Here is a 55,354-nt window from a genome sequence, read left to right as displayed (position 1 = left end):
GTGCTCGTCGGAGTTGTTCCGGCAAACGTGTAGTTGACGCCGTTGATCGTTGTGCCGGTGGTGGCGACCGCCGCCGCCGTCGTCGAGCCGGCGCCGAGCGCGACGCTGCCCGGCTCGTTGGCCGTCGCGCCGGCGCCGAGCGCCACTGCCTGGGCCCCGTTGGTGGTCGAGTTGGTGCCGAGCGCGATGCTGTCGGCCTGGTTGACGGTCGAGTTCTGGCCGATCGCGATGCCTCCCGGCGCCGTCTGCTGCACGATGGCGCCGTTGCCGATGCCGATGCCGTTGTCGCCATTGACGGTCGTGCGCGGACCGACCGCAACCGAATCGACGCCGACCGCAAGCGAGTCAGGAGCCGTCGAATTGGCATGGAAGTACAGGCTTCCCGTCACCGCGAACGAGCTCAGCGCACCCTTCAGTTGGCGAAGCGTGACCGCGTCCTGGTCCTGGGTGCCGTCGGCCACGTTGATGATCTGGCGATAGGAGGTGGAGGTGCCGACCGAGACTGCGCCGAGCAAGGTCGCGTCGGTGGTGTTGTAGGGAACCAGGCCGGTGCCGGCGAGGATCGATCCAGATGCCGGCGCCACAGCACGATCCGAAACGGAACCGGCGCCGAGCGCCACGCCGCCGATTACGCTGGCCTGGGTGTCGCGGCCGAGTGCCAGCGCATTGTCGGCGCTCGCGGTCGCCTGGTAGCCCAGGGCAGACGAGCCGATCCCTTGCGCGAAGGAGTCCGCGACGGCAAGCGTCCTGTCGTTGGTGCGCACATAGCGGATGCCGTCGCCATTGGCGTCTGTGTAGGCGGTCGAGGTGTCGCCGGTAATGTTGCTGATCGAATTGCCGAGATTGGTGATGTCAGTGGTGTTGGCCGCGATATCGGCGGTGTTGGCGGCAATATCGGTGGTGTTCTGTGTCACCTGCTGGTTGGTCGCGAACAACTGCGAGCCGTTGACCGCATCGGTCGACGAGCCGGTCAACTGGCCGGCTGCGACGTTCTGGATCTGGCGTTCGGCGCCCACCGAGCCGACCGAGAACGCGCCGGCTGGCGTGGTTCCGGCGAAGGCATAGTTGACGCCGCCGATCGTCGTGCCGCCGACCGCGGTCGTGGTGCCGGAAACGGAATTCAGACCGATCGCCACGTCGCCGGCATTGTTGGCCACCGCGTTCGGGCCGACCGCAACGGAATCCGTGCCCAGCGCCTGGGAATCCGCCAGCGTCGAGTTGGCGTGGAAATACTTGATGCCGCCACCGGTGCTGATGCTGTTGATTGTGTTGCCGAGAGTGGTGATATCAGCGGTGTTGGCGGCGATATCGGTGGTGTTCTGCGTCACCTGCTGGTTGGTCGCAAACAGCTGTGAGCCGTTGACCGCATCGGTCGATGAGTTGCTCAGCCGTCCGGCCGCGACGTTCTGGATCTGGCGCTCCGCGCCGACCGAGCCGACCGAGAACGCACCCGCCGGCGTGGTTCCGGCGAAGGTGTAGTTCACGCCGCCGATCGTCGTGCCGCCGACCGCCGTCGTGGTGCCGGAAACGGAATTCAGGCCGATCGCCACGTCGCCGGCATTGTTGGCCACCGCATTCGGACCGACCGCGACGGAATCCGTCCCCAGAGCCTGGGAGTCGGCAAGCGTCGAATTGGCGTGGAAATACTTGATGCCGCCCCCGGTGCTGATGTTGTTGATCGTGTTGCCGAGAGTGGTGATGTCGGCGGTGTTGGCGGCGATTGCAGTCGTGTTCTGCGTCACCTGCTGGTTGGTCGCAAACAGCTGCGAGCCGTTGATGGCGTCGGTCGATGAGTTGCTGAGCCGGCCCGCCGCGACATTGGTGATGGTCCGCTCCGCGCCGAGCGCGCCGACGCTGACGGTGCTCGTCGGCGTCGTGCCGGCGAAGCTGTAGGCCGTACCGCCGATCGTCGTGCCGCTGGTGCCGACCGCCGTCGCGGTCACCGAGCCCGAGCCCAACGCCACGTCGCCGGAGCTTGCCGCCGCCGTCGCGCCATTGCCCAGCGCGACATTGCCGGCAAGGCCGGCAGCACCGGCGGTCGAGCCGTTGCCCAGCGCCACCGAGCCTTGCCCGATCGCCTTGTTGTTGTTGCCGATGGCGACAGCACCGGCGGCCTGGTTGGCGGCTGTGGCGGTTGCCGTGCCGTCGCTGTTGGCGATGTTGTTGGCGCCGCCAGTGAAGGCGCCGGTGCCGCTGGCATAGCTGGGGTCGCCGATCGAGACCGCGCCGTCGCCGTAAGCCGTGTTACCCGAGCCGATCGACACCGACTTGCCGCCGGTTGCCACCGCATTCGTGCCCATGGCGACCGCTTCGGCCGAATCCGCCTTGGCGTTGTTGCCGACGGCGATGGCGCTCGTGGCGCTGGCGGTGGAGAGGGGCCCCAGCGCGATCGCATTCGCGGCGCCAGCATTCGCTCCTACGCCGAGAGCGGTCGCTTGAACGCCGGACGCAACCGTGTTCTGGCCGATCGCGGTGCTGGACGTCGCTGAGGCATTGGCGTTGGCGCCGATGGCGGTGCTGTATTGGCCCGAGGCGTTGGATATGTACCCCATCGCCGTCGAGTCAAGCGCCGACGCGGCGGCCTGACGTCCTACGGCAGTGGAATCGGCGCCGCTGGCGACTGATCCCCAGCCGGCGGCTGTCGCATAATTGTTGCTGGCCGTGGAGCTTGTGCCGACAGCAGTGGAATTCCCACCTGAAGCGACGGAGAAGGTGCCCAGGGCGTTGGCGCCAGCCCCGGTGGCACTGGCGGTAACGCCGAGCGCGACCGAATTGACGCCGCTCGAGATCGTGCCCTGGCCCAGAGCCATGGCGCCGCCAGCGCCTGTGGCCTTCGCTTGCAGGCCGATAGCTACCGAGTATTGTGCCGACGCAACGGATTGGGTCCCCATCCCAATGGCGTTGACCTGAGATGCGTTCACATCCGTGCCAATGCCGATGGCGCCCTGAGCCGTCGCACCTGTTCCTGCCACGGTGCGCGCGCCAAGATAGATGGAGTTGATCTGGGACGCGATCGACTGGAAGCCGATGGCGATGGCATTCTGGTTGCCGGCGTTGGCGCTGGTGCCCTGGGCAATCGAATCGATACTAGCCTGCGTGGCTCCAGAGCCAATCGCGATACCGCGCAGCCCGGGTGTGGTGGCGGAGGGACCAACCGCGACCGAGCCACTGCCGGTCGCGGTGCCGCCACCGGCGGCATACTGTGCCGATGCCGGGGTGGCGATGCTCCCGAATGCGATCGCACCCAGCGCCGCTGCCGCAATCCTGCCGCTGCCGAGCGCGCCAAGCCCCAGACCTCTGCGCCCCATGCCGAGCACACGACAGGCCTGGCGCAGCACCGCCATCAGGCGGCGCCGCACCGAGCGGCTGTCGGCCGCGCCAGCGATCCAGTTTCGGACAAAGCTTGAAGAAAGTTCGATCCTTGCCCGCCCCTCGACGTATCCGGTCATGCTACTTTTCCCTCGCAATTGCCGAGGCGCCCTGATGTGCCGCATCATTCGCCTCGACGGCCAAAAAATCCTTGAAATTACCGGTCGTCTCTCGCAGCGAGAGACCTATCTTCACACCTTGTTTTTCAATCAGCTGGCAGGCGCTCGCGACCCATGGCTGCGTCGGCTCGGGAACCGTGTGCAAGGCGGCTTCGGTCCGCTCCGGCGACAGGTTTATCGCCACCAGCGCGCGACAGAGATCGAAATGAAATCCCGGATCGCCTTCGCCACAAGCCGGAGAGGTCAGTCCAAGCACGAAACAGGCCAGGAGGTGGTCGAGTTCCGCACCGCTGATCCGGCTGGCGTATTGGCGTTGTAGCGCGGCCCAGGCCGCTCCGGCCTTGGGTGCGAAGACCTCAATTTCCGCGAATTGAATGTCCATGGGACAATCCGACATGCTGCTTCATCTGGTTGCCCCCGCCCCAAATGACTTCCCATCGCGACCATGGGTACGTTCGCGGCGTATGTATTTTGGAAAAGTCCGGAATCTTTGTAGGAAAATCCGGTCTTTGAGCGCTGAGCGGCAGGTGTGGCCGCTCTGCAACACAACTTTTGGCTGCCGGGATCTCGCGATCGACCGCTGCGGCGAACCGAGAGGCGCCCGCGACAAATGTCACCCCTGCAGCTTCACCTGTTTGGGGGTTCTGCCGCGATATTTCGACATGGTGACAGTCAGGTGGCTCTGGTCTGAAAAACCACTCAGGTGAGCGACTTCCGCAATCGACAGATCGCTCTCGACGAGGAGCTTTTCGGCGAAATCGAGACGCAGCCGTAGCAGGTATTTGTGCGGCGGCTCACCGAAGGTCTTGGTGAAGGCCAGGATGAAGTGGCTAGGTGAAAGGCCGGAAACCGCAGCCAGTTCGGCCACGGTGATCTTGCTGGAAAAATTCACGTCCAGGAATTCCTGCACCCTCCGGGCGCTGCGGTTCGACAGACCGCCCTTTGGGCCTTGTGGCAACTTTCCTGCTCCTGCGTAGTTCCGGAGTATGTGGACGCCGAACATGGTGACCAGCGAATCGACATAGAATTCGTTTGGAGTCTCCCGCTCCGTCAATTCCACCTTCAGCAATTGCGCCAGCTGCAGTGCCTGGAGGTCGACGGTCCCGAGAGGCGGCGGCTGGAGCTCAGTTCGGCCGGTGCCGAATTCGCGCACCGCCAGGTCAAGGAGGCTATCGGCGGTGAGCGCCACGATCATGCACTCCATGGCGGATGACCACGTCACGCTGGCTTCGATGTTCGCCGGGATGACCACGATCATGCCGGTGTCGCCGTCATGATCGTGGACTTCGTCGTTGCCGAGCGAGACCCTCATCCCGGGCGAGGGCGCCAGCATGACCGCACCGAAATGCTCCGCCGCCTTGAATGTGTGCGATCCCGGCGCGCGAACGGCATGAGCCGCGCCGCCCCGAAAGGTGACCATGCGCGCGCCCGCATCTTCCGAAATTCCATCGAAGATGCTCTGGTCCGCGCGTCGCCGGCCTGTCCCGGTGCGTTCCAGAACGTCGCCTCTGTGTTGCATTTCCGTCGTGCCTCAGCCCTGTCCCGGTCGATTGAACCTGTGCTGCATCGAGGCGCCCAGAAATCACGTCGATTCCTGGACGTTCCTTCGAACCTTAGCGGCGTTGCTTTATATTGAAAAGAAGATTTTCGGGCTGAATAAAAACTTTAAAGGGTTTCGTCAATAAATCTACAGTTTTATTCTTTAGATTGCACTAATGTTACGATTTTCCGATCCTATCTTACCCTTGAGCTTATGCATCGCGCCAGCCGCGCAATCCAGCGTTGCGTGCCGAATATAGATCGCGCGGTTGTTGCTGGACCTGCCGGCCTATACCGCCAAAGCCACGGACGATCCCGCAGCAATTATCGCCCGAACCGCTCCCTCGCATGGTGGCTCTTCGCAGGCCGGCGCTTTCTGGGATTATCTCCAGGACGTGCCGAGATGCCCGATCGACGCCTCCACGCGTTCCTTGCCCGCATTGTTCATTCAGCCTGCCTCAGCCGCTTTGCCAGCCATCGTAGTCCCGTGCCTGCGATGAAACGCACGGAACCCAGACGCCAGCGCGAATCCCCTCTAGCCCAACGCTGTCCCCAGAGTCAGCGTAACGCCCATGCCTCGGAAAAAACCATGTGTGTGTGAAGAAAAAAATAAACACGAGGAAAAATATGGTCGACGGAGAGTCGCTGCAATCTTCGCTTTATTCATGATCGGCTAATATAACGGCGCGTAGCGCAAAGATCGGCGGCCGTTCAGCGACGCGATACAGAATTATCGGGTTCATCCAGGATTGTTACAGATCGCCTCGGCGCTTCTCATACATATCCCAAGACAGCTCAACCATGGCCAGAAGAACATCCTCCTGGCTCCACCCGGCTGCAACCGCCGCGTCCACAATTGCGCGCACAAGCGGCAGCAATTGGCGCTCGCATTCGGCCAACAAATTGACGTCGCCGTTCCCCGCCGGCGGACTTTCGAAATCAATTCTCATCGTTGGCGCTCCCCGCCATTAATGATCTACTGAAACGTATGTCTCTGCAATTCTAATCCTGCCTAATATACATGCATCTTGGGATGAAACATAGCAGCGTCGGAATTGACGCCACGGCAAGTCATCGACTGCCAGACAGTCTGGCCGGGCAGCGGAATCCGCCGCTCCTCTTGCTCAATCGGACCAGAACACCGGTTGGTGATCAGTTCACCGGGCCGAGCAGGACCGAGTCCGGCACGCCGCCGTCGATCGGAATGGCCTTGCGGTTCGCGCTCGCCACCATCGGCTGGCTGATGTCGGACGTCACGATCACCGGCGTCTTCGGAGGCACGCGGTCGTAGAGATCGATAACGTCCTGGTTTATCAGGCGCACGCAGCCCGACGAAACCGACTTGCCGATCGAGTTCCATTCCGGCGAGCCGTGCAGGCGGTAGAGCGTGTCGACATTGTCATGGAACAGATAGTGCGCGCGGGCGCCGAGCGGGTTCTTCAGGCCGCCGGGCATGCCGCCATTCTTGGCGCTGTACTGCTCCAGCTCCGGCTGGCGGGCGACCATCTCATCCGGTGGCGTCCATTTCGGCCATTTCTGCTTCCACTGGACGACGGCGTCTCCCGCCCATTCGAAGCCGGCGCGGCCGAGGCCGACGCCGTAACGGATAGCCTGGCCACCTTCTCGCACCAGATAGAGGAAATGGTTGGTCGTATCGACGACGATGGTGCCTGGCCGCTGGCCGGTCGGATCGGGAACGATCTGGCGCAGGAACTGCGGGTCCATCTTCTTGATCGGGATAGCCGGCAGCTCGAAGCCGCTGTCCGTCATCGGGCCGTACATGGTCGCGTAATCGCCGAGCGGCGGCTCTTCATAGGTTGGCGGCGGCGGTTCGACCGGCGGCGGCGTTGAGCTGGTGGTGGTGCAGGCAGAGACCACAACCGACGCGGCACCAAGCGCTGCGGCGTTCAGAAAGCCGCGACGGCTCAGGCGATAGGGGTCGATTCCGGTCTTCAACATGGTTGCCTTTTTTAAGTCTCAAGTCGCAAGAAAGCGTGAATGCCTTCAGGCGGCGCAGTGTCGTCCTCCCCCAATGCCTGGCGCGATAGGCGGTTCCGATTCTGGCCTGAGGGTGGACAAACAAAGGCGAAGCTGTGACCATCCTGCCACTGTTGCTCGAGGGCAACAGACCCTTAGCCGCCTGTCAGCAATCCTTCCAGCGATGGCAGGATCAGCGCCGGCGGGAAGTCCCTGTACTCTTCGGGCTGGTCGGAGCGGTTGATCCACACGGTGCGAAAGCCGAATTTGGTGGCGCCTGCGATATCCCACCGGTTGGAGGACTGAAACGAGACCGCCCCCGGATAGAGCCGCCAGCCCGTCGCCACCATGTCGTAGGTCGACGGATCGGTCTTGAAGCGCTTGACGGCGTCGACCGAAAAGATGTCGTCCAGTACCTGGTCGAGCGCCGCCGACTTGACCGCTGCTTCAAGCATCTCGGGCGAACCGTTGGACAGGATTGCCAGTTTCGCGCCGGACGCTTTGAGCGCTTTGAGCACGGCCGGCACTTCCGGATAGCAGTCGAGCCGCCAATAGGCCTCGAGCAGCTTTGCCTTCAGCCCCTTGTCTGCCGAAGGGACTTTGCGCAAGGCAAAGTCGAGCGCCTGTTCGGTGAGCTGCCAGAAATCGGCATAGCCGCCCATCAGCGTGCGCACCCAGGAATATTCCAGCTGCTTGGCGCGCCAGATTTCCGACAGCAACTGGCCGTCCGGCCCGATCTCGCCGTCGTGACGGCGCACGGCGGCGTGCACGTCGAACAACGTGCCATAGGCGTCGAAAACGTAAGCCGCGTAATGCATGGCGACAGTTTTGAGGGCAGGCGGGGCAAGGTGCAAGCGTCGATTGCATCGCTGGGGCTACTGGCCTCAACAAAATCCGCTCCATGCCGGTTGACGGCACCGGTCAAAGCATCTTCCAATGCTCAGCAACAGGCAGCTTTGAAGCGGAACCGAACAATGACACTGGCGACTGCGGCGCAATCGACGACATGGACCTTCGTCGACGGCGACTGGTACGAGGGCAACGTCGCCATTCTTGGGCCGCGCAGCCATGCCATGTGGCTTGCCACCAGCGTCTTCGACGGTGCCCGCTGGTTCGAGGGCGTCGCCCCGGACCTGGAACTGCATGCCGCCAGGGTGAACGCCTCGGCGATCGCGCTTGGCCTCGCGCCGTCGATGAGCGCCGACGAGATCGTCGGCCTGACCTGGGACGGGCTGAAGAAGTTCGACGGCAAGACGGCGGTCTATATCCGGCCGATGTACTGGGCCGAGCATGGCGGCTATATGGGCGTGCCGGCCGACCCTGCATCGACCCGCTTCTGCCTTTGCCTCTATGAATCGCCGATGATCCCGCCTTCCGGCTTTTCGATCACCGTGTCGCCGTTCCGGCGGCCGACGATCGAAACCATGCCGACCAACGCCAAGGCCGGTTGCCTCTACCCCAACAATGGCCGCGCCATTCTCGAAGCCAAGGGGCGCGGCTTCGACAATGCGCTGGTGCTCGACATGCTGGGCAATGTCGCCGAAACCGGCACCTCCAACATCTTCCTGGTCAAGGACAGCCATGTGCTGACGCCGGCGCCGAACGGCACCTTCCTGTCCGGCATCACCCGCTCGCGCACCATGACGCTGCTTGGCGACTATGGCTTCAAGACCACGGAGAAGATGCTGTCGGTGCGCGACTTTCTCGAAGCCGACGAGATCTTTTCGACCGGAAACCATTCCAAGGTCGTGCCGATCACCCGCATCGAGGACCGCGATCTGCAGCCCGGGCCGGTGGCCAAGAAGGCGCGCGAACTCTATTGGGAATGGGCGCATTCGACGCCCGTGGGCTGAGCGGCCGGCGCTCCGTTTGTCAGGCATTCTTTTTTGACGCAGCATCCTGTCCGCAAAACCGTGTGACACTTTTCCGGAACCTGCTTAGAAAGGAACCGGCGCTTCATTCCGGAGTTGTTCCAGAACAATCCAGCCCTATCTTAATCCGGTATCCACACCGGGTTTTTCCATGAGGAGTATGACCGATGGCTTTTGAATTGCCCGCCTTGCCCTACGACTACGAGGCCCTGCAGCCCTACATGTCGAAAGAGACGCTGGAGTATCACCACGACAAGCACCACAAGGCCTATGTCGACAACGGCAACAAGCTGGCCGCCGAAGCAGGCCTTGGCGATCTGTCGGTCGAAGAGGTGGTCAAGCAGTCGTTCGGCAAGAATGCCGGCCTCTTCAACAACGCCGCCCAGCACTACAACCACATTCATTTCTGGAAGTGGATGAAGAAGGGCGGCGGCGGCAGTAAGCTTCCGGGCGCCTTGCAGAAGGCGGTCGACGCCGACCTCGGCGGCTACGACAAGTTCAAGGCCGACTTCATCGCCGCCGGAACCACGCAGTTCGGTTCGGGCTGGGCCTGGGTCTCCGTCAAGGACGGCAAGCTGGCGATCTCCAAGACGCCGAATGGCGAGAACCCGCTGGTCCATGGCGCCTCGCCGATCCTCGGCGTCGATGTCTGGGAGCACTCCTATTACATCGACTATCGCAACGCCCGGCCGAAATATCTCGAGGCCTTCGTCGACAGCCTGATCAACTGGGACCACGTCCTCGAAATGTACGAAAAAGCGAAAGCCTGATCGATCCAGAAAGCCCCGGCATCCCCGGGGCTTTTCTTTTTTCAGATCGAAACGGAGGCACACTGCAAAGCGGCAGTTTCCGTGCGGCGAGCAGGGAATAATCTCTGCCCGCCATCCGTTAACGTCAGGTCGCGACCCCTCATCATCCTGGAGCCAATTGAATGAGAAAGCTTGTCATCGCCATCTCTATGCTCAGCCTGGCCGCCTCGGCCGCTTTTGCCGACCCGATCCTCGACCGACAGGGACTGATGAAGGAGCGCGGAAAACTCGTCGGCGGCCTGTCGAAAATCGCCAAGGGGGAAGCAGACTTCGATGCCGCCGCCGTGTTGACGGCGCTGCAGGCGCTGCAGGTCAATGCCGAGAAGGTCGATGTCGATGCGCTGTTCCCGGCCGGCAGCGACAGCGGTGACACCACCGCTTCGCCGAAAATCTGGCAAGACATGGCGGGCTTCAAGACCACGAACGAGAAATACGTCGCCGACGTCAAGGCCGCTGTCGCCGCCGCACCTGCCGATGTCGATGCGCTCAAGGCGCAGATCGGCACCCTCGGCAATGATTGCGGCACCTGCCACCAGACCTATCGGGTGAAGAAGGGCTGATCCCGGGCAATGGCCCTGTTGAAAAAACTCGTCGGCGCCGCCCTTGTCCTGGGCGTCGTCGGCGCCGGCGCCGGCTGGTTATTGTCGGCGCCAGTGAAACTCGACACTGAAACCCTGGCGCAACTCGCCCCCGGCGACGCCGCCAGGGGCAAGCGCATTTTCAATGCCGGCGGCTGCACATCCTGCCACGCCAAGCCGGGGTCCAAGGGCGAAGCCCGTTTGCAATTGGTTGGCGGCCTTGAACTCAAGACGCGGTTCGGCACCTTCGTTCCGCCCAACATTTCGCAAGACGCCAAGGACGGCATCGGCGCCTGGACGGTCGAGGACCTCGCCAATGCCATGCTGAAAGGCGTGTCGCCGTCCGGCGAGCATTTTTATCCGGCCTTTCCCTATGCGTCCTACGCCCGCATGAAGCCGGCTGACATCGCCGACCTCTATGCCTTCCTGAAGACGCTGCCGGCGGTCGCCGGCAAGGCGCCGGACAACGCGCTCAGTTTCCCCTTCAACATCCGCCGCGGCCTCGGCCTGTGGAAGCAGCTCTACCTCAGCAAGGAGCCGGTGACCGCCTTGGCCGACGGCACGCCAGATCCGGTGCTGGCCGGCCGCTATCTGGTAGAAGGACCGGGCCATTGCGGCGAATGCCACACGCCACGCGACTTCACAGGCGGCACCAGGAAAGGCCAGTGGCTCGCGGGTGCGGCGGCCGCCGAAGGCAGCGGCATCGTACCGAACATCACATCGGGCGAGGGCGGCATCGGCGATTGGTCGCAAGCCGACATCGCCAACTATCTCGAAACCGGTTTTACACCCGATTTCGATTCCGTCGGCGGCGCCATGGTCGACGTTCAGCGCAACATGGCGCAATTAACACCGGAAGATCGTGCAGCCATCGCCGCCTATCTCAAGGCGGTGCCGCCGCATCCCAACGGCTATCCGGTGCGCGCCAAGCCGGCTAAGTGATCTCGGCTACAGGTGGCGATCGCCGAGGAAATCGAAGCCTGTTTCGAAGAAATGACTGTAGTTGCAAGTCAGTTCCTCGCCGGGAGCGATGTCGCGCAAGGCATAGGTCTCTTCAGGGGAGGAGACATCGCAATTCGGTTCGTCGTCATGGTTCATGTATCGGGCGTCGTCGGCTTCGAAGACGATATAGGCCGGATCTCGCCGGTCGGGATAGGAATAGCGGTCGAGATAGCTCTTCACCGGCCCGCTCTCGCCCTCATAGGTCTCGACGTCGATGATCCGGTCGAATCTTGGGTCGAGCTTCCAGACCAGCGTGCCCTTGGCAATGTGTTCCTTGGCAAACACACCGATGCCCTGGATCGGCGATTTCTCGAGATAGGTGTCGACGAGCAGCATAGTGGACCCTTTTGCGTATGTCGTGATCTGGAAGGCGCCGCGCATTGGGTAACGCGCAGCCATTGCAATTGCGAGTGAAAATGAGCAGCGCGGAATTCAAAAAGTGATGATCGGCACGCCTGGATGGGCGCCTTCGCTGCGACGTCAGCGCTGCTGCAAGGCCAGGCGAACGCCCAACGCGCAGTAGATACCGCCGACCACCTTGCCTTGCCATTTCACCACCGATGGATTGCGGCGCAGGAACGTGCCGAGCCGGCCCGCGCTTACGGCAAAGACGACTGTGCTGAAAAGGCCGAGCAGAACAAAGATCATGCCCAGCGTCATCAGCTGGAGCATCACCGATCCGTTTTCAGGCCGCACGAATTGGGGCAGGAAGGCGAGGAAGAAAAGCGCGGTCTTTGGATTGAGCACCTCGGTCAGGACAGCCTGTCGAAACGCCTTGCCGGCGGAGATCGCAAGCGCTCCGGCACCAGGGCTGGCCGGTGTTCTCTCGATGATCGCGCGAATGCCGAGGTAAACCAGATACGCCGCGCCAATGTATTTTACGATGCTGAACAGCGTTGCCGACGTGGCGATGATCGCCGAAATGCCGACCATCGCCATGACGGTATGGAACACATCGCCAGCTGCGACGCCGGCGCCCGTCGCGATGCCAACCCGGGTTCCGGAACTCGTCGCTCGCGCCACGGTCAAAAGTGTGGCCGGGCCTGGAATAAACACAAAGCCAAGCACAACCGCGACGTACGCCATCAAGGTGGATAGATCGATCATGACGCCTCCTTTGCAATCTCGGCCTTGCCCGACACTTTGAGCGCAAAGGAGTAGGTGTAGGCAATCTCCTCCAGCCTCGAAAAGCGGCCGGACGCGCCGGCATGGCCGGAATCCATGTTGATCTTGAACAGCACCGGATTGTCGCCGCTCTTGCGCTCGCGCAGCCGCGACACCCATTTGGCCGGCTCCCAATAGGTGACGCGCGGATCGGTCAGGCCGGCCAGCGCCAGGATCGGCGGGTAGTCGTGATCAGCGACATTGTCATAGGGCGAGTAGGCGGCGATCGTCCGATAGTCCTCCGCCGATGCGATCGGATTGCCCCATTCGGGCCATTCCGGCGGCGTCAGCGGCAAGCTTGCATCGAGCATGGTGGTCATCACGTCGACAAAAGGAACCTCGGCAACGATGGCGCCGAAACTGTCCGGCGCCATGTTGGCGATCGCACCCATCAGCATGCCGCCGGCCGAGCCCCCTTGCGCGACGATGCGGTCGTGTTGTGTGTAACGCTCGGCGACGAGATGCTGCGCGACGGCGATGAAATCGGTGAAGGTGTTCATCTTGTGCGCCCGCTTGCCGTCATCGTACCAGCCATAGCCCTTGTCCTTGCCGCCGCGGACGTGGGCGATGGCAAAGACAAAGCCGCGATCCACCAGTGAGAACCAGTTGGTATTGAAGGCTGCCGGGATGGCGATACCGTAGGAGCCGTAGCCGTAGAGCAGGCAAGGTGCGGAGCCGTCGAGCGGCGTGTCGCGGCGATGCAGGAGCGACACCGGCACAAGTTCGCCATCGGCGGCGGGCGCCATCAGCCGGCGCGTGACATAGTGGTCCGGATCGTGGCCGGACGGCACTTCCTGGGTCTTCAGCAGCACGCGCTCGCGGCTGCGCATGTTGTAGTCGAAGACCTGCGCCGGGGTCGTCATCGACGAATAGGTAAAGCGCATGATCTCGGTGTCATACTCATAGGATCCCGACAGGCCGAGCGAGTAGGCTTCCTCGTCGAACGAGATCAGGTGCTCCTCGCCGTTGCGGCGGTCGCGCACGACGATGCGCGGCAGGCCTTCCTTGCGCTCGAGCCTGACCATATGGTCCTTGAAGCCGACCACCGACAGGATCAGCCGGCCCGGTTCGTGCGCCACCAGCTCTTCCCAGTTGGCGCGCACCGGGTCATCAGCCGGCGCCGTCATGATCTTGAAGTCCTTGGCGCCGTCGGCATTGGTGAGGATGAAGAAGATGTCGCCGCCTTCTTCCAGATCATATTGCAGGCCGATCTCGCGCACCGCCACCAGCTTGGGTTCCGCGAACGGCTCATCGGCGCGCATCAGGCGGTATTCCGAGGTTTCGTGATCGTTGATGCCGATCATGATCCATTTATTGGAGCGCGTGCCGCCGACATCCATGAAGAAGCCGGGATCGGTTTCCTCATAGATCAGCCGGTCATTTTGAGGGCTGTCGCCGAGCGCATGAAACAGCACCTTGGACGGGCGATGATTGTCGTCGAGCCTGGTGTAGAAGAAACCGTCATCAGCGGCATTCCAGGTGCCACCACCACTGGTGGCGTCTATCTGGTCAGGCAATTCCTTGCCGCTGGTGAGGTCGCGCACGCGCAGCGTGAAGAATTCGGAGCCCTTGTCGTCGAACGCCCACAAGAGCTTGCGGTGATCGGCCGAATGGTCGACGCCCCCGAGGCGGAAATACGGCTTGCCCTCGGCTTCCGCGTCGCCGTCGAGCAGGATCTGCTCATCGCCGCCATCGCGCGGCATGCGGAAATAGCGTGGTTGTTCGCCGCCAAGCTTGAACGATGAGCCATAGGCATAGGGGCCATCCTTCATCGGCACGGTCGAATCGTCTTCCTTGATGCGTCCCTTCATCTCGCCGAACAGCTGCTTCTGAAGCTCCAGCGTGTCAGCCATCAGCACTGTCTGATAAGCGTTCTCGGCTTCGAGATGGGCGCGGATGCGGCCATCGAGCAGGGAAGGATCCCTGAACATCGCCTGCCAGTTATCCGCCCTCAGCCATGCATAGTCGTCGATGCGGGTAATGCCGTGATGCGTGTCGAAGACCGGGTGTTTCTCAGGGTTCGGCGGGCTGGCGGTCGGAAAGGCTGGGGTCTTGGTCATTGCGTCTCACTGAAGAAGTTACTTGAATGGCAAGTGAACACGCCGATCAGCGCGGGTTCAAGGGCAGGCAGGCATTGGTGCGGCGGGCTCGGGACAATGAGCCGAAAGGAGAGGATGATGAATTTCTATACCAGCACCGCCGCGGCTCTCGCCGTCGCTTCGACCGTTCTGGCCGTTACCGGCCAGTCTCATGCAACCGCCTTCGCCGCTTGGCAAGTGGCTGGCGTGCCGTTCGGCGACACGCTCAACGTTCGCAAATATCCGTCCAACGCATCCCAGAAGCAGGCCGCTTACCCCAACGGGACGATCCTGCAGATGACCGGCAAGTGCACGGGAGGGCTCAACCTTCTGGAAATCGCCGGTCGGCCGCACTGGAAGCAGAAACAGGCAATTCGCTACCAATGGTGTCAAGTTTGGCACGACCCGGCGCAAAATGGCGGTTTTGTTGCTGGCTGGGTCTACGGAAAATATCTCGTTCCCTATTGAATCCGGTCTAAGCAGGTCTTCCTTCGGCGGGCGTCGTAACACCTTGCAACTTCTGATTTTGTACGAATCCAGCAATTCAGCTATTCGAGCCTACAAAGCATAGGCCAAGCATCGCAATCCACTTTATGAGTCCTTGCTGATTTAGTGATGCATGACCCTACGTCATGCCAGTCCTGGTCCGACCAGAAAATATCGCAAAGTTACAGAGTGCACGAAAGATTGAAGCTGAAGAGCGACTATTCGATGAATATCGTTGAATATAGCGCAAGATGCGAATTGACTTACTTGGTCCGTAGGCTCATTAAGATGCCCGGACGCGAATCCATGAAGCTCTTCCCGCATGAAATTCGCGCCATGCCCGATCTCTCAAAAAGGGCGCAAACAGAAACATCTTTCGTTGGGGCCTGAACACCATGGATATCGTCGAAACACCTTCCCGAAATAGCGATGCGCTGATCGAGCTGACCGCCGATGTGGTCGCCGCTTACGTCAGCAACAATCCCGTGCCAGTTGGCGAACTGCCAAATCTTATCGCCGACGTCCATGCTGCTCTCGGGCGTGTGGGCGGAGCAAGCGAACAGCCTCCTGCCGACAAGCAGAAGCCTGCTGTAAACCCGAAGCGTTCTGTGCATGACGACTACATCGTCTGCCTTGAAGACGGCAAGAAGTTCAAGTCGCTGAAGCGCCACTTGATGACCCACTACGGTCTGACGCCCGATGAATACCGCGAGAAGTGGAATCTCGACGCCAGCTACCCGATGGTTGCCCCCAACTATGCCGCTGCCCGTTCGCAGCTGGCCAAGAAGATGGGCCTCGGCCGCAAGCGCAAGGGGCGGTAATACCGGCTACAGTTCGACAAGATCAACGGCGCCTTCGAGGCGCCGTTTTTTGTTTCCGGAATTAAGCGGTCTGCTTGAGCGCCATCTCGGCGTCGCGCTTAATGCGCTTGACCATCGAGCGCAGACCATTGGCCCGCTGCGGCGACAGATGTTCGTCGAGGCCGAGCGACTTCAGCGTTGCCTCGGCGTCGGTTTCCAGAATCTGGCTGGCAGACCGTCCCGAAAACAACGCCAGCATGATGGCGACCAGGCCGCGCACGATATGGGCGTCCGAATCGCCGGTGAAGGTGATGGCGGGATCGGCGCCCGGCGCTCGGCTCGTGGTTAGCCAGACCTGGCTGACGCAGCCGGGCACCTTGTTCACGGCATTGCGTTCGGCGTCGGGAAATGGCGGCAGCGCTTCGCCGAGCTCGATCACATAGCGATAGCGGTCTTCCCACTCGTCGAGCAGGGAAAAGTCGTCGCGGATCGTCTGGATCGTCGTGGCCATTGCTTGGGATATAGTCATCCGCGGCTGCGGCGTCACGGAAAAAGAAGAAAAACACCGCAGGCGCCGAGAGGTCCGACCGGCCTGCGGTGTCGCTGTAGAGACAGCGGAAACGGTGTTAGTTCTTCGCCACCAGCTTGGCAGGGATGTTGACTGTCGCCGGCAGCACAACGTCCTCGGCGACGCTGCCGGTGGCCAATGAGGTGTCGGGCGACGTCGCGGGTTCGGTGCCCTTGTCGTCCAGCATGGCGGCGGCGATCTTGGCGGTTTCCCTGGCCCGGGCGGTGATCGTATGCATCGCCGACTTGCCGGTCTCGCAGACATCTGGCTTGCGCTCGCAAATGCCGGCGATGTCGCCGACCGCCTCGCGCGCTGCAAACAGTGCCTGGATCGGCCCAACGCTCTCGTGGCCGTTCTCGTCGGCGCCGACGCCCAGCGGCAGCGCCAGCAGCACCAGCGAAAACCAGAACGCCATTCTTATAAGAAAGCCCATCGAATTGCCCTCTCGTCCATGACCGGATCATGTGTCCATGCGCCATGACCTCTTTTATCTCAGCGACAATGACACATGAGGCGCAAAGGACGGCTTGCTTGCCCAGTGAAAATTTTCCTCAAATTTTAGGCAAATTCGAAACGAAGCATTTTGCAATGCATTGGCTTCAAATGCCGGCGATTCCCTTAATCATGCACTAACCATCTAAGCAATTGTTATGCATGGATATATCCGGGAGTGCTGGCATGCCGGCTCACGCCTTTTGCCCATAACGCTCCGTTTACTATGGCCGCAAATGACGGCGCATTCCGGCGCCGGCGCCGCAATTTTTGCCGCAGGGCGGGCGTTGTTCCGGTCAGCCTTATTCATTCCTTAAACGCTGGATGCGAGTTTCAAACAAACAAAAACGACCTGCAAAGCAGGGGCTGTCACGACCGGGTGCGAGTGCGTTGAGTTGAGTTTGATAAAGGCCAGATATCTTGAACTGCCTGGCGCGCTGGCGGCCGGTTGCGAACGCATGGTCCATCCGGTCATCGTCGGCCGGGACGACCGCCTGCGCCAGCGCCGCTTCATCGGCATCATGCTCGCCGCTCCGTTCTTTACCGCGGGTGCTGCTGTGACACTGGTCACCTCGGGCATGGGCGCCGCCGTTACCGTCGCAACAATCTTCGCCGCCTTCGGTCTTTGCTGGTTCGCCGCCTTGCTGGTGGCGGCGTCGGGCAAGATGGCGCTGGCCGCCCAGGTCGCGCTTGCCGCCGGCAGTCTTGCCCTTGCCGGCGTCATCGCGGCAGCGGGCGGCCTGGCGTCGCCGGTTGCGCTGCTGGCTCTGGCGCTTCCATTCGAAGCCTGGTGGATCGGCGGTTCAAGGCGCGCGGCACTTTGGGGTGGCATCGCCGCCCTTGCCGCAGTGCTGCTGCAGCCCTTTGTCGGCTCTGTCGTCCCGCTCGGCGCGGTGCAAGTCGCGGCATGGCACTGGCTGCTGCCGCTGGCCTGGGGGTTGACGCTGGTTCCCCGGCTTGCAGCCCTTGGCGATGCCGTACGCGCGCAGCCTGCGCTCCTTCCAAGCGATCGCCTCGAAGACATGATCGACGCCGTTGTCCTGCATGTCGCTCGGCATGGCGAAGTCCTGGATGCATCGGCCAGGGCGCGCACCATGCTGAAGCTGCCGCCGGAACTGCTTTTCGGCGCCGGGTTGTTTGACCGCATCCATCTGTCCGATCGCGTTGCTTATCTGAGCGCGCTTGCCGACCTGCGCGATGGCGCCCTGACGCGGCGGCTCGATCTTCGGGTGCGGCTGCCGCAGGACGGCAATGCTCCGATGGCCGACAATTACCGGCCATTCCAGCTCGAACTGGTTCGGGCCGAAGAGCAGCAGGAGACCTTCACCCTGCTGCTGCGCGAGAACGACGAGATCGCCGAACTGCGCGACGAGCTTGCCGCCGCCAATGAGGCGGCAGCCTCGGCTGAGGTGGCGAAGGGCCGCTTCCTGGCCGTCGTCAGCCACGAGCTTCGCACGCCGCTCAACGCCATCATCGGTTTTTCCGACATGCTGCTGCATGAGATGTTCGGCGGCTTCAAGGACCCGCGCCAGAAGGAATATGTCGGCCTGGTCAGGGATTCGGGCCAGCATCTGCTTGCCGTCGTCACCTCGATCCTGGACGTGTCGAGGATCGAGGCCGGCGCCTACGCGACCGAGCCCGAACCGTTCCGCTTCATCGAGGCGGTCGAGATGTGCCAGTCGATGATGCAGCTGCAGGCCAATACCAAGAACATCGACCTCCAGGCGCAGATTGCGCCCGACGCCGGCGAGATCAATGCCGACCGCCGCGCCGTGCAGCAGATCCTGATCAACCTTGTCTCCAACGCGGTCAAGTTCACGCCGGATGGCGGCGATGTCGTCGTCGGCGCCAAGCGGATCGGCTCGCGGCTGCATTTCTGGGTCAGGGACACCGGCATCGGCATCGCCGAAGAGGATTTCGCCAATCTCGGCAAGCCGTTCATGCAGATCCAGAACGACTATACGCGCCGCTTCGAGGGCACCGGGCTCGGCCTGTCGCTGGTCAAGGGCCTGGTGGCCCTGCACGACGGCACGATGTCGATCGAGAGCATGCCGGGCGAGGGGACCACGGTCACGATCAGCCTGCCGGTGAACGGGCCGAAGGCGCGCGCGACCGACAGGAACGGCGTGCTGCCGATGCCCGTGACGAGGACGAAGGGCGACGCGAAAGGGGACAGGAATGGCTCGCTCCGCAAAACAGCCTAAGGCGGTCAAGCGCCGCAGCAGCGCTTTCGAGGCCGGTGCGATTGCGCTCGGCGGCGCCATCTCGCGCAATCCGGTCCTGGTCGGCGGCTCGACCGCCTTTCTGGTGACGCTGTTCTACGTTTCCGCCAACGCGCTGTGGTACCAGCCGTTTCCGCATGCCGGCGCCTTCTTCGCCACCCGCAGCATCGAGGGTTTTCCGCACCCCGGCACAGACGAACCTGAAACCACCATCAACATCCTGCGGCCTGCGCCCGTTAAGAGCGACCCGACTGTCGAGCAGGTCCAGGGCATCCTGAAGGACCTCGATTTCTATACAGGCACCGTCGATGGCATTTCCGGGCCGAATACCCACAAGGCAATCCAGGCCTACCAGCAGAAGGTCGGTTTGCCGGCATCCGGTGAGATCGACGCCGTCCTGCTCGACCAGCTCGGCGCCAAGCAGACGACGGCGGGTATTCCGCATCCGGCGCCACGGCCCGTGGATATGGCCGCTGCTCCCGCTGCCGCGCCCGTGGCCGCCCCCGCGCCCATTCCAGTCTCAGCGCCGGCATCCGCCCAGGCGCCCGATCCCCGCATCGTCAAGATCCAGGCCGGGTTGAAGGCATTCGGCAATGACGACATGCAGCTCGACGGCGTCGTCGGCGCCCGCACCAAGGCTGCGATCAAGGAATTCCAGTCACTGTTCGGCCTGCCCGAGACCGGCGAGCCCGACGAGGTCGTCTACGTCAAGATGCGCGAGATCGGCCTGACCAACTGACGAGACGACCGCTCGCGGATCGGCGAAAATCCGGCTAAGACGCTGCGCATGTCCTCCGGAACTCTCCCATGCGCGTAACCACCGATCTTTGGGTGTCGGCCCTGCTGCGCCGTGTGTTCGGTGCTGGCGGCTTTGCGGCCATTGTCAAGCGCGGTGCGACCGAGGCCGGCGCGGTCTTCGTGCTGTCGCGTGGCCGGCTCGGGGAAGTTTCCTTGTTCGGCCCGGCGCCGCAGACCAGCTACGATTCGGCCAAACCGGATGACCGGTTTTTTACGCTGCTCGGCGCCGGCGACGATGCCGCCGTGCTGGATGCCAGGCTGGAGCGGGAGAAAAAATTCGATCCCGATATCTGGGTGGTCGAGATCGAGGCCGGCTCGGTCCCCGTCGAGGAGCTTCTCTCCGTCAAGACGCCTTGAGGCTGGCCCCTAAACTGGCCTTGTCGCCGTCCGGCGCCTGGTCGGCGTTCGCGGCGGCGAGTGCATTGCCGCGCACCGATCGCGAAAGTGTTTCGGCCTTCCAACCGCGGAGCTTTTCGAGAGCGGCCTCGTGGTGCAGCAGCCGGTAGCGGTCGAGGAAGATGCGGATCGCCTGCGGGTGAGGGAATTCCTTGGGGTAGACGGCGACCGTGATCAGGAATGCCCTGTCCTCGCTGAGGTCGAGCGCCCGCAAGCCGGCGAGCAGCGAGACGTAGCTCGACTGCTCGGTCAGCGCGCGCGCCGTCGAAAAGTCGATGTCGAGCGCGTCGGCAAGCGCGGTCTGGAAGAAGGCGGCGTTGCCCGTCAGCGCCGTCTCGCGCAGCTTGCTGTAAGTTGCTGAGCCGACGAAAGGATTGACCGATGTCGCCTCGCTCTCGGCGAGCATCATCGTGCGCAGCCGGCGCCTGGCGCTTTCGGCAGCGCTGCCGGGCAGTTTGGGTGAGCTGGGAGCGGCGGCAGCGGGTTCGGCACTGTCGCCCGTCACTTGGGCGATCGGCTCGGGCTGCCGCACCCGCACCAGCGTCGGCCTTTCCAGCGCCTTGATCAACTGCGCGATGGTCGGGTTCAAATCCTTGCGGCGGGCAATGGCGCGCGCATGCGGCAGGCCGTGGCGGCCGATCAGCGCAATCAGGTCGATATCGCTCAGGGCGCGGGAACGGACAATCAAGGGCGCGCAGACATCGACTGGCTCCTCGCAAAGCCGCCGCACCAGGGCAGCCGGCGCATATTCGCATTCGGAAAGGGCGGCGGCGACATAGCGGCGTGATTCGACCGACACGCTGTCAAACAGCGGCAGCGTCAGATCCTCGAGCTGGGCGATCTCGCGGCGCGACGGGCGGGTCAGCGAGCAGAACGCCGACACCGCGGCGCGAAACAGCCTTTCGGCTTTTCCCGACTCCGTTCGTATAGCGATTTGCCTGAAATCCGAAACTGACACGGAAGATACGCCCGACACTCGACACGACCCGGACCATGCTCAACCGCAACTGTGTCGGTTTCGCGTGAGGCCTGGAACAAACATCAAATTAGCGGCGATCCGTTAGCGCTCCGTTAACCCTCTGCCTGCCTTAATCACATTTGGAGGCGTTGCGTTGTGCTCCGGGGCAACCGAGAGGAATACGCGAACCATGGGCATGGTACTGTCTTTTGTGCCGCGACGGGCACCAGTCAATCGAGCAGTTCAGAACACCGGTACGCCGGCGGCGGTGATCATTTTCCCTGGCGTCCGCTACGAGCATCCGCCGGCGGCGGGCGGGGCGCGGCCAGCCGGCTCGGACAAGCCAGGCACACCAAACATGCCTGTTCCGCACCACTGAGCCGCCTCCTGATCAGGGCTGAAAATCAGTAGTCCTGCAGCTCGCAGGAACTCTGGTCCAGAAACTGCGACACAACCGGCTTCCAGCTGTCGTCAGGCACGAAGGCGCGGATGACGAAGATGCCTTCCTCGATCGGCGCTTCGACGAATATCGCCCCTTGCAAATCCTCCGGCAACTCCCGGCGCACGTCGATCATCTGCGCCGGCGTCAGCACCACGGTGTCGAGCTTGTTGCCGGTTGCTGTGTGGTCGTTGAAGGAATAGAAATTGTGGCCGTTGCGGTCATAGACCGACACCGACCAGAACGGCACGCTGCCCGGCGCCTTGATGCGCACCACGCCTTCGGCAAGGTCGAAGCGGCAGGCGGCGGCGTAAAACAACGGATCGACCGACTTGACCACAGGCGCGCCGCCGGCCTCGGCGTCGAGCCTGGTCATCTTGTAGAGGTCGGACGCCATCGCCAGCCGTGACCAGGCGTCGCGCTCGGTAAACTCCGGCACCAGCAAAAGCACCACGATGTGAACGATGCCGGCGCCGAGCAGGCCGAGCAGGACGGCGTGCAGCAGCCTACGCATTGCAGCCCGCCTTGACGATGCGGGGCAGCGTCACGTCGGAAAGGCCGGTACTCGAGGCGATCGGCGTGTCATAGAAGGTGAGCACGAAATACATCCGGCCAAAACCCTCGGTCAGAAGCCAGTTGCCGGGCGCCGGGCGGTTGCCGACGGCAATGATCACCGAATTGTCGGGCTGGCGCAGCACCTGGTAGGACTGCAGCGCCGCCAGCCTCGGCTTGCCGGTGTCGACCACGCCGAGCGACTGATCGGCGGCATAAAGTGTCCAGAACCGGGCGGTGGGGAAACTGCCTTCGATCCTGTAGTCGCATTGCCGCTGAAGCTCGTCGCCGGCCGCATCGCGTTCGGCGATGAAAGACAGCCCCTCCGCCTTGCCCAGCGCCAGCACGCCCTCGCGCGCCACGCGCGCCTTCGAATAGGGGTCGGCATTTTGCGTGCCGATCTCGGGGAAGGCGGTCCATTGGCCGATGCTGATCGCACCGACGCCGCTCTGCGCCTGCAGCGCATACCAGACGCTGCCGCCGCCGCCGCCGATGGCAATGGCAAGCGAAAGCAGCGTGAAAAAGGCGGTCTTGAGCATGAAGAACCGGGACGAGAGAATTGTCGTTCGGGGATATAGCGGGGCAGGCCGTAGAGCAAGCGGGGCTGTGGAATGGCGGATCAGAGCGCCGACAGGGTCTCCGGCGCCGATGGTGCGCTGAGCACGGGTGCTGTCTGGAACACCTTCGTCATCTCGCGCAGCGTTTGCGTCGTGCGGCTGGACAGCACCGGCGGACGCTCGGCAGCGGCATCGGCGGCCGCCTGGTCGGCATTTTTCTTCTCTGCCTCTTCGGCCTTGGCGGCGATCTCTTCGTCAACAAAAGGCTTGTCGAGACCGGGGATCGGCTTCAGGTCGATGTTCTGGTGCGCGTAGACCATCAGCCGCTGCCACACCATCGCCGGCAGCGTACCGCCGGTCATGTTGCGGGTTGGGGTGAAGTCGTCATTGCCGAGCCACACGGCGGCCGTGTAGTTGCCGGTGAAGCCGACGAACCAGGCGTCGCGGTAGGACTGCGTCGTGCCCGTCTTGCCGGCAACGACGATGTTGGGCAGCTGCGCGCGCCGCGCCGTGCCGATGGCCGGCACCGCCGCCAGCATGGTGTTCATGTATTTCAGCGCCTGTTCGGACAAGACGCGATGCGGCGCCGCCGCATCCTTGGCCCAGTCGTAGACCACCTCGCCGGTGCGGGTGACGAGCTGGGTGATGCCGTGGCGGGAGCCGGCGAAGCCGTCCTGCGCGAACACGCTGTAGCCCGTCGCCTGGTCCATCACCGTCATGCCCGACGTGCCGAGCACCATGGTCTTGTGCGATTCCAGCGGCGATTCCACACCGAATGATTCCGCCATCGCCTTGATCGGGCCGATGCCGAGATAGTCCTTGGCCAGCCGCACCGGCACGGTGTTGATCGATTTGGCGATCGCCGTGATCAGCGTCACATTGCCGGCCGAGCCGCCATTGTAATTGTGCGGCGACCAGCCGCCCCAGCTGATCGGCCCGCCTGAGACGACGGAGTCCGGCGTGAAGCCATGCTCCATCGCGGTGGCGTAGACGTAAGGTTTGAAGGACGAACCGGTCTGGCGCAGCGCCTTGGTGGCGCGGTTGAACTGGCTGGCGCCATAGTCACGGCCGCCGACAATGGCGCGCACCGCGCCGTTGGTCTCGATCACCACCACGGCGCCTTCGGTGACGTTGTATTCCTTGCCGAACTGGCGGAGGTGGAATTCGACGGACTCTTCCGCCGCCTTCTGGATGTTGGCGTCGAAGGTGGTGTGGGCGACCAGCGAATGCTGGCCGGGCTTGGCGATCTTCTTGACCTCGTCGAAGGCCCAGTCGAGGAAATAATCCGGACTTTTCTGCTCGCCGCGGTCGACGATCTCGGCCGGATGCAGCCTTGCCTGCAACACCTGGCCTTCGGTCATGAAGCCGGAATCGACGAGGTTGGACAGAACCACATTGGCGCGGGCACGGGCAGCCGGCAGGTTGATGTGCGGGGCGTATTTGGTCGGCGCCTTGAACAGGCCGGCCAGCATCGCCGCCTCGGCGAGGTTCAGATCCTTGACGCTCTTGCCAAAATAGAAATCCGCCGCCGCCTCGATGCCGAACGTGCCGCCGCCCATATAGGCGCGGTCGAGATAGAGCTGCAGGATCTCCTTCTTCGACAGATTGGCCTCCAGCCACAGCGACAGGAAGGCTTCCTTGATCTTGCGCTGCAAGGTCCGCTCATTCGACAGGAACAGGTTCTTGGCCAGCTGTTGGGTGATGCTGGAGCCGCCCTGGACGACAGAATTGGCCCGCACATTCTCGAAGATGGCGCGCGACAGGCCAAGCACGTCGATGCCGTAATGCTCGAAGAAACGCCGGTCCTCGGTCGCCAGCACTGCCTTGATGACATGATCCGGCATCTCGTCGACCGGAACGGAATCGCGCTGGATGATGCCGCGCTGGCCAATCTCGTTGCCGTAGCGGTCAAGGAAGGTGACGGCGAAATCGCCCTGGCTGCGCCAGTCGCCCGTGGTGATCTGGAAGGCCGGCATCGCCAGCGCCAAGAGCACCACGAAGCCGCCGGCGCCCATGGTGAAACCTTCGCTCAGCACTTCGATGATGCCGCGCCGCCAGCCGGTGACGCGAAAGCGTCGCGAAAAAATGGTTGCCGATTCCCAGAACTGGCCGGCCTTGAAGCCAATTTCGTAGAGGGAGGAATCGATCCACGCATCCACCGCCAGCAGTGCGGCGGCGATCGGACCTCTTCTTCTTGGACGTCGTTCTAAAGGACTGGCCATTCCCGAAACTCACCCCACCACGACCTGAAGACCGCAAGCGGGCAATTTCAGGGCGGGCACACCCGGCGAAGACTATTCATCCATTTCACCCGGCTCACAAGGGCAGCCGGGCCACACCGCACGGATTGTTGCTAGCAGCTCCAAGGAACGACAGCGACGCCCCTGCCTTAGGATCTGCCTGAGGCATGCGAGAGGGCATCTAGTGGTCGACATTCGGCCGCGTTTGTTTAACCTGCACCATGTCAAACACAGCCGCGAACAGCGTTGCAGTTGTCCAGCGTCCTTTCTCGTCGGAGGAAAATCATGTCGATTGCGGCCAGCCGGTTTGAGCTCGCTTTGACAACAATGAAGGGGTCTGACTGGGAGTACTTTGAAAGGTTATGTTCGACCTTCCTAGCGACCGAATTCCCGGGACTGCGCACAACCGCGAGTGCCAGTGGTGATGGTGGCCGAGACGCTGAAGTATTCTCGGACCTCGAGGCTCCCCGCGTTAAGTTTCAGTATTCTGTTAGAAAGGACTGGAATGCAAAGTTGCTTGAAACAATAAAGCAGATACGAAAGGATTTTCCAGATACTACATCAATAGTGTTTATGTCAAATCAGAAAATAGGTGCGGCTTCAGATGGAATCAAGGCTGATTCGGCCAGAAATGGAATCAACATTGATGTACGGGATCAATCGTGGTTTATCGAGCGAATGGATCTGGATGAATCCAGGCGCTCTGCAGCGCTTGAGCTGGCTCGAGTATTTGTTGATCCGCTCCTTGAAGCAAAAGGTATTTTGCCGGGAAATGTAGAGCTGAAAGGGCAAGAGGCGAGAACTGCACTTCACTACTTAGAAATGCAAGCGCATGACGAAGACGCAGCTAAGGGATTAACTAAATCCTGCTACGACGCCCTAGTAAAGTGTGTCCTTCGGTATACGAGTGCCGAAAATAAAATGAAAGGTGAGGAAGTTTATTCTGCCATAAACAAGTTGCTACCGCGGCATTCTCCTCATCAGCTGAGGCCATTCATCGAAAGTTCGTTAAAGAGGCTATCGAAAACGGTGTTGAAGCATTGGAGGAAGTTGGATGAATACCATCTAAGCTTTGAGGAGCGCGAAGCAACCAAGGATCGAGTCGCTGACCTTAAGATTTTAAATGATGCCTTTCAGCAAGACGTAGATGAAATATTGGATAGAACAAAATTGCCGGACGAAGAAACTGAAGTAAAATTTAGCTCTATAATAAGAAATGCCATTGAGATATATTTCTATAGGTCCGGTGAAGAATTCGCTCAATCTCTAGTGAGTGACAAGAATATGGCCCTAAATGCCGACCTCATGGGTGACGTTATTGGTGGTCTATCACCCAAGGGAAAGCTTAACGACGGTAGAACTTATCAGAGCTTCTTGCATGAAACGTGCCTAGATATTCTAGAAACTCCTAGCCAACCTACTCGCGAGTTGCTCCGATTGCTGTCGACCGCTTACACCCTTTTTGCATTTTTGTCGGAAGTCCCTGACGTTCAGAAGGCTACAAAAAAGCTCTTTGAGCATGGTGTGATTTGGCTTGATACGACCGTCATCTTGCCACTCATCGCCGAGCAGGCTTTCGACCCCGATTTGCGGCCTTTTACGCGAATGTTGGCTCAACTTTCCCGAACCGGCACAAAACTGCTGGTCACGGATGGGATTATGAATGAGTGCGAACGCCATATAAACCTATGTAAGACCTACTATCGAATGTCGTCGGGCGCTTGGAAAGGTCGCGTCCCATATCTCTATGGGCAGTACACGGCACAAGGGCGCAAGAATAGTGACTTTCTGATTTGGCTTGAGGGGTTTGCTGGCGAGTTTAGGCCAATTGAGGATCTCTTAGACTTTCTATCGGATACGGCAAATATCGAACTAGCAGAAACGCCGGAATTATCCAGGTTGGATACCGATGTGATCTATGAAGTTCGAGAATACTGGAGGAAGATTCATGACAAACGCAGACGGGGAGATGAGGGGTTCAGTATCAATGCTCATCGCCTTTCAGAGCACGATTCTGAAAACTACTTAGCGGCCTTGGCTCAGCGAAAGCGGCATACAGGGGCATCTGTGCTTGGATACTCGAGCTGGTATTTGACGCTTGATAGCGCGGCGTGGTCGCTGCTGAAGAATGTAGACAAGGACGTTGCAAAGTTAATAGGTCATGCCCCTCTTATTTCTATAGATTTTCTAATGAAATACCTGGCTTTTGGCCCTCGCCGTGATCAAATTGACACGTCCGGCGTCGGTTGGTCTCGGATTTTTATTGCACCGGTATTCGAAACGATACCGAAGGATGTTATCGAGGTTGCTGAAAAGGTTCGAACGGACAACGTTGGTCTTCCAGAACGACTTATAAGACGACGCATCCGCGACGAGCTAGACAAGCAGAGAATGGCAGCAGGAGTTGCCCAGAAGGCTGGTTTGGAGGGAGCGGAGTCAGCTTTCCTTGGCGAGTTGTGAGGTCGTTCGTCAGCGTATTTTCTGACAAATAGCGTTGAATCTCCGGCTATTCCTAGCGTGGCATTTCGATTCGGCTTCCGAAGGTACGAGATCGCTTCGGCGATGAATGCATATCAGCGCGCAGCGATGAAGTGCATGAAATGCGCCACATCGGCGTCGCTCGGCTCCTGGCCGGTGAAGGCGCGCAGATAGGCGGCGAGATGGCTGACCCGCGCCTCGACCGGCTCCTTGAGGTCGAGCACGTAATAGCCGATCTGCATGTAGTAGAGCACACGTGCCCGGATGAAGGCGTCTTCCTCGTCATAGCCGTGGCCGCGATACATCTCGCGGATGGCGCCAAGGCGGTCATTGTCGGCCTGGTCGATGGCGGCGCGAACATCGTCTGAGCGCCGTGCCCATTCGCGGACGGCAAAATCGAGCCTGGGATCGAACAGGCGCTCGTCGGCCCAGCATTCGAACACGTTCATGACGCCCATAATGATGGTTGCGGCCGGCCGCCCGGCGCGCTCGACGATCGCCTTGGTGTTGGTATCATGCCAATGGGCGAGCAGCTGGTCGAGCAGGTCCTGGCGGCTCTGGAAATACCAGTAGAAGCTCGAGCGCGAGACGCCGAGCTTCTGGCCGAGCGTCAGCACCCGCACGCTTTCGATGCCATCCGCGATGAGGGTCTGCAGCGCCAGATCGATCCAGTCCTGGCGCGTCACCTTGATGTTGCCGGGTGCCGGCTCGGCCTGCGGAGCAATCATGATCATGGACCCACAAGTGCCATGGCGCTGAATTCTGCGCAAGCTCTGGACATAAGTGTCTAGACACATGTGTCCAGTGTATGTATCGTGTGGGCATCCAACGAGAGGGAGAGGCTCGTGAAGTCGCATTATCGGGCGGTCGTGATCGGGGGAGGCGTGGTCGGCGCCTCGGTGCTTTACCATCTGGCGCGCTTCGGCTGGAGCGACGTGGCGCTGATCGAACGTGCCGAGCTGACCGCCGGTTCGACCTGGCACGCCGCGGCAGGCTTCCATGCCCTCAACGCCGATCCCAATGTCGCAGCACTGCAGGATTATACGATCAAGCTCTATCGCGAGATCGAGGCCGAGTCCGGCCAGAATGCCGGCCTGCATATGACCGGCGGCGTCAACATGGCGAGCGATCCTCAGCGCTGGGAGTGGCTGAAATCGGCTTGGGCAGTGTTCCAGTCGGTCGGCATCGAGACCGCGCGGCTGGTGACGCCGGAAGAGATCAAGGCTATGTGCCCGATCGTCGATGTCAACGGCGTGTTGGGCGGCCTCTATGATTCCAACGAAGGCCATCTCGATCCCTATGGCACCACGCATGCCTATGCAGGGGCCGCGAAAAAACGTGGCGCCGATGTCATCCTGCGCAACCGGGTGCTCGATCTGAAGGCGCGCGCCGATGGCGGCTGGGATGTGCTGACCGAACAGGGCACGATCGTCGCCGAACATGTCGTCAATGCTGCAGGTCTGTGGGCCAAGCAGGTCGGCCGCATGGCCGGCGTCGAGCTGCCGGTGACGCCGATGGAGCATCATTACTTCGTCACCGAGGACATTCCGGAGGTGGCCGCGCTCGACAAGGAGCTCGGCCTCGCCGTCGACCTCGACGGCTTCTCCTATCTGCGCCAGGAGCGCAAAGGCGTCCTGCTTGGCGTCTACGAGCAGAATCCGAAACACTGGAACATGGACGGCGCGCCGTGGGATTACGGCATCGAGCTGATCCCCGAGGACATCGACCGCATCAGCCCCGAGCTCACCAAAGCCTATGAGCGCTTTCCCTGCCTGGCGCACGCCGGCATCCGCAAATGGGTCAACGGCGCCTTCACCTTCACGCCCGACGGCAACCCGCTCGTCGGCCCGGTGCGCGGCTTGAAGAACTACTGGGTTGCGTGCGGCGTCATGGCGGGCTTCAGCCAGGGCGGCGGCGTCGGCAAGTCGCTGGCCGAGTGGATGATCCATGGCGAGCCGCAAGCCGACATATTCGGCATGGACATCGCCCGCTACGGCGCTTTTGCCGCCAACCGCGAATATCTGAAGCAGACGACGCGCCAGTTCTATGCCCGCCGCTTCGTCATGACCTTCCCCAATGAGCGCCTGCCCGCCGGCCGGCCACTGAAGCGGCCCGGCGCCTACGACGGCATGACGGCGGCGGGATGCGAATGGACGTCCTCCTGGGGGCTGGAAATCCCCGCCTATTTCGCGCCGATCGGCTTTCGCGAGGAGACGACGCTGAAGCGCTCCAACGCCTTCGATATCGTCGGCGACGAGGCGTTGCAGGTGCGGCGCGCCGCTGGCCTCGTCGATACCTCGGCCTTCTCGCGCTATGCGGTATCGGGGCCTGGCGCGGAGGCCTGGCTCGACCGGCTGCTGGCGTCGAAACTGCCGAAGCCGGGGCAGGCGAGGCTGGCGCCGATGCTTGGTCCGGACGGCAGGCTGAAGGGCGATCTCACTGTGCTCAACTGGGGCGGCGGCGAATACTGGCTGATGGGTTCCTACTATCTCCGGGAATTCCACATGCGCTGGTTCGAGGCGCATGCGGCGCAGGGTGTCTCCGTCATCGACATCTCCGACACAGTCAGCGGCTTCCTCGTCACCGGGCCGAACGCGCGGGATATCGTGGCGCGGACCACGCATCAGGATGTCTCGGCAAGCGCCTTGCCCTTCATGGCCTGCGGCCGGTTCGACATCGGCATGGTGAGCGCTCGCGTGGCGCGGCTGTCGATCGCCGGCGAGCTCGGCTTCGAGATCAATTGCCCGACCGTCATGCACGCCGCCTTGCGCGAAACCCTGCTCGCCGCCGGCGCAGATCTCGGCCTGGCGGAAGTCGGTTTCTATGCGCTCAATGCGCTCAGGCTGGAAAAGAGTTTTGGCATCTGGTCGCGCGAATTTACGCAGGCCTACACGCCGGCGCAAACCGGCCTCGACCGTTTCATCGCCTTCTCCAAGGGCGATTTCATCGGCCGCGAGGCTGCGTTGAAGGAACGCGATACCGGTGTCCGGCGACGGATCGTGACGCTGGAGGTCGATGCCGTCGATGCCGACGCCAGCGGCTTCGAGCCGGTCTGGCATAAGGGCCGGCGCGTCGGTTTCGTCACCTCCGGCGGCTATGGCTACACCATTGGCAAAAGCGTCGCGCTGGCGTTGATGGACGACGATTTCGCCGGGGAGGGCACCGGGCTTTCGGTGCACATTGTCGGCGTCGAGCGGCCGGCGCGCGTTATTCCGGCCTCACCCTACGACCCTGACGGCAAGGCAATGCGGCAATGAGGCAATGAGGAGTGGTGGCCATGGTCGATGATGTCATAAGGGAGACCAGGCGCGAGCGCCGGCGCGGACACACCGGGGAGGCCGGCAGCGGCTCAAGCCGCCACCCGAACTATCGTTCGCTCAAAAACCCGTTCCTGCCGCAGCCGGTGTTTTCGGACGATCGCGTCGCCGCCATCCACGACACGGCGCTGCGGGTGCTGGAAGAGCTCGGCATCAAGGTGCTGCTACCCGAGGCGCGCGCGATTTACGCCAAAGCCGGTGCGCTGGTCGATGAGGACAGTCAGATGGTGCGCATCGGCCGAGACATCGTCACGGCCGCACTGGCCTCGGCGCCAAAGTCGATCCCGGCGCTGGCCGGCGACCGCAGCCGAGACCTCACGCTCGAACTCGGCTCGATGACATTCCTGGCCGGCGCTGGCGCGCCCAACGTCACCGATCTCGAACGCGGCCGCCGGCCGGGAACGCTCAGCGCCTTCGAGGAATTGACCAAGCTCATCCAGCATTTCGACGTACTGCACATGCTTTGCCCCTGCATCGAGCCGCAGGATGTCGACAACCGTTTACGCCACTATGCCGTCAACCGCGCGCAATTGACGCTGTCCGACAAGTTCCCCTTTGTCTTCGCTCGTGGAACGCCGCAGGTCGAGGATGGGTTTGAGATGATCCGGCTGGCGCGCGGGCTGTCAGAGGATGAATTCCGCGCTGGCGCCCATTGCTACACCATCATCAACACCAATTCACCGCGCCAGCTCGACATTCCGATGGCGCAAGGCATCATCGACTTCGCCCGCGCCGGGCAGGTCCTGGTCATCACGCCGTTTTGCCTCGCCGGGGCCATGGCGCCGATCACGGTCGCCGGCGCGCTGACGCTGCAGCATGCCGAGGCGCTGGCCGGTCTGGCATTGGCGCAGGTCGTACGCCCGGGCGCACCCGTGCTTTACGGTTCCTTCTCCTCCAATGTTGACATGAAGTCGGGCGCTCCGGCATTCGGCACGCCCGAACACGTCAAGGCGACACTTGGGGCCGGCCAATTGGCGCGCTTCATCGGCCTTCCCTGGCGTTCGGGTGCCGGCAGTGCCGCCAACATTTCCGACGCGCAGGCAGCTCATGAGTCGCAGTTCGCCCTTTGGGGTTCGGTGCTTGCCGGCGCCACCGTCTGCATTCACGCCGCGGGCTGGCTGGAGGGTGGCCTGAGTGTCTCTTTCGAGAAGCTGATCACCGACATCGAGGCAGTGCAGTCGATTGCCGAGCTTTGCGCGGCAACTCCCGGTGACGACGATGCGATCGGTTTCGAGGCCATCGCCGAAGTGCAGCCAGGCGGGCATTTCTTCTCCGCCGGCCACACCATGGCGCGCTATCGCACCGCCTTCTACGAGCCGCTGGTCGCCGACTGGTCGAATTTCGGCAACTGGACGCAGTCCGGTTCGAAGTCGGCGACCGAGCGCGCCACCGGCATCTGGAAACGGACGCTGGCCGACTTCCAGCCGCCGGCTTCGGCCACTGCCACCACTGGCATTCTCGATGAGTTCATAGCCCGGCGCACTGAACAAGGCGGCGCGGCGCCGGTCTCGTGAGGTAGTGCGGGCCGGCGCATCGCTCTCAGCTGTCAGCGGAGCCCGCCGCTCACGCGCCGGGCCCCTCCTTTGTCGTCACCGATCACGCATGCGCGTGCGGGTGATGGACGTCCCAGACTGCCCAGGCCGATGCGAGAACCACCAGCACGCCAAGAACCATATGGGTTCCCATTGCGTTTGCGTTCGCCACAAAACCAAGCAGCCAGGGCGAGACGATCAGCCAGAGCCCGAGAACAAGATTCACCCACTCTTCCCACTCGGCGAATACGGAAAGCGTCGCGAAAGCCAGCGCACCGAGCACAACGCCAACAATCCAGGCGTTGTAAGCGGCAGTGGTTTCAGCGGCGAAGCCGACTATCCAGGGTGAGACGAACAGGCAAACGGCAAGGATCAGATTGATCAGATCCTGGCCACGTTTTCCTTCCATGAGTTTATTGGCCATGACAACCTCCATAGAGAAGCTTGACCAAAGCACTATGTGTCGCGTGCACCGCACGCTTAGTGATTGATATAATTACGCTTCAAATGGCCTTCAAGGAGCTGCCCAAGGAGGCCGATGGCTGCGAATTCATGGCGTAGCGCGCCGAACAGAGTTGGGGCGGCCCCGGTCTCGTGACGAAACGCGGCGCGCGCCTCACATCGGCCGCTTGTCGCCGGTCTTCGGCGGTTCGCGGCGGATCGTGCCGGCGTCGGTCAGCTTATGCTTGTCGGCGGCAATCCGGCGGATGCGATCGAAGCGGCTTTCCTCTGCCGGCTTCGCCGGCACGCCATTCGGCTTTGGTGCGAACGTGATCATCTGTCGGTCTCCCTGTCGTTGCTGACTGCTGACTGACGGAAATCCTTGGGCGCGCCGGGAAAATCTCCCCGGCGGCCGTTGTTCTGTCTATCGCCCGGCTCCCCGGGCGGGCATTTCAGGCGCGTGGTCAGTAACCGCCCATGCCGCCGCCGTTGCCCGCAGGTGCTGCATCCTTGGCCGGGATGTCAGTGATCATCGCTTCGGCGGTGATCAGAAGCGCTGCGATCGAGCCGGCATCCTGCAGTGCGGTGCGCACCACTTTCGCCGGATCGACGATGCCCGCCTTGATCATGTCGACATAGACCTCGTTCTGGGCGTCAAAGCCCTGATTGTGATCCTTGCTGTCGGAGAGCTTGCCGACGACGATCGAGCCTTCGACGCCGGAATTCTCGGCGATCTGGCGGATCGGCGCTTCGAGCGCGCGCAGCACGATCGAAATGCCCGCCGTCACATCGTCATTGGCGCCGGTGAGGCCGGCAAGCGCCGACCGGGCGCGCAGAAGTGCTACGCCACCACCGGGGACGATGCCTTCCTCGACCGCGGCGCGCGTCGCGTTCAGCGCGTCGTCGATGCGGTCCTTCTTTTCCTTCACTTCCGACTCGGTGACGCCGCCGACGCGGATGACGGCAACGCCGCCGGCAAGCTTGGCCAGCCGCTCCTGCAGCTTCTCCTTGTCATAGTCGGACGTCGTCTCCTCGATCTGGCCCTTGATCTGGGCGATGCGCGCCTGGATGGTGGCCTTGGTGCCGGCGCCGTCGATGATCGTGGTGGTGTCCTTCTCGATCAGCACGCGCTTGGCGCGGCCGAGCATCTCGATGGTGACGTTTTCGAGCTTGATGCCGAGATCTTCGGAAATCATCTGCCCCGATGTCAGCACGGCGATGTCTTCCAGCATCGCCTTGCGGCGGTCGCCGAAGCCCGGCGCCTTGACGGCCGCGACCTTGAGGCCGCCGCGCAGCTTGTTGACGACCAGCGTCGCCAGAGCTTCGCCTTCGACGTCTTCGGAGATGATCAGCAACGGCCTGCCGCTCTGCACCACCGCTTCGAGGATCGGCAGCATTGCCTGCAGATTGCCGAGCTTCTTCTCGTGGATAAGCACGTAAGGCTCTTCCAGCTCGACGCGCATCTTGTCGGCGTTGGTGACGAAGTAGGGTGAGAGATAGCCACGGTCGAACTGCATGCCTTCGACGACGTCGAGTTCGGTGTCGGCTGTCTTGGCCTCCTCGACGGTGATGACGCCGTCATTGCCGACCTTGTCCATCGCCTTGGCGATCATGGCGCCGACGGTGGCGTCGCCATTGGCGGCGATGGTGCCGACCTGGGCGATCTCGGCCGAGGACTTGACCTTCTTGGCTTTCGCCTTGATGTCCTTGACCGCGGCGGCGACAGCCTGGTCGATGCCGCGCTTGAGGTCCATCGGGTTCATGCCGGCGGCAACCAGCTTGGCGCCTTCGCGCAGGATCGAGGCGGCCAGCACCGTGGCGGTGGTGGTACCGTCACCGGCGAGGTCATTGGTTTTCGAGGCCACTTCGCGCACCATCTGCGCGCCCATGTTCTCGAACTTGTCGGCAAGCTCGATTTCCTTGGCGACGGTGACGCCGTCCTTGGTGATGCGCGGCGCGCCATAGGCCTTGTCGATGATGACGTTGCGGCCCTTGGGGCCGAGCGTGACCTTCACCGCATTGTTGAGGATCTCGACGCCGCGCAGCATGCGGTCGCGCGCGTCGGTGGAGAATTTGATTTCCTTGGCAGACATTTTTTCATCCAGTTCGTATTTGGAGTGGACCTTTCGCCGCGCGGACCGCGCAGCGCGCCATTCAGGCAGCCTTCTTGGCTTCGACGCTCTTCTCGATCACGCCCATGATGTCGGCTTCCTTCATGATCAGAAGGTCCTCGCCGTCGATCTTGACCTCGGTGCCCGACCATTTGCCGAACAGGATCAAGTCGCCTGCCTTGACATCGAGCGGAACAAGCGCGCCGTTTTCGTCGCGCGCGCCGGGGCCGACGGCGATGACTTCGCCTTCCTGCGGCTTTTCCTTGGCATTGTCGGGAATGATGATGCCGCCCTTGGATTTGGTATCGCCTTCGGCGCGCCGGATGACGACGCGGTCGTGGAGTGGCCGAAACTTCATGAGAACTTCTTTCTGGGGCCTGCACAGGCGGCCACACCGCTCTTATAGGCGCGTTGGCACTCGATAGATAGGAGTGCCAAAAATTATTCGCGGGCAATCCAAAATATTAAAAAGTATTATGTGGCCTGCGGATTTCCAGATATCGCGCTCCGTCTAAATAATTCAAAAAATTGAATTTCTGTGCCAAAGCGACTATTTATATGGAAAGTTTCATTTCAACGGTTTCAGGCACCAGGGAGATTTAAGCGATGGCCGACGGCAATCAGAGTATCATGGAAAAAGCTGAGGCCCGCTTCATGGACAAGCAGAAGAAGACGGCCGAGCGCAACAAGGCGACCTCCGATTACGTATCCGAGGCCAGAGCCAGGGAGATCAAGACCGCAAGGCTCAGGGGATTGCGCCTGGCCAAGGAAGAGGCCGACCGCATTGAGGAAGCCCTGAACCCGACACCGAAGAAGAAGCGGGCGACAGTCAAGAAGGCTGCCGCCGCACCGAAGGGAGCCAAGTCATGAGCCTGACATTCCCCAATCCAAGCCGCAGCTATGACGAGGCCGGCAAGCGCATCCGCTTTGTCGGCCATGACGGCATGTTCCAGATTTCCTTCTCTGTCGCCGCCGATGCCATCTCGAAGGCGCCATCGGGGACGGCGACCGCGGAAGCCACCTATCTGGCGGCTTTCGATACGGCGTCAAGGTCCATCCATGACATTGCCAGCAAGGCTTATGCCCGCACCCGCAAGAGCATCTATGTGCTCACCGCCGCGGATTTCAGTTAGCCTCTGCTGCGATCGACCTGGATCAGGATTTGCGGTCGGCTTTTGCCCGCCGCTTGGCGTCCCGGCTGTTCAGGCGGTCGGCCATCGCTTCCGCATCGCGCACAGTCATGCCGACCATGACCTGATGCTTGAGCTCGACAGGCTGGCCGGTGAAGATGTCGAAGATGGTCCAGCTGTCAGGCTCGTCCATGCGCAAGGCGTAGCGGTTTGCCATCTCGGCGTCAGGCCTTTGACATAAAAAATGCCGCCGCCAGGATCAGGATTGTCCAGGCCAGCACCGACAGCTTCAAGACCAGGCCGCCATGCACGGAAAGAACCTCCCGCATCCGCAAAGCCATGGCATTCATGCCCTTCGACGGGGTGGGCGCTGCCGCAATCGCGACCGGGGGCTTGACGCCAAGCTTTCCAAAAGCCGGCAGCAGCGATGGCGTTCGCATGAAATGACCTCGAATTGTCGGAGAAAACAGGCCTCCTCATAACACCCTTCTTGAAACTCCCTGCATGCCAAATAGAAACCGGTCCGTGAACCGGCCATGCCGCCCGATTCGCAACCGCGTCGGGCCGGTTGTCATCTGGCGAAACCGACGCAACGCAGTTAGGTTGCGCGCGAAACTGCCGGCGAGCATGAGGTTTGTTCCAGAGCATGATGCCGAAAAGTGTGAAGCGGGTTTCGGATGACATCATGCTCTTAGGCGTGACAGGCGAACGGAGACGACGATGACGGCGCCCGGCGATTTGCTGCAAGCCCTGTTCATGAGATTGAAAAGCGACGCCTCGCTGACGGCGCTGCTCGGCGGCGCCGGGTTGCGCGAGCAGGCGGCCGACAGTGCCGCCTTTCCCTATGTCACCTATGGCCGGACCAGCGCGTTCGATCTCGACACCGGCGCCGACAACGATGACGATCAGCTGATCACGCTGCATGTCTGGTCGAAGGCGCAAGGCGAGGCCGAGACGCGTCTGATCATGGACAGCATCCGGGCGCGCCTCGACGGCGCTGCATTCGCCACCGGCTCGCGCGACCAGACCCGCCTGTCGCTGGAATTCGCCGAGGCGCGCTACGACGAGGACCTGGCGCTCCATCACGGGGTGCTGCGGATACGCGCCATCACGCAAAGCGCGACCTAAATTTGCGCCTGGATTTCGGCCTTGTCGATGACCGACCACACCTCGCGAATGCGAGCGTCTGCGAATTCGTAGAAAACATTCTCGGCGAACGTCACGCGCTTGCCGTTCACCGGCAGGCCGAACAGCATTCCCTTGGGATGACAGTCGAAATGCAGGCGCGCCGCCACGCGCGGCGGCTGGCAGACCAGCAGTTCGATGTTGAAACTGAGATCGGGAATGGCCGCGAAATCGCCTTCGAGCATGCTGCGATAGCCTGACAGGCCGAGCATTTCGCCATTGTGCTGAACTTCATTGCCGACAAACTTTCCGAGATTGGCCCAGTCCTGGGCATTCAGGCAGGCGATGTAGCCCCGGTAAAGGTCGGCAAGGTCATTATCCGTCATGGCGCGCTCCGATGATTTGGCGTTCCCTACGCTAATTAGGGCGCCCCTGAGAATGGTCGCGCTTTGACCTGTTCCCGATCCACCTGCGACTTGAGAACCAGCTGGCAAAAAACATAGCCGCGCTGCCGGTTTTCCGGCTATGAATCGCACGCCCGGTCTGAGGGGATCTGGGCGGCATGATTGCATTCATTCGTTTCGCGCGCAGGGGGTATTGCGGGGATGGATTTTCAACCGCTCACCGTTCATTTCACGTTCAGCACAGTTGCGTTACAACGCTGATCATGAAAACGCTTCGCTCTCATTTCAGAACCGCGACACTGGCGCTTGGCATCGCCGGGGTGTTGGCGTCGCAGGCGACGCCGGCGGCCGCGGCCGATTGCTACGCGATCGGTCAGCAGGTTGCCGAGCAGAATGGCGGCACACTGGCCAAGGCTTCGCAGTCGACGCGGGGCGGTCAGGAGGTCTGCGTCATCGTCGTTCTGGTGCCTGGCAAGGACGGCCAGCGTCCGCGCCGCTCCGAGATCGTCGTCCCGGCGAACTGACCCCCCAATCTTCCCTTTACAGGGCTTGTTTCCCAGGCCGTCGGAATCGGCCTATATCTGAGACATCAACAGGCCTGCCCGATCATGCGCGTACTCGTCGTCGAAGATGACAAGGATCTCAACCGACAACTGGCCGACGCGCTGGTCGATGCCGGCTATGTCGTCGACCGCGCCTATGACGGCGAGGAAGGCCATTTCCTCGGCGACACCGAACCCTACGACGCCGTCGTGCTCGACATCGGCCTGCCGCAGATGGACGGCATCAGCGTCGTCGAGCGCTGGCGCCGCAACGGCCGCAAGATGCCGGTGCTGATCCTGACCGCGCGCGACCGCTGGAGCGACAAGGTGTCGGGCATCGATGCCGGCGCCGACGATTACGTCACCAAGCCGTTCCACATCGAGGAGGTGCTGGCCAGGGTGAGGGCGCTGATCCGGCGCGCCGCCGGTCATGCCTCGTCCGAGCTCACCTGCGGGCCGCTGCGCCTCGACACCAAGGCCTCCAAGGCCGATGTCGACGGCCAGCCGCTGAAACTGACCTCGCATGAGTTCCGCCTGCTTGCCTATCTGATGCACCATATGGGCGAGGTGGTGTCGCGCACCGAACTGGTTGAGCATCTCTACGACCAGGATTTCGACCGCGATTCCAACACCATCGAGGTGTTTGTCGGCCGGCTGCGCAAGAAGATGGGCATCGACATGATCGAAACCGTGCGCGGCATGGGCTATCGCATGCGTGAGCCGGAGGCGTAAGGCGGAACCGCTCCCCATACCAGAAAGGAAGCCTTTTTCGGCACGGCTCTGGCCGCGCTCGCTGGCCTTTCGCGTCATCGGCTTTTCCACGATCTGGGCGATCCTCACCCTGATCGTCATCTTCACCTTGATCACCACGCTCTACCGCCAGGCCAGCGAGCGTGGCTTCGACAGCCTTTTGTCGGCGCATCTGTTCAACCTGATCGGCTCCGTCGGCGTTTCCGAATCCGGCCAGCTCACCGGCGCTCCCGACCTCGGCGACCTGCGCTTCTCTGAGCCGAATTCGGGCTGGTACTGGTCTGTGGAGCCGGCTTCCGAAGGCGTGCACGGCAACCTTCATTCATCCTCGATGACCACGACGATCCCGTCGCCGACCGTCGCCGAGGTGCCGTTCAATTCCAGTTTCCAGCGCAGCTATTCCACCGACGGCATCGGTGACGAGGAACTGCAAGTGTTCGAAAGCGAATTCGTTCTCGACGCCAAAAACCGCGCCGCGCGCTTCCGCGTCATGGGCAACAAGACCGAGCTCGAGCAGGAGATCGCCACCTTCCAGCGTCGCCTCTTGACCTATCTCAGCCTGTTCGGCGTCGGCATGATCGCCATCAACGCCATCGCCATCCTGCTCGGCCTGCAGCCCTTGCGCCGGGTCCGCAACGCGCTTGCCATGGTCCGCGAGGGCACGGCGCAACGGCTTGACGGTCAATTCCCGGCCGAGATCGAGCCGCTCGCCAACGAGACCAATGCGCTGATCGAAAACAACAAGCGCATCGTCGAACGCTCGCGCACACAGGTCGGCAATCTCGCCCATTCGCTGAAGACGCCGCTCGCCGTGCTGATCAATGAGGGCCGTGCGCTCGGCGGCGCCAAGGGCCAACTCATCGCCGACCAGGCCGCCTCGATGCAGAAGCAGGTCGATCACTATCTGCAGCGGGCGAGGGTCGCGGCGCAGCGCGACAGCGTCGTCTACCGCACGCCGGTGACGCCGCTGGTGCAGCCCATGGTGCGCGTGCTGCAGAAGCTCAAGCCTGATGTCAGCCTGTCGCTTACGTTGCCGGTGGCCGACATCGTCTTTGCCGGCGAGCGCGAGGATCTGGAGGAACTGCTTGGCAATCTCCTCGACAATGCGATGAAATGGGCAAAGAGCACTGTCGCCGTGTCCGTCACGCCGGCCGGCGCCGCCGGCTTGTTCGAGATCGCAATTGAGGATGACGGTCCAGGCATTCCCGAGGACAAGGCGCGCGATGCGCTGAAACGTGGCCGGCGCCTCGACGAGACCAAGCCGGGCACCGGGCTCGGACTTGCCATTGTCGCCGACCTCGTCAACGAATATGGCGGCGCGCTTGCGCTGGACCGCTCCGCCTTGGGCGGGTTGAAGGCGGTGGTGCGCCTGCGCAGCCTTCCATGATGCTCTTCCCGGGAGCCAATCGACATGGCCGAATGCCTGTGTTATGGCGGCCCATCGATTGCACAAAAGCCGTTAAAAACGGCCAAATTTCCGACAAATATCAATAGTATGGCCTCCAGATATCCCCGATGACGCGGCCCCCCAGCGCATCCCGTTCAAGAAAACTGGTTGTAGGCATGAAGATTCGCGTTGCGCTCGTTTCCGCACTGCTCGCTCTCTCCGGCTGCGGAACCCTGAGCAAGGGCGGCGGCCCGGATATCTCCATCACCAACCCCCCCGCGTCGCCTCCTTCAGGGGCTAAAGTCGCGACGACGATCATCTCGGCCATGGCCGGCGGGCTCGTCGGCGGATCGATCGGCAGCGGCCTGAGCGAGACCGAGAAGCGCAAGGCGCTCGAGGCGGAATACAAGGCGCTCGAATACACGGCGAGCGGCCAGAAGGTGACGTGGAAGAGCGACAGTTCGGCCCATTCCGGCGAAGTCGTCGCGGCCCAGCCCTATCGCGTCGGCTCGCAGGATTGCCGCCAGTACACCCATACGGTGTTTACCGGCACGGCCGGCCAGACCGCGCGTGGCACCGCCTGTCGCAACGCCGACGGCAGCTGGACGCCGCTGACCTGACCGTTCGGGCCGGCTGATCGTGATCGGCCTCCCGTCAAAGCGTCGCAGCACCCTCATGTTGTGAGAGCAGGGCTCTCGCTCTATTGGAAGAACCATGCTGTTCTGGGTCATAGCCGCAATCCTCACGCTGGGTGCAAGCCTGGCGGTGCTGCTGCCGCTGACCAGCGGCGGCAACGGCGCTTCGACCAGCAGCGACCATGACCTTGAAGTCTATCGCGACCAGCTGGCCGAGCTCGAGCGTGACGCTGCGCGCGGCCTGATCCAGCCGGCGGAAGCCGAGGAGGCGCGCGCCGAAATCGCCCGCCGCATCCTTCGCCTGAGGGATGTCGGACAAGCCGATGCGCCGAAGTCGCGGCAGCCGTCGAGAGCAATAAGGCTGGTGGCGACGTCAGCGGTGCTGGTGGTCCCGCTGCTCAGCTGGAGCCTGTACAGCCAGCTCGGTTCGCCCGATTTGCCGTCACAGCCGCTTGCCGAGCGGCTGGCCAAGAACCCGGCCGACAGCTCGGTCGACGAGTTGGTGGCGCGCGCCGAGGCACATCTTGCCGCCAATCCGTCCGACGGCAGGGGATGGGACGTGCTCGCCCCGATCTACCTGCGCCTGCAGCGCTTTTCCGATGCGGTGACCGCCTATCGCAACGCCATCCGCCTCGATGGCGACACGTCTGCCCGCGAGGCCGGGCTCGGCGAAGCGATCGCCAATGCGGCCGGCGGCATCGTTTCGGCCGATGCGCAATCGGCTTTCGAGCAGGCGTTGAAGCTCGACCCGGCAAACCCGAAAGCGTCCTTCTACCTGGCGATGGCGCTGGCGCAGGAAGGCCGCATACCGGAAGCCACAGCGGCCTGGCAGAAAATGCTCGGACTCCTGCCGCAGGATTCGCCCTGGCGGGGCGCTGTCCAACAGGCACTGGCCGAGGCCGCCAACCGCAGCGTCGCGTCAGGAGAGCCCGCGAAAGGCCCCGATGCCGCAGCCGTCGATGCCGCCTCGTCGATGCCGCCGCAGGACAGGCAGGCCATGATCGATACGATGGTCGCTGGTCTCGACGAAAAACTGCGACAAAATCCGCGTGACACGGAAGGATGGATGCAGCTCATTCGTTCCTATGTGGTGCTGGGCAAGGCCGACCAGGCGCGCGACGCGCTGCATCGCGGTATTGCCGTGTTTGGCGCCGACAGTGAGGAAGCGAAGAAATTCACCGCCTTTGCCGCCTCGCTCGGCCTGACGGCGACGGAGTAGGGCATGACGCGCAAGCAGAAGCGATTGTCGGTGATTATCGGAGGGCTGGCCTTTCTCGGCGCCGCCACCGGGCTGACCTTCTACGCGCTCGGCCAAAAGGCGTCGTATTTCTATATGCCTGCAGATCTGACCACCGCCAGCCTGCAGCCGGGCCAGCGCATCAGGCTTGGCGGCCTCGTCGAAAAGGGCACGGTCGTGCGCGGGCAGGGCGCAACCGTTGCGTTCTCGGTGACCGACACGCACAAATCGGTCAAGGTCACCTATACCGGCATCCTGCCCGACCTGTTCCGCGAGGAGCAGGGCGTCATCACCGAAGGCAGCTTCGGCGCGGACGGCGTCTTCCTCGCCGACAGCGTGCTGGCCAAGCATGACGAGCGTTATATGCCCAAGGAAGTGGCCGATGGGCTGAAGGCCAAGGGCGTGTGGCAAGAGAACAAGAGTGAGTAATGGTTGAGACCGGACATTTCGCGCTCGTCCTCGCCTTCGCCCTGTCGCTGGTGCAGACGCTGGTGCCGCTCATCGGCGCCCGTACCGGCAATCAGCGGCTGATGGCTGTCGGCGGTCCGGTCACGGTGACCGGCTTCGCGCTGACCGCGCTCTCCTTCGCAGCCCTCGCCGGCGCCTATGCCGCCTCCGATTTCTCGGTGGCGAGCGTTTGGGAAAACTCGCATTCGCTGCAGCCGCTGATCTACAAGATCACCGGAACCTGGGGCAATCACGAAGGCTCGATGCTGCTCTGGGTGCTGATCCTGACCTTCTTCGGCGCGCTGGTCGCCGTCTTCGGTTCCAATTTGCCGGCAACGCTGCGGGCCAATGTGCTGGCCGTGCAAGGGGCGATCGGCGCCACCTTCTTCCTGTTCATCCTGGCGACGTCCAACCCGTTCATCCGGCTCAATCCGGCGCCGATCGAAGGCCGCGATCTCAACCCGGTCCTGCAGGACCTCGGCCTCGCCATCCACCCGCCGCTGCTCTATCTCGGCTATGTCGGCTTCTCCATCTGCTTCTCCTTCTCGGTCGCGGCTCTCATCGAAGGTCGCATCGATGCCTCCTGGGCGCGCTGGGTGCGGCCATGGACGCTGGTCGCCTGGATGTTTTTGACCGGCGGCATCGCCATGGGCTCCTACTGGGCCTACTACGAGCTCGGCTGGGGCGGCTTCTGGTTCTGGGATCCGGTCGAAAACGCCTCCTTCATGCCGTGGCTTGCGGGCACGGCCTTGCTGCACTCGGCGATCGTCATGGAAAAGCGCTCGGCGCTCAAGATCTGGACGCTGCTGCTCGCCATCCTGACCTTCTCGCTGTCGTTGCTCGGCACCTTCCTGGTGCGCTCCGGCGTGCTGACCTCGGTGCATGCCTTCGCCACCGACCCGACCCGCGGCATCTTCATCTTGTGCATCTTGACGCTGTTCATAGGCGGTTCGCTGGCGCTGTTTGCGCTGCGTGCCTCAAGCCTGACGGCCGGTGGCCTGTTCCACCCGATCTCGCGCGAAGGCGCGCTGGTGCTCAACAATCTGTTCCTGACCACCGCCACCGCCACCGTGCTGGTCGGCACGCTCTATCCGCTGGCGGTCGAGGCGCTTTCTGCCGGCAAGATCTCGGTCGGCGCGCCGTTCTTCAACCTGACATTCGGCCCGCTGATGGTGCCGCTGCTGGTCGTGGTTCCGTTCGGGCCGCTGCTCGCCTGGAAGCGCGGTGACCTCTATGCCGTCGCCCAGCGCCTGATGGCGGCCTTCGCCGCAGCCTTGCTGGCGATGCTGGTCACCGGCCTGTTCATCGACGGCGCGTCGGTGTTCGCCGCTCTTGGCGTCGGCCTTGCCTGCTGGCTCGTCTGCGGCGCGCTGACCGACCTTGCCGTCAAGTCCGGCTTTGGTTCGGTAACCCCGGCCATCATGCTGCGCCGTTTCGCCGGCTTGCCGCGTTCGGTGTTCGGCACCGCCCTTGCCCATCTCGGACTCGGGCTGACGACGCTCGGCATTGTCGGCACGCTGTGCTTCGGCACCGAAAAAATCCTGTCGATGCATGCCGGCGAAAGCGTCGAACTGTCCGGCCACACGCTGCGTTTCGATGGCCTTTTCCCGGCGCAAGGCCCCAACTACAACGAGCAGCGCGGCCGCTTTTCGCTGATCGGCGCCGATGGTGGCGTTTCGGCGGAAATCACCTCGGCCAAGCGATTCTTTCCGGTGCGGCAGACGACGACGACCGAATCCGGCATCGAGACGCTTGGATTCAGCCAGCTCTATCTGTCGCTGGGCGACGAAGGCACCGATGGTTCGGTCGTGGTGCGCCTGTGGTGGAAGCCGCTGGTGACGCTGATCTGGGGCGGTGCTCTGGTGATGATGGCAGGCGCGGCGATGTCGCTGCTCGACCGTCGCCTGCGCGTCGGTGCGCCCTCGCGCCGCCGCAAGCAGGCAGCTGTCATGCCGTCGGCAGGCGTGCCGTGAGCACCAGATTCTCGCTGGCCTCGCTCATTCTGCTGCTGGCGCTGCTGTTTGCCGGCGCAGCGCAAGCGGTGAAACCGGACGAGGTTCTCGCCGACCCCGCGCTCGAGGCGCGGGCGCGGCTGCTGTCGGAAGGCCTGCGCTGCATGGTCTGCCAAAACCAGTCGATCGACGAATCCGATGCAGACCTTGCCCGCGACCTGCGCATCCTGGTGCGCCAGCGCCTGGTCGCCGGCGATACCGACCAGCAGGTGATGGACTACATCGTGTCGCGTTACGGCGAGTTCGTGCTGTTGAAGCCGCGCTTCAGCCCGCGCAACGCCTTGCTGTGGGGCACGCCGGTGTTGCTGCTTCTGGTCGGCGGCATTTTCATCGTGGCGACCACGCGCTCCCGCCGCTCGCTGGCAACCAAGGCGCTGAGCGCCGAGGAACAGGCGGCGCTGGACACCATCCTGCGGCGCGACTGAACAGCGCCAACATTACAAAACTTTCATGCTTCGGAAATGGCGCCGTAATGTGCGCCTCTCTATTCCTCTTGTCCGAGGATGCTCTGCCTGAGCCGCATCCAGTGAAAAGAGGATACAGATCCATGTCTATTGCCCCCAATTCATATTCCCGCACCCGCAAGCGTCTGTTGGCCGCCGCCGCTTCGCTGGCCATTGCCGGCGCCATCGGCTTCGGCGCCGTCGCCACCGGCACGGCTCCTGTTCTGGCCGACGCCGTCCGGGTCGAAGCGCCGCAGGTGCCGGGCTTTGCCGATGTCGTCGAGCGCGTTTCGCCGGCCGTGGTCAGCGTCAAGGTTAAGGCCAAGATCGAACCGGCCGCCGATGACGGCTCCGACCAGTCCGACGATCCGGATGGCTTCAACAACATGCCCGACAATCCGCAGCTGCGGCAGTTCTTCAAGCAATTCCGCGGCTTCGGCGATCAGAACGGCCAGAACCGCCGCTTCAGCCATCGCGACCGCAACAACGACCAGCCCCGCCCGGTGGCGCAGGGTTCGGGCTTCTTCATCTCCGATGACGGCTATCTCGTCACCAACAACCATGTCGTCGAGGAAGGCTCGGCCTTCACCGTGGTGATGAATGACGGCAAGGAACTCGACGCCAAGCTGATCGGCACCGATCCGCGCACCGATCTCGCCGTGCTCAAGGTCGATGGCGTCGGCAAGTTTACCTATGTCGACTTCGCCGACGATTCCAAGGTTCGCGTCGGCGACTGGGTGGTTGCCGTCGGCAATCCGTTCGGCCTCGGCGGCACCGTCACCGCGGGCATCGTCTCGGCCCGTGGCCGCGACATCGGCGCCGGCCCCTATGACGACTTCATCCAGATCGACGCTTCGGTCAACCGCGGCAATTCGGGCGGCCCGACCTTCAACCTCAATGGCCAGGTCGTCGGCATCAACACGGCGATCTTCTCGCCCTCGGGTGGCAGCGTCGGCATCGCCTTCGACATTCCGGCCTCGACCGCCAAGCAGGTCGTGCAGGACCTGATGAAGAGCGGCTCGGTGCAGCGTGGTTGGCTCGGCGTCGAAATCCAGCCGGTCACCTCGGATATCGCCGAATCGCTTGGCTTGAAGTCGCAGAACGGAGCTCTGGTTTCCAGCGCCCAGGACGGCGGACCCGGCAAGAAGGCCGGCATCACCGCCGGCGACGTGATCACCCAGGTCGAAGGCAAGGACGTTGCCTCGCCGAAGGAACTGGCCCGTCTGATCGGCGCCTATTCGCCCGGCAAGTCGGTTGACGTCACGGTGTGGCGCGACGGCAAGAGCCAGACGATCAAGGTCGATCTCGGCACCCTGCCTTCGAGCGACAAGCAGGCTTCGGCCGACCCGCAGCAGCCCCCAGCCCCGGCAAAGCCGGCCGCGCTGGCCGATCTCGGCCTCACCGTCACCAAGTCGGAAAACGGCAAGGGCCTGGTGGTCACCGATGTCGACCCCGACAGCGATGCCGCCGACCGTGGCATCCAGCCCGGCGATGTCATCACCTCGGTCAATTCGACGGAGGTGAACGGCACCGAGGACGTCGCCAAGGCGATGGCCGATGCGGTCAAGTCCGGCCGCAAGGCGGTGCTGATGCAGATCACCCGCGACGATTCGAACCGCTTCGTCGCGCTGCCGGTCGCCAAGGGCTGACATCGAACACTTTTCCAGTGCGGCGGTTTCAACACCCCCGAGCCGCCGCACGGAAAAGCAAGGGGCCGAACGCGTTAGTCAGTCATCGTGTTCTGCCCCCGGCGGCAGCGGGCCCCCATCGCCCGCTGCCGCTCTAACAGCAAAGCATGTCGCCCAAAAGTGCACGGCAGTTTTGGGACAAACAACATGCTTGAACGAAAGCTTTCACGCTCATGGCGGCCCCTCAATCTTCCAGCGAAATCGCGTATAACGGCTCTATGAAGATTCTCGTCATAGAAGACGATCGCGAGGCGGCGGACTACATGCAGAAGGCCTTTGCCGAGGCCGGGCACACCGCCCATGTCGCCGGCGACGGCGAAACCGGCTTCGCGCTTGCCGATGCCGGCGACTACGACGTGATGGTCGTCGACCGAATGATGCCGCGCCGCGATGGGCTTTCCGTGATCGCCGGCCTGCGGTCGCGCGGCAACACCACGCCGGTGCTGATCTTGTCGGCGCTGGGCGAGGTCGACGACCGCGTCACCGGCTTGCGCGCCGGCGGCGACGACTATCTGACCAAACCCTACGCCTTTTCCGAATTGCTCGCCCGCGTCGAGGTGCTGAACCGCCGCGCCAGCGCCAGGGAAGCCGAAACCGTCTACCGGGTCGGCGATCTTGAGCTCGACCGTCTTTCCCATTCCGTCAAGCGCGCCGCGCGCGAGATCACGCTGCAGCCGCGCGAATTCCGCCTGCTCGAATATCTGATGCGCCACGCCGGCCAGGTGGTGACGCGCACCATGTTGCTCGAAAATGTCTGGGACTACCATTTCGACCCGCAGACCAACGTCATCGACGTGCATGTCTCGCGGCTGCGCGGTAAGATCGAGAAGGGTTTCGACAAGCCGATCCTGCACACCGTGCGCGGCGCCGGCTATATGCTGAAGAGCGGCTAGAACGCCAATGGCCCTTTCCCTGCCGGCCATCATGAGGACGACGGCGGCGCGGCTTTCGGCGCTTTATTTCCTGCTTTTCGCGCTCTGCGCCGTGCTGCTCGTTTTCTACATGACGTCGCTGTCGGCGCGCATGCTGACCGGCCAGACCCAGCAGACGATCAATGACGAGGTGCTCGGCCTGGCGCGAGCCTATCAGCGCGGCGGCCTGCCGGTGCTGGTACGCGTGGTCGAGCAGCGTTCGCGCCAGCCCGGCGCCAACCTCTATCTGATCGCGGACGCCAACGGCCAGATCCTCACCGGGAACGTGCAGAGCCTGGAGCCGGGTGTGCTCGAGACCGATGGCTGGACGACCGAGCCGTTCTCCTACCGCCGCTTCGGCGAAGGCGAGCTTGAGCGGCAGCGCAATCAGGCTGCCGACCCCAACGGGACGCAGCCCGGCGAGCCCGAAATTCAGGTGGAAGGCGAGAAGGGTCACAACGCCATCGCGCTGGTGCTGCGCCTGCCCAACCAGATGATCATGCTTGTCGGCCGCGATCTCGGCGAACCCGAGCGCTTCCGCGCCGTCATCCGCCGCGCGTTGATGCTGGCGCTGGGCATGATGGGGTTGGGCGGGCTGCTGATCTGGTTCTTTGTCGGCCGCGCGGCGCTGAAGCGCATCGACAGCGTCTCGGAGGCGAGCCGCCGCATCATGGGCGGCGATCTCACGGGACGTCTGCCGGTGACCGGCGCCGGCGATGAGTTCGACCGCCTGTCGGAAAACCTGAACACCATGTTGGCCAGGATCGCGACGCTCAACGAAGGCCTGAAGCAGGTCTCCGACAACATCGCTCATGATTTGAAGACGCCGCTGACCAGGCTACGCAATCGCGCTGAGGCCACGCTTTCGGGCAAGCACAAGACCACTGACTACCGGCAGGCGCTGGAAGGCACCATCGCCGAGTCCGACCAGCTGATAAAAACCTTCAACGCCATCCTGATGATCTCCAGGCTGGAGGCGGGCTATTCCTCGGAAAGCACCGGCAAGGTCGATCTCGCCGCCGCCGTGCGCGATGTCGTCGAGCTTTACGAGCCGGTGGCGGAGGAGGCCGGCGTGGCGCTCGAAACCTCCGTGGACGGGGACTTCACCGTCAATGGCAATCGCGAACTGATCGGCCAGGCGCTGTCGAACATCGTCGACAACGCCATCAAATATTCAACCGACGCAGCTGAAAAGCCGGCCGTGCGCGTGGCGCTGCAGCGTGTCGGCCATGACATCCGGCTCTCCGTCACCGACAATGGCCAGGGCATTCCCGATGACGCCGATCGCGCCAGGGCGACCGAGCGCTTCGTGCGGTTGGAAAAGAGCCGCTCGCAGCCGGGGTCGGGCCTGGGCCTCAGCCTCGCCAAGGCGATCATGACGTTCCACAATGGCCGGCTTGAACTTCTGCCTGCCAATCCCGGATTGTCCGCTATCATGAGTTTCCCGGTACGGGAGGACCATTGATGGCGGTGAGGATGGCGCAGACGCAGGTAGAGACCGAATGGCATCTGCAGCTGGCGGCGCAACTTGCGCCGCTGGATAAGAGCCGCGCCCGGCGCGAACTGTCGGAGCTCGCCGCCGAAGCCGAGGACGAGAACCTGCCGCGGCTGGCGAAATTCCTCGCGGGCAAGGGCGCCGCCCAGGATTTTCTCGCTGCCGTCTTCGACCTCTCGCCCTTCCTGCGCGATGTCGCGCGCCGCCGGCCGCAAATTCTCGATGCGCTGTTCGATGCCAGTGTCGAGGCCAGGCTGACCGGCATTAGCGACGCCATCGGCAAGGCCGCCTTTGCCGAGACCGTCTCGGAATCGAGCCTGATGATGGAACTCAGGCAGTGGAAGAGCGAAGCTCACTTCCTGATTGCCCTTGCAGACCTTTCCGGCGAGGCCGAGACCGCGCTGACGGTCAGGCGCCTCAGTGATCTCGCCGATGCCTGCAGCCGTGCTGCCGTCAACTTCCTGCTGCGCGAGGCGCACAGCCAGGGCAAGCTCAAACTGCCGGATCCCGAAAAGCCGTCTCAGCAGTCCGGCTGGATCCTGCTCGGCATGGGCAAACTCGGCGCCCATGAACTGAATTTTTCCTCCGACATCGATCTCGTCGTCTTCTTCGATCCGGAAGCGCCGGCGATCGTCGATCCGCTCGATGCCACCGAGCTGTTTGCGCGCCTGACCCGCAGGCTGGTCCGCATCCTGCAGGACCGCACCGAACACGGCTATGTCTTCCGCACGGACCTCAGGCTTCGCCCTGATCCCGGCTCGACGCCGCTGGCGATCCCGGTCGAGGCGGCGCTCCGCTACTATGAGGCGCGCGGCCAGAACTGGGAACGCGCCGCCATGATCAAGGCGCGCCCGGTGGCCGGCGATCTCGCAGCCGGCGAGGCGTTTCTGCGGGAGTTGCAGCCTTATGTCTGGCGCAAATACATGGACTATGCGGCGATCGCCGACGTCCATTCGATCAAGCGCCAGATCCATGCCCACAAGGGCCATGGCGAAATCGCGGTGAAGGGCCACAACGTCAAGCTCGGTCGCGGTGGCATTCGCGAGATCGAGTTCTTCGTCCAGACCCAGCAACTGATCGCCGGCGGACGCTTTCCCGAGTTGCGCGGCCGCGAGACCGTGCCGATGCTGGGTGCTCTGGCGGCGCGCAACTGGATCACCGCCGATGCCCGCGATGCGCTCACCCGCCAATACTGGTTCCTGCGCCGCGTCGAACATGCCATTCAGATGGTCGCCGACGAGCAGACGCATATCCTGCCGGACGATGATGAGGGGCTGGAGCGCATCGCCCAAATGCTGGGCTTTGCCGATGCCGCCAAATTTTCCGAAACTTTTCGCGCGGCTTTGCATGAAGTCGAGCGCCATTACGCGGCGCTGTTTGAAACCGCGCCGGAACTGTCGGCCGGCGTCGGCAATCTGGTCTTCACCGGCGATGTCGACGATCCCGACACGCTGCGCACCTTGCACGGCCTCGGCTTCAAGCGGCCGAGCGACATCTGCCGCGTCATCCGCGGCTGGCATTTCGGCCGCTACCGCGTCACCCGGTCGGCCGAGGCCCGCGAGCGTCTGACCGAACTGACACCGGCGCTGCTCAAAGCCTTCGGCCAGACGCGCCGGGCCGACGAGGCGTTGGTGCGCTTCGACGAATTCCTCGCCGGTCTGCCGGCCGGCATCCAGCTGTTTTCGCTGCTGCAGTCGAACCCCGCTCTGCTGAAACTGATGGCGACCATCATGGGCGCCGCACCCCGGCTGGCGGCGATCATCACCAAGCGTCCGCATGTCTTCGACGGCCTGCTCGATCCGGCGCTGCTGAACGAATTGCCCAATCGCGCCTATCTGTCCGCGAGGCTGGCGGCTTTCATCGAAGGTGACAGGGCCTATGAGGACGTGCTCGACCGTCTGCGCATCTTTGCCTCCGAGCAGAAGTTCCTGATCGGCGTGCGCCTGCTCGCCGGCTCGATCAGCCCCAGCCGTGCCGGACGTGCCTTTTCCGACCTCGCCGACCTCACCATCGACGCCGCACTGCAAGCGGTGACGGCCGAATTTGCACTGCGCCACGGCCGCATCGCCGGCGGCACGGTTTCGCTGCTCGGCATGGGCAAGCTCGGCAGCCGTGAGCTTACCGCCGGCTCGGACGTCGACCTCATCCTGCTCTACGATCACGACGCCGATGCCGAGGAATCCGACGGCCACAAGCCGCTGGCGCCGTCGCACTACTACACCAGGATGACGCAGCGGTTGATCGCGGCTGTCTCAGCACCGACCGCCGAGGGCGTTCTCTACGAGCTCGACCTGCGCTTGCGGCCGTCCGGCAACAAGGGGCCGGTCGCCACCCATGTCGACGCCTTCAAGAAGTATCAGCGTCAGGAAGCTTGGACCTGGGAGCACATGGCGTTGGCCCGCGCCCGTGCCATCGGCGGTGACGCCGCACTGTGCGTCGAGGTTGAAGTCGAGGTGGCCAAACTTTTGGCCCTGCCGCGCGACGCTGCCAAGGTGCGGGCCGAGGCAACCGAGATGCGCGCGCTGATCGAGAAGGAAAAATCACCGCGCGATCTCTGGGACATCAAGCTGATCCCTGGCGGCCTCATCGACCTCGAATTCATTGCGCAAGTGGCCGTCATCACCGGCCAGGTTGAAGCCGGCAACAGGGTGACAGCGACCGGCGAAATCCTGTCGCATCTGACGCCGGATTTCGCCGACGCAGACGTCAGGCAAGAGCTTTGCGAAGCCTATCAACTCTATCTGGCGCTGACCCAGATGACGCGGCTTTGCCTTACCGGCGCATTCGAACGCGACGACGTTCCGCCGGGATTGTCGGATCTGCTTCTGGCGGTGACTGACCTGCCGGATTTCGGTGTGCTGGAAGCACATCTCAAGGAGACGTCGCAAAAGGTCAGAAAGGACTTCGACCTTTTGCTTCGTACGAAAGGGTCGTGAGGGCGTGAAGCGCTGACGGCTGTTTCGGATCGCATCGGGGGTGACGATGCAACAGGAGATATCAATGAGAAAGACAACCGGACTTGCCCTTGCCTTCGTCGCGCTCGCCGGCGCCGTCGGCACCACCGCCTATGCCGAAAACAATCATAGCGCCAGAATGCGCGAGGACACGATGATGCGCCTCGACAAGGCGATGAAGGATTCCAACGGCACCATCAGCTTCGACCAGTTTTCCGACGTCATGAACGCACGGCTGAAGAAGCTGGTCGCCGACAATGGCGGCAAGCTCACCGTCGCCCAGCTCGCCGACGCGCTGGAGAAGGCGCGTTTCGAAGAAATGGCCAAGCGCATCGTCGCCCGCTACGACACCAAGGGTGACGGCACGCTGACCACTGACGACATCACCGGGCGTGAGAAAAAAGTGTTCGCCATGCTCGACCGCAACAATGACGGCAAGATCGAGCGCAACGAACTGCCAAAGAACGGCCGCATGGGCCGCCATCGTCAATGGGATGGCGGCGACGACAGCATGCAGTGAGGTTGAGTGATCTGGGTCCGGCGGCAAGGCCGCCGGATTCTGCACGGTTTGACCACGATGAAAAACTAGGCCGCCGCCTTCACCGCCGGCGCCGCCTTCTTCACCGGAATGCGCACCGATACGATGGTGCCGACGCCTTCGGTCGAGCGGATTTTCAGCGCGCCGCCCTGCAGCTCGGCCAGTGAGCGCGAGATGGCGAGGCCAAGGCCGGAGCCGGCGTGGTTCTTGGAAAACTGGTTCTGCACCTGTTCGAATGGCCGGCCGAGCTTGCTCAGCGCTTCCTTCGGAATGCCGCAACCATTGTCCTCGATGGTCAGCACCAGCGCGCCTGAAGTATTGCGGGCACGCACCGAGATGTGGCCGCCCTGGCCGGTGAATTTTACCGCATTCGACAGAAGGTTGATGGCGATCTGCTTGATCGCCCGGCGATCGGCGAACAGGGTCATCGTATCGGCGATGCGGGTTTCGACCGTGATCGATTTCTCCGCCGCCTGCAGCGAGATGACGCGGACCGTCTCGCGGATCAGCGGACAGAGATCGATCTCCTCGCGGTCCATCGAGAACTGGCCGGCTTCGATCTTCGACATGTCGAGTATGTCGTTGATGACGCCCAGCAGATATTTGCCGCTGCCGTTGATGTCGTTGGCATATTCCTCGTAGCGCGGCGAACCCAGCGGCCCGAACAGGCCCTGTTCCATCAATTCGGAAAAGCCGATGATGGCGTTGAGCGGCGTGCGCAGTTCGTGCGACATGTTGGCCAGGAATTCGGACTTGGCCCGGTTGGCGGCCTCGGCGCGCTCGGTTTCCTTCATGTATTTGCGGTTGAGTTCGACCAGTTCCTTGGCGCGTTCCTCCTCGGCCCGCCGGGCGAGGCTGAGGTCGTGGATGGTCGCCATCAGCCGGCGCTCGCTGTCGACCAGCTTCTCCTGGTGCAGTTTGATCTGGGTGATGTCGGAGCCGACCGAGACGGTGCCGCCATCCCTGGTCCTCAATTCGTTGACCTGAAGCCAGCGGCCGTCGGAGAGCTGCCGCTCGAAGGTCGCGCCGCCTTGCGGCCCATTGGTGTTGGCCAGTCGCCGCTCCGAGGCGAAAGCCAGCATGCGTTCTTCCAGTACGGCACGCGCTGCGCCCGGCATGACGTCGCGGTCCGACAGGCCGTTGTCCTTCTGGTATTTGGAATTGCACATGATCAGCCGCTGGGTGGCATCCCACAGCACGAAGGATTCGTTGATGTTTTCGATCGCCGTGCGCAGCCGCAGGTCTGCCGCCTCGGAGCGCAACGCCAGATGCCGCTGTTCGGTGACGTCGACGGCGATGCCGATCAGCTGGATCTCGGGCGCTTCCGGGTCGATCACCTGCGCCCTGGCGCGCATCCACACCCACTGGCCGTCGGCGTGGCGCATGCGGAACACCTGGTCGATATGGTCGATCTCGCGCTCGACGATTTTGTTGGCCAGCTCGAACAGGTCGCCGTCCTCGGGGTGGATGATGTCATCGACCTCGCCGAACGACAGCATCGAGTTGCAGGGCTCGTAACCCAGCATGTCGTACATCGAGCGCGACCAGTACATCTTGCCGCGCACCATGTCCCAGTCCCACAGGCCGCAGCGGCCGCGCACCAGCGCCATGTCGATGCGCTGGTGGGCTTCGAGATAGATGCGGTCGGCCGTCTGGGCGCGCGATGCCTGGCCGAAATAGGCGTAGAGGATGATGATCAGCACGCCGGCCGTCAGCACGAACAGCGTGACGTTGAGCGACACGGTTTTGCGCCAGCTGTCGAACACGGCTTCCTGCGGCACCAGCACGGCGGCGGCGTTCTTGCGGTCGCGGGTCAAGCTCACCGCCGCATACCAGTCCTGCCCGCCGATGCTGACATCCATGACGCCGGCGCGGTCGCCGAACATGAACAGCGGCTGGCCGTCCAGCACCAGGCTGTCGAGCGAGCGCCCTTGCCAGCCGCTCGACAGCGGCGACACGGCAATGATCTTGAAGGCGCTGTCGGTGATGACAAGCACATGGCTCCTGCCCATGGCGCCCTGGCGGCTGGTGCTTTCCAGCAGGTCGATGGCGCCGTTGGATGCCGCGTTCGGGTCGGCCGAGATTGCGTTCGCCATCTGGCCGGCGGCCAGCCCCAGAACCGCCTTGACGTCGCGCTCGGCATCGTCGCGCTCGTTCATCAGCGAGAGCACGCGCAGTGCGGCGATGACGATCAGGAAGATGATGATGAGCGCCGGTATCGAACGACGCAGAAGGGGTTCGGCAGCCAGGAGCCGCCGGTAGGCTGGTTCAGCGATGAGCCGCGTATTGCCGGCGAGGCCGTCGCCCCGCGCCTTGCGCCGCTCAAAAGCCGTCCCCTCGGGCGCGCCCCACGCGTCCGCCTTGGCCATAAATGGCACTCCCCGAATTTCCGTACGCTTGACGATCCGGCAACACCGCACGTCCGAATCGTCTGTAAAGAATCAAAGGTGATTCGCCTTGTCCAGTGGCGCAGGCGAAAAACATTAAAAATTGATTGAAATAACGCAGGAATCCCTCCCCCGCAAGGGCAGGGGAATCGCATATGGCGATTTTGGGCTTGAAGTTGGCTTGAGAAGAGATTCTTTGGGAAGGCAGTCTTAGCGAAGGAGCGACTGCCATTTCCAGCCTTGAGAGCTATTTCGGGGCGGTGCCAGATCCGCGTGCGGCCAACGCCACGCACCGGCTAGGCGATCTGATCGTGATGATGATCGCGGCAAGCCTGTGTGGCGCAACCAACGCGACGGAGTTTTCGCTGTTCGCGCA

Annotated in this window: 52 protein-coding genes (1 of these 52 cut by a window edge); 28 read left to right on the top strand and 24 right to left on the bottom strand. The window is 62.7% G+C overall.

The annotated features are described in order from the left end of the window. The 6 genes from AC1DZ8_RS27380 to AC1DZ8_RS27355 form a co-directional block, all read right to left on the bottom strand. Positions 1 to 3,449, bottom strand: the 5' portion of a protein-coding gene (locus AC1DZ8_RS27380; protein ID WP_477302499.1) for a YadA-like family protein. The gene continues 670 nt to the left of window position 1, outside the view; 3,449 of the gene's 4,119 nt are visible here — the first part of the coding sequence; it begins with the start codon at positions 3,447 to 3,449; its stop codon lies off the left edge, out of view. 1 nt (position 3,450) lies between these two features. Continuing rightward, the gene (locus AC1DZ8_RS27375; protein ID WP_477302497.1) at positions 3,451 to 3,870 is read right to left on the bottom strand and encodes a hypothetical protein; all 420 of its coding nucleotides are present in this window, start codon (positions 3,868 to 3,870) and stop codon (positions 3,451 to 3,453) included. A gap of 231 nt (positions 3,871 to 4,101) precedes the next feature. Further along, positions 4,102 to 5,007 carry a helix-turn-helix transcriptional regulator gene (locus AC1DZ8_RS27370; protein ID WP_477302495.1) on the bottom strand — a complete coding sequence of 302 codons (906 nt, stop codon included), beginning with the start codon at positions 5,005 to 5,007 and terminating at the stop codon, positions 4,102 to 4,104. A 772-nt stretch (positions 5,008 to 5,779) separates the two neighbouring features. Continuing rightward, the gene (locus AC1DZ8_RS27365) at positions 5,780 to 5,977 is read right to left on the bottom strand and encodes a hypothetical protein (RefSeq protein WP_477302493.1); all 198 of its coding nucleotides are present in this window, start codon (positions 5,975 to 5,977) and stop codon (positions 5,780 to 5,782) included. A gap of 202 nt (positions 5,978 to 6,179) precedes the next feature. Next, on the bottom strand, positions 6,180 to 6,986 hold the full coding sequence (locus AC1DZ8_RS27360; protein ID WP_477302491.1) for a L,D-transpeptidase: 807 nt from the start codon (positions 6,984 to 6,986) through the stop codon (positions 6,180 to 6,182). A gap of 173 nt (positions 6,987 to 7,159) precedes the next feature. Then, positions 7,160 to 7,822, bottom strand: coding sequence for a haloacid dehalogenase type II (locus AC1DZ8_RS27355; protein WP_477302489.1), 663 nt, complete (start codon positions 7,820 to 7,822; stop codon positions 7,160 to 7,162). Positions 7,823 to 7,978: 156 nt separating this feature from the next. Between AC1DZ8_RS27355 and AC1DZ8_RS27350 the strand changes: the two genes are divergently transcribed. From AC1DZ8_RS27350 to AC1DZ8_RS27335, 4 genes are all read left to right on the top strand, one after another. After that, positions 7,979 to 8,857 carry a branched-chain amino acid aminotransferase gene (locus AC1DZ8_RS27350; RefSeq protein ID WP_477302488.1) on the top strand — a complete coding sequence of 293 codons (879 nt, stop codon included), beginning with the start codon at positions 7,979 to 7,981 and terminating at the stop codon, positions 8,855 to 8,857. Between the two features lie 185 nt (positions 8,858 to 9,042). Continuing rightward, positions 9,043 to 9,645, top strand: a complete 603-nt coding sequence (locus AC1DZ8_RS27345) for a superoxide dismutase (RefSeq protein ID WP_477302486.1) — start codon at positions 9,043 to 9,045, stop codon at positions 9,643 to 9,645. Between the two features lie 161 nt (positions 9,646 to 9,806). Next, a complete protein-coding gene (locus AC1DZ8_RS27340) occupies positions 9,807 to 10,244 on the top strand; it encodes a cytochrome c (protein ID WP_112564124.1) in 438 nt (145 codons plus the stop codon). A 9-nt stretch (positions 10,245 to 10,253) separates the two neighbouring features. Then, the gene (locus tag AC1DZ8_RS27335) at positions 10,254 to 11,204 is read left to right on the top strand and encodes a cytochrome c (protein WP_477302483.1); all 951 of its coding nucleotides are present in this window, start codon (positions 10,254 to 10,256) and stop codon (positions 11,202 to 11,204) included. A 6-nt stretch (positions 11,205 to 11,210) separates the two neighbouring features. On the opposite strand, the gene AC1DZ8_RS27330 is transcribed toward AC1DZ8_RS27335, so the two are convergent. The 3 genes from AC1DZ8_RS27330 to AC1DZ8_RS27320 all read right to left on the bottom strand — a co-directional run bounded on the left by AC1DZ8_RS27330 (position 11,211) and on the right by AC1DZ8_RS27320 (position 14,488). Next, positions 11,211 to 11,600, bottom strand: coding sequence for an SET domain-containing protein (locus AC1DZ8_RS27330; RefSeq protein ID WP_477302481.1), 390 nt, complete (start codon positions 11,598 to 11,600; stop codon positions 11,211 to 11,213). A gap of 144 nt (positions 11,601 to 11,744) precedes the next feature. Beyond that, a complete protein-coding gene (locus AC1DZ8_RS27325) occupies positions 11,745 to 12,371 on the bottom strand; it encodes a LysE family translocator (RefSeq protein ID WP_477401917.1) in 627 nt (208 codons plus the stop codon). Then, entirely contained in the window at positions 12,368 to 14,488 is a 2,121-nt protein-coding gene (locus tag AC1DZ8_RS27320) for a S9 family peptidase (RefSeq protein ID WP_477302479.1), read from the bottom strand. Before AC1DZ8_RS27320 ends, AC1DZ8_RS27325 begins: the two co-directional genes overlap by 4 nt. 114 nt (positions 14,489 to 14,602) lie before the next feature. On the opposite strand from AC1DZ8_RS27320, the gene AC1DZ8_RS27315 reads away from it, so the two are divergent. Both AC1DZ8_RS27315 and AC1DZ8_RS27310 read left to right on the top strand, forming a co-directional pair. After that, on the top strand, positions 14,603 to 14,974 hold the full coding sequence (locus AC1DZ8_RS27315) for an SH3 domain-containing protein (protein ID WP_477302934.1): 372 nt from the start codon (positions 14,603 to 14,605) through the stop codon (positions 14,972 to 14,974). 413 nt (positions 14,975 to 15,387) lie between these two features. Continuing rightward, positions 15,388 to 15,813, top strand: a complete 426-nt coding sequence (locus tag AC1DZ8_RS27310; RefSeq protein WP_023673680.1) for a Ros/MucR family transcriptional regulator — start codon at positions 15,388 to 15,390, stop codon at positions 15,811 to 15,813. 61 nt (positions 15,814 to 15,874) lie between these two features. Here AC1DZ8_RS27310 and AC1DZ8_RS27305 read toward each other — a convergent pair whose 3' ends face one another. Then, positions 15,875 to 16,303, bottom strand: coding sequence for a SufE family protein (locus AC1DZ8_RS27305; RefSeq protein WP_477302932.1), 429 nt, complete (start codon positions 16,301 to 16,303; stop codon positions 15,875 to 15,877). 115 nt (positions 16,304 to 16,418) lie between these two features. Then, complete coding sequence (locus tag AC1DZ8_RS27300; protein ID WP_477302477.1) at positions 16,419 to 16,793, bottom strand: DUF5330 domain-containing protein; 375 nt, start codon at positions 16,791 to 16,793, stop codon at positions 16,419 to 16,421. Between the two features lie 517 nt (positions 16,794 to 17,310). Between AC1DZ8_RS27300 and AC1DZ8_RS27295 the strand changes: the two genes are divergently transcribed. The 3 genes from AC1DZ8_RS27295 to AC1DZ8_RS27285 all read left to right on the top strand — a co-directional run bounded on the left by AC1DZ8_RS27295 (position 17,311) and on the right by AC1DZ8_RS27285 (position 20,229). Then, positions 17,311 to 19,056, top strand: a complete 1,746-nt coding sequence (locus tag AC1DZ8_RS27295; RefSeq protein ID WP_477302930.1) for a PAS domain-containing sensor histidine kinase — start codon at positions 17,311 to 17,313, stop codon at positions 19,054 to 19,056. Continuing rightward, positions 19,031 to 19,813, top strand: a complete 783-nt coding sequence (locus AC1DZ8_RS27290; RefSeq protein WP_477302475.1) for a peptidoglycan-binding domain-containing protein — start codon at positions 19,031 to 19,033, stop codon at positions 19,811 to 19,813. Before AC1DZ8_RS27295 ends, AC1DZ8_RS27290 begins: the two co-directional genes overlap by 26 nt. A gap of 68 nt (positions 19,814 to 19,881) precedes the next feature. Beyond that, the gene (locus AC1DZ8_RS27285) at positions 19,882 to 20,229 is read left to right on the top strand and encodes a DUF1491 family protein (RefSeq protein ID WP_477302473.1); all 348 of its coding nucleotides are present in this window, start codon (positions 19,882 to 19,884) and stop codon (positions 20,227 to 20,229) included. On the opposite strand, the gene AC1DZ8_RS27280 is transcribed toward AC1DZ8_RS27285, so the two are convergent. From AC1DZ8_RS27280 to AC1DZ8_RS27265, 4 genes are all read right to left on the bottom strand, one after another. Next, positions 20,216 to 21,226, bottom strand: a complete 1,011-nt coding sequence (locus AC1DZ8_RS27280) for a hypothetical protein (RefSeq protein WP_477302471.1) — start codon at positions 21,224 to 21,226, stop codon at positions 20,216 to 20,218. The two genes, AC1DZ8_RS27285 and AC1DZ8_RS27280, sit on opposite strands and share 14 nt — an antisense overlap. 404 nt (positions 21,227 to 21,630) lie before the next feature. Then, the gene (locus AC1DZ8_RS27275; RefSeq protein ID WP_477302469.1) at positions 21,631 to 22,179 is read right to left on the bottom strand and encodes a DUF1254 domain-containing protein; all 549 of its coding nucleotides are present in this window, start codon (positions 22,177 to 22,179) and stop codon (positions 21,631 to 21,633) included. Beyond that, positions 22,172 to 22,756, bottom strand: a complete 585-nt coding sequence (locus AC1DZ8_RS27270) for a DUF1214 domain-containing protein (RefSeq protein WP_477401914.1) — start codon at positions 22,754 to 22,756, stop codon at positions 22,172 to 22,174. The genes AC1DZ8_RS27275 and AC1DZ8_RS27270 overlap by 8 nt, the downstream gene beginning before the upstream one ends. Before the next feature lie 80 nt (positions 22,757 to 22,836). After that, complete coding sequence (locus tag AC1DZ8_RS27265; RefSeq protein WP_477302465.1) at positions 22,837 to 24,996, bottom strand: transglycosylase domain-containing protein; 2,160 nt, start codon at positions 24,994 to 24,996, stop codon at positions 22,837 to 22,839. 303 nt (positions 24,997 to 25,299) lie between these two features. Between AC1DZ8_RS27265 and AC1DZ8_RS27260 the strand changes: the two genes are divergently transcribed. Further along, positions 25,300 to 27,474 (top strand): hypothetical protein, encoded by a 2,175-nt coding sequence (locus AC1DZ8_RS27260; RefSeq protein ID WP_477302463.1) that lies wholly within the window; start codon positions 25,300 to 25,302, stop codon positions 27,472 to 27,474. Between the two features lie 113 nt (positions 27,475 to 27,587). Here the strand turns inward: AC1DZ8_RS27260 and AC1DZ8_RS27255 are convergent, their stop codons facing one another. Further along, positions 27,588 to 28,226, bottom strand: a complete 639-nt coding sequence (locus AC1DZ8_RS27255) for a TetR/AcrR family transcriptional regulator (RefSeq protein WP_477302461.1) — start codon at positions 28,224 to 28,226, stop codon at positions 27,588 to 27,590. Between the two features lie 111 nt (positions 28,227 to 28,337). On the opposite strand from AC1DZ8_RS27255, the gene AC1DZ8_RS27250 reads away from it, so the two are divergent. Together AC1DZ8_RS27250 and AC1DZ8_RS27245 are read left to right on the top strand one after the other, a co-directional pair. Continuing rightward, the gene (locus tag AC1DZ8_RS27250; RefSeq protein ID WP_477302459.1) at positions 28,338 to 30,749 is read left to right on the top strand and encodes a GcvT family protein; all 2,412 of its coding nucleotides are present in this window, start codon (positions 28,338 to 28,340) and stop codon (positions 30,747 to 30,749) included. Between the two features lie 20 nt (positions 30,750 to 30,769). Next, entirely contained in the window at positions 30,770 to 32,323 is a 1,554-nt protein-coding gene (locus tag AC1DZ8_RS27245) for a trimethylamine methyltransferase family protein (protein ID WP_477302457.1), read from the top strand. 82 nt (positions 32,324 to 32,405) lie between these two features. Here the strand turns inward: AC1DZ8_RS27245 and AC1DZ8_RS27240 are convergent, their stop codons facing one another. The 4 genes from AC1DZ8_RS27240 to AC1DZ8_RS27225 all read right to left on the bottom strand — a co-directional run bounded on the left by AC1DZ8_RS27240 (position 32,406) and on the right by AC1DZ8_RS27225 (position 35,251). Beyond that, positions 32,406 to 32,765, bottom strand: a complete 360-nt coding sequence (locus tag AC1DZ8_RS27240) for an SPW repeat protein (protein WP_477302455.1) — start codon at positions 32,763 to 32,765, stop codon at positions 32,406 to 32,408. A 192-nt stretch (positions 32,766 to 32,957) separates the two neighbouring features. Continuing rightward, entirely contained in the window at positions 32,958 to 33,119 is a 162-nt protein-coding gene (locus AC1DZ8_RS27235; RefSeq protein WP_477302453.1) for a hypothetical protein, read from the bottom strand. Positions 33,120 to 33,246: 127 nt separating this feature from the next. Further along, on the bottom strand, positions 33,247 to 34,875 hold the full coding sequence (groL, locus tag AC1DZ8_RS27230) for a chaperonin GroEL (RefSeq protein WP_477302451.1): 1,629 nt from the start codon (positions 34,873 to 34,875) through the stop codon (positions 33,247 to 33,249). Positions 34,876 to 34,936: 61 nt separating this feature from the next. Beyond that, positions 34,937 to 35,251, bottom strand: a complete 315-nt coding sequence (locus tag AC1DZ8_RS27225) for a co-chaperone GroES (RefSeq protein ID WP_019859661.1) — start codon at positions 35,249 to 35,251, stop codon at positions 34,937 to 34,939. 248 nt (positions 35,252 to 35,499) lie between these two features. Between AC1DZ8_RS27225 and AC1DZ8_RS27220 the strand changes: the two genes are divergently transcribed. Both AC1DZ8_RS27220 and AC1DZ8_RS27215 read left to right on the top strand, forming a co-directional pair. Beyond that, positions 35,500 to 35,763 carry a hypothetical protein gene (locus AC1DZ8_RS27220; RefSeq protein ID WP_477302449.1) on the top strand — a complete coding sequence of 88 codons (264 nt, stop codon included), beginning with the start codon at positions 35,500 to 35,502 and terminating at the stop codon, positions 35,761 to 35,763. Further along, entirely contained in the window at positions 35,760 to 36,026 is a 267-nt protein-coding gene (locus AC1DZ8_RS27215; RefSeq protein WP_352584873.1) for a DUF1488 family protein, read from the top strand. The genes AC1DZ8_RS27220 and AC1DZ8_RS27215 overlap by 4 nt, the downstream gene beginning before the upstream one ends. A 22-nt stretch (positions 36,027 to 36,048) precedes the next feature. Here AC1DZ8_RS27215 and AC1DZ8_RS27210 read toward each other — a convergent pair whose 3' ends face one another. Together AC1DZ8_RS27210 and AC1DZ8_RS27205 are read right to left on the bottom strand one after the other, a co-directional pair. Then, the gene (locus AC1DZ8_RS27210; protein ID WP_477302447.1) at positions 36,049 to 36,240 is read right to left on the bottom strand and encodes a hypothetical protein; all 192 of its coding nucleotides are present in this window, start codon (positions 36,238 to 36,240) and stop codon (positions 36,049 to 36,051) included. A gap of 7 nt (positions 36,241 to 36,247) precedes the next feature. After that, positions 36,248 to 36,463 (bottom strand): hypothetical protein, encoded by a 216-nt coding sequence (locus AC1DZ8_RS27205; RefSeq protein ID WP_477302445.1) that lies wholly within the window; start codon positions 36,461 to 36,463, stop codon positions 36,248 to 36,250. A 280-nt stretch (positions 36,464 to 36,743) separates the two neighbouring features. On the opposite strand from AC1DZ8_RS27205, the gene AC1DZ8_RS27200 reads away from it, so the two are divergent. Continuing rightward, positions 36,744 to 37,151 (top strand): DUF3168 domain-containing protein, encoded by a 408-nt coding sequence (locus tag AC1DZ8_RS27200; protein WP_477302443.1) that lies wholly within the window; start codon positions 36,744 to 36,746, stop codon positions 37,149 to 37,151. On the opposite strand, the gene AC1DZ8_RS27195 is transcribed toward AC1DZ8_RS27200, so the two are convergent. Beyond that, a complete protein-coding gene (locus AC1DZ8_RS27195; protein ID WP_477302441.1) occupies positions 37,148 to 37,534 on the bottom strand; it encodes an ester cyclase in 387 nt (128 codons plus the stop codon). The two genes, AC1DZ8_RS27200 and AC1DZ8_RS27195, sit on opposite strands and share 4 nt — an antisense overlap. 281 nt (positions 37,535 to 37,815) lie before the next feature. Here AC1DZ8_RS27195 and AC1DZ8_RS27190 point away from each other — a divergent pair, with 281 nt between their 5' ends. The 13 genes from AC1DZ8_RS27190 (at position 37,816) to AC1DZ8_RS27130 (ending at position 52,573) form a co-directional block, all read left to right on the top strand. Then, entirely contained in the window at positions 37,816 to 38,076 is a 261-nt protein-coding gene (locus AC1DZ8_RS27190) for a hypothetical protein (RefSeq protein ID WP_352584879.1), read from the top strand. An 84-nt stretch (positions 38,077 to 38,160) separates the two neighbouring features. Further along, on the top strand, positions 38,161 to 38,826 hold the full coding sequence (locus AC1DZ8_RS27185; protein WP_112564177.1) for a response regulator transcription factor: 666 nt from the start codon (positions 38,161 to 38,163) through the stop codon (positions 38,824 to 38,826). Continuing rightward, positions 38,810 to 40,231 (top strand): ATP-binding protein, encoded by a 1,422-nt coding sequence (locus AC1DZ8_RS27180; protein WP_477302438.1) that lies wholly within the window; start codon positions 38,810 to 38,812, stop codon positions 40,229 to 40,231. Before AC1DZ8_RS27185 ends, AC1DZ8_RS27180 begins: the two co-directional genes overlap by 17 nt. Positions 40,232 to 40,407: 176 nt before the next feature. Next, positions 40,408 to 40,851: a hypothetical protein gene (locus AC1DZ8_RS27175; RefSeq protein WP_477285787.1), complete on the top strand. Its 444-nt coding sequence runs from the start codon at positions 40,408 to 40,410 to the stop codon at positions 40,849 to 40,851. A 94-nt stretch (positions 40,852 to 40,945) separates the two neighbouring features. Beyond that, on the top strand, positions 40,946 to 42,085 hold the full coding sequence (gene ccmI, locus AC1DZ8_RS27170) for a c-type cytochrome biogenesis protein CcmI (protein WP_477302436.1): 1,140 nt from the start codon (positions 40,946 to 40,948) through the stop codon (positions 42,083 to 42,085). Between the two features lie 3 nt (positions 42,086 to 42,088). Further along, entirely contained in the window at positions 42,089 to 42,532 is a 444-nt protein-coding gene (ccmE, locus tag AC1DZ8_RS27165) for a cytochrome c maturation protein CcmE (protein ID WP_477302434.1), read from the top strand. Beyond that, positions 42,532 to 44,523 (top strand): heme lyase CcmF/NrfE family subunit, encoded by a 1,992-nt coding sequence (locus AC1DZ8_RS27160; protein ID WP_477302432.1) that lies wholly within the window; start codon positions 42,532 to 42,534, stop codon positions 44,521 to 44,523. Before ccmE ends, AC1DZ8_RS27160 begins: the two co-directional genes overlap by 1 nt. Then, entirely contained in the window at positions 44,520 to 44,987 is a 468-nt protein-coding gene (locus AC1DZ8_RS27155; RefSeq protein ID WP_477302430.1) for a cytochrome c-type biogenesis protein, read from the top strand. The genes AC1DZ8_RS27160 and AC1DZ8_RS27155 overlap by 4 nt, the downstream gene beginning before the upstream one ends. 122 nt (positions 44,988 to 45,109) lie before the next feature. Then, positions 45,110 to 46,654 carry a Do family serine endopeptidase gene (locus tag AC1DZ8_RS27150; protein ID WP_477302428.1) on the top strand — a complete coding sequence of 515 codons (1,545 nt, stop codon included), beginning with the start codon at positions 45,110 to 45,112 and terminating at the stop codon, positions 46,652 to 46,654. 257 nt (positions 46,655 to 46,911) lie between these two features. Next, entirely contained in the window at positions 46,912 to 47,586 is a 675-nt protein-coding gene (locus AC1DZ8_RS27145) for a response regulator transcription factor (RefSeq protein WP_023670185.1), read from the top strand. A gap of 7 nt (positions 47,587 to 47,593) precedes the next feature. After that, positions 47,594 to 49,069: a sensor histidine kinase gene (locus AC1DZ8_RS27140; protein WP_477302426.1), complete on the top strand. Its 1,476-nt coding sequence runs from the start codon at positions 47,594 to 47,596 to the stop codon at positions 49,067 to 49,069. An 11-nt stretch (positions 49,070 to 49,080) separates the two neighbouring features. Further along, the gene (locus AC1DZ8_RS27135) at positions 49,081 to 52,035 is read left to right on the top strand and encodes a bifunctional [glutamine synthetase] adenylyltransferase/[glutamine synthetase]-adenylyl-L-tyrosine phosphorylase (protein WP_477302928.1); all 2,955 of its coding nucleotides are present in this window, start codon (positions 49,081 to 49,083) and stop codon (positions 52,033 to 52,035) included. A 64-nt stretch (positions 52,036 to 52,099) separates the two neighbouring features. Then, complete coding sequence (locus tag AC1DZ8_RS27130) at positions 52,100 to 52,573, top strand: EF-hand domain-containing protein (RefSeq protein ID WP_477302424.1); 474 nt, start codon at positions 52,100 to 52,102, stop codon at positions 52,571 to 52,573. Between the two features lie 65 nt (positions 52,574 to 52,638). Here AC1DZ8_RS27130 and AC1DZ8_RS27125 read toward each other — a convergent pair whose 3' ends face one another. After that, positions 52,639 to 54,960: a PAS domain-containing sensor histidine kinase gene (locus AC1DZ8_RS27125; RefSeq protein WP_477302422.1), complete on the bottom strand. Its 2,322-nt coding sequence runs from the start codon at positions 54,958 to 54,960 to the stop codon at positions 52,639 to 52,641. Positions 54,961 to 55,354 lie beyond the last annotated feature (394 nt).

It is taken from the genome of Mesorhizobium sp. P2_F7, assembly GCF_056403695.1.
The sequence above is the reverse complement of the archived record's forward strand: the minus strand, read 5'-3'. Positions and strand labels throughout refer to the sequence as shown.

Excerpts from the sequence above, each read along its gene's own strand:
- AC1DZ8_RS27375 (WP_477302497.1), bottom strand. The coding sequence starts at position 3,870 with ATGGACATTCAATTCGCGGAAATTGAGGTCTTCGCACCCAAGGCCGGA.
- AC1DZ8_RS27370 (WP_477302495.1), bottom strand. The coding sequence starts at position 5,007 with ATGCAACACAGAGGCGACGTTCTGGAACGCACCGGGACAGGCCGGCGA.
- AC1DZ8_RS27365 (WP_477302493.1), bottom strand. The coding sequence starts at position 5,977 with ATGAGAATTGATTTCGAAAGTCCGCCGGCGGGGAACGGCGACGTCAAT.
- AC1DZ8_RS27360 (WP_477302491.1), bottom strand. The coding sequence starts at position 6,986 with ATGTTGAAGACCGGAATCGACCCCTATCGCCTGAGCCGTCGCGGCTTT.
- AC1DZ8_RS27355 (WP_477302489.1), bottom strand. The coding sequence starts at position 7,822 with ATGCATTACGCGGCTTACGTTTTCGACGCCTATGGCACGTTGTTCGAC.
- AC1DZ8_RS27350 (WP_477302488.1), top strand. The coding sequence starts at position 7,979 with ATGACACTGGCGACTGCGGCGCAATCGACGACATGGACCTTCGTCGAC.
- AC1DZ8_RS27345 (WP_477302486.1), top strand. The coding sequence starts at position 9,043 with ATGGCTTTTGAATTGCCCGCCTTGCCCTACGACTACGAGGCCCTGCAG.
- AC1DZ8_RS27340 (WP_112564124.1), top strand. The coding sequence starts at position 9,807 with ATGAGAAAGCTTGTCATCGCCATCTCTATGCTCAGCCTGGCCGCCTCG.
- AC1DZ8_RS27335 (WP_477302483.1), top strand. The coding sequence starts at position 10,254 with ATGGCCCTGTTGAAAAAACTCGTCGGCGCCGCCCTTGTCCTGGGCGTC.
- AC1DZ8_RS27330 (WP_477302481.1), bottom strand. The coding sequence starts at position 11,600 with ATGCTGCTCGTCGACACCTATCTCGAGAAATCGCCGATCCAGGGCATC.
- AC1DZ8_RS27325 (WP_477401917.1), bottom strand. The coding sequence starts at position 12,371 with ATGATCGATCTATCCACCTTGATGGCGTACGTCGCGGTTGTGCTTGGC.
- AC1DZ8_RS27320 (WP_477302479.1), bottom strand. The coding sequence starts at position 14,488 with ATGACCAAGACCCCAGCCTTTCCGACCGCCAGCCCGCCGAACCCTGAG.
- AC1DZ8_RS27315 (WP_477302934.1), top strand. The coding sequence starts at position 14,603 with ATGATGAATTTCTATACCAGCACCGCCGCGGCTCTCGCCGTCGCTTCG.
- AC1DZ8_RS27310 (WP_023673680.1), top strand. The coding sequence starts at position 15,388 with ATGGATATCGTCGAAACACCTTCCCGAAATAGCGATGCGCTGATCGAG.
- AC1DZ8_RS27305 (WP_477302932.1), bottom strand. The coding sequence starts at position 16,303 with ATGGCCACGACGATCCAGACGATCCGCGACGACTTTTCCCTGCTCGAC.
- AC1DZ8_RS27300 (WP_477302477.1), bottom strand. The coding sequence starts at position 16,793 with ATGGGCTTTCTTATAAGAATGGCGTTCTGGTTTTCGCTGGTGCTGCTG.
- AC1DZ8_RS27295 (WP_477302930.1), top strand. The coding sequence starts at position 17,311 with ATGGTCCATCCGGTCATCGTCGGCCGGGACGACCGCCTGCGCCAGCGC.
- AC1DZ8_RS27290 (WP_477302475.1), top strand. The coding sequence starts at position 19,031 with ATGGCTCGCTCCGCAAAACAGCCTAAGGCGGTCAAGCGCCGCAGCAGC.
- AC1DZ8_RS27285 (WP_477302473.1), top strand. The coding sequence starts at position 19,882 with ATGCGCGTAACCACCGATCTTTGGGTGTCGGCCCTGCTGCGCCGTGTG.
- AC1DZ8_RS27275 (WP_477302469.1), bottom strand. The coding sequence starts at position 22,179 with ATGCGTAGGCTGCTGCACGCCGTCCTGCTCGGCCTGCTCGGCGCCGGC.
- AC1DZ8_RS27270 (WP_477401914.1), bottom strand. The coding sequence starts at position 22,756 with ATGCTCAAGACCGCCTTTTTCACGCTGCTTTCGCTTGCCATTGCCATC.
- AC1DZ8_RS27265 (WP_477302465.1), bottom strand. The coding sequence starts at position 24,996 with ATGGCCAGTCCTTTAGAACGACGTCCAAGAAGAAGAGGTCCGATCGCC.
- AC1DZ8_RS27260 (WP_477302463.1), top strand. The coding sequence starts at position 25,300 with ATGTCGATTGCGGCCAGCCGGTTTGAGCTCGCTTTGACAACAATGAAG.
- AC1DZ8_RS27255 (WP_477302461.1), bottom strand. The coding sequence starts at position 28,226 with ATGATCATGATTGCTCCGCAGGCCGAGCCGGCACCCGGCAACATCAAG.
- AC1DZ8_RS27245 (WP_477302457.1), top strand. The coding sequence starts at position 30,770 with ATGGTCGATGATGTCATAAGGGAGACCAGGCGCGAGCGCCGGCGCGGA.
- AC1DZ8_RS27240 (WP_477302455.1), bottom strand. The coding sequence starts at position 32,765 with ATGGCCAATAAACTCATGGAAGGAAAACGTGGCCAGGATCTGATCAAT.
- AC1DZ8_RS27235 (WP_477302453.1), bottom strand. The coding sequence starts at position 33,119 with ATGATCACGTTCGCACCAAAGCCGAATGGCGTGCCGGCGAAGCCGGCA.
- groL (WP_477302451.1), bottom strand. The coding sequence starts at position 34,875 with ATGTCTGCCAAGGAAATCAAATTCTCCACCGACGCGCGCGACCGCATG.
- AC1DZ8_RS27225 (WP_019859661.1), bottom strand. The coding sequence starts at position 35,251 with ATGAAGTTTCGGCCACTCCACGACCGCGTCGTCATCCGGCGCGCCGAA.
- AC1DZ8_RS27220 (WP_477302449.1), top strand. The coding sequence starts at position 35,500 with ATGGCCGACGGCAATCAGAGTATCATGGAAAAAGCTGAGGCCCGCTTC.
- AC1DZ8_RS27215 (WP_352584873.1), top strand. The coding sequence starts at position 35,760 with ATGAGCCTGACATTCCCCAATCCAAGCCGCAGCTATGACGAGGCCGGC.
- AC1DZ8_RS27210 (WP_477302447.1), bottom strand. The coding sequence starts at position 36,240 with ATGGCAAACCGCTACGCCTTGCGCATGGACGAGCCTGACAGCTGGACC.
- AC1DZ8_RS27205 (WP_477302445.1), bottom strand. The coding sequence starts at position 36,463 with ATGCGAACGCCATCGCTGCTGCCGGCTTTTGGAAAGCTTGGCGTCAAG.
- AC1DZ8_RS27200 (WP_477302443.1), top strand. The coding sequence starts at position 36,744 with ATGACGGCGCCCGGCGATTTGCTGCAAGCCCTGTTCATGAGATTGAAA.
- AC1DZ8_RS27195 (WP_477302441.1), bottom strand. The coding sequence starts at position 37,534 with ATGACGGATAATGACCTTGCCGACCTTTACCGGGGCTACATCGCCTGC.
- AC1DZ8_RS27190 (WP_352584879.1), top strand. The coding sequence starts at position 37,816 with ATGAAAACGCTTCGCTCTCATTTCAGAACCGCGACACTGGCGCTTGGC.
- AC1DZ8_RS27185 (WP_112564177.1), top strand. The coding sequence starts at position 38,161 with ATGCGCGTACTCGTCGTCGAAGATGACAAGGATCTCAACCGACAACTG.
- AC1DZ8_RS27175 (WP_477285787.1), top strand. The coding sequence starts at position 40,408 with ATGAAGATTCGCGTTGCGCTCGTTTCCGCACTGCTCGCTCTCTCCGGC.
- ccmI (WP_477302436.1), top strand. The coding sequence starts at position 40,946 with ATGCTGTTCTGGGTCATAGCCGCAATCCTCACGCTGGGTGCAAGCCTG.
- ccmE (WP_477302434.1), top strand. The coding sequence starts at position 42,089 with ATGACGCGCAAGCAGAAGCGATTGTCGGTGATTATCGGAGGGCTGGCC.
- AC1DZ8_RS27160 (WP_477302432.1), top strand. The coding sequence starts at position 42,532 with ATGGTTGAGACCGGACATTTCGCGCTCGTCCTCGCCTTCGCCCTGTCG.
- AC1DZ8_RS27150 (WP_477302428.1), top strand. The coding sequence starts at position 45,110 with ATGTCTATTGCCCCCAATTCATATTCCCGCACCCGCAAGCGTCTGTTG.
- AC1DZ8_RS27145 (WP_023670185.1), top strand. The coding sequence starts at position 46,912 with ATGAAGATTCTCGTCATAGAAGACGATCGCGAGGCGGCGGACTACATG.
- AC1DZ8_RS27140 (WP_477302426.1), top strand. The coding sequence starts at position 47,594 with ATGGCCCTTTCCCTGCCGGCCATCATGAGGACGACGGCGGCGCGGCTT.
- AC1DZ8_RS27135 (WP_477302928.1), top strand. The coding sequence starts at position 49,081 with ATGGCGCAGACGCAGGTAGAGACCGAATGGCATCTGCAGCTGGCGGCG.
- AC1DZ8_RS27130 (WP_477302424.1), top strand. The coding sequence starts at position 52,100 with ATGAGAAAGACAACCGGACTTGCCCTTGCCTTCGTCGCGCTCGCCGGC.
- AC1DZ8_RS27125 (WP_477302422.1), bottom strand. The coding sequence starts at position 54,960 with ATGGCCAAGGCGGACGCGTGGGGCGCGCCCGAGGGGACGGCTTTTGAG.